A 57,671-nucleotide genomic window follows, 5' to 3' on the forward strand; every position below is an offset into this window, starting at 1 on the left:
CTTCTCGACCAGCTCCTTGACCTCCTGCACCCGGTGGCGGCGCGCCACCAGCAGCGCATCGCGGGTGTCGACGACCACCAGATCGTTAACGCCCAGCATCGTGACCAGCCGGCCCCCGGCATGCACCAGGCAGCCGTGGGCGTCCTCCATCAGTGCATCGCCGACCACCACGTTCTGCTGCTCGTCCTGCTCGCTGGACTCCCAGTACGCCGACCACGAGCCCATGTCGCGCCAACCGGCATCCAGCGGGACCACCACGGCGCTGTCGGTTTTCTCCAGCACCGCCCGGTCCACGGAATCCTCGGGGCAATGCTCGTAGATTTCCGACGGGATCCTTGAGAACTCGAGATCGGCCCAGACGTGGCCAGCCGCCAACCGGCAGGTGTCGTAGATGTCCGGGCTGTGCCGGCGCAGTTCCTCGAGGTAACGGTCCGCCCGGCACAGCAGGATGCCGCTGTTCCAGAAATGGCCGCCCTTGGCGAGCATGCGCTCGGCCGTGGCCCGATCCGGTTTCTCCAGGAACTGGTTGGCCCGCAGCAGGCCATCGTCCAGGTCCGGCGCCGGCTCGGCGCCGATATAGCCGTAATCCGTCTCCGGCCCACTGGGCAAGACCCCGAACAGCACCAGTGAGCCGGTGGCGGCAGCGGATTCGCCCTGCGCCAGAGCGGCGCGAAAGGCCGCCTCGTCGCGAACGTTATGGTCCGCCGGCAGCACCAGCATCAACGCCTCCGGGTTCTCGTCGGCAATCGCCAGTGCCGCCATGGCCACCGCCGGCGCGGTGTTGCGGGCAAAGGGCTCGAGCAGGATGGAGCGCGGCTGGCAGCCAATGGCTTCGAGCTGCTCACTGAGGATAAAACGGTGCTGGTTGCTCGCCACGATCAGCGGATCTGACACCCGATCCTCCGGCAGCCGCGACAGGGTCTGCTGCAGCAGGCTTTCCTCCCCGGCCAGCTGCAGGAACTGTTTGGGAAACGCTTCACGAGACAGCGGCCAGAGCCGGGAGCCCGTGCCGCCGGAAAGAATGACTGGAATCATCGGTAACCCTCCCTGATGGCCCTCGCCTCCTGACTGCCGCGAGGGATTTCATGCTGCCGGATGGACATGACAGTCTCATGCACCGGCCCGCTTAACGCGATTCAATTTCCGTGCCTCGGGCGCCAGACATGGCCCCGGACATCCGGTGGAATACCGATAATACACAGGAATTCAACGGGCTGACCGAACATTAAAAAGTGATAAAGACGGGGCAATACGGAGGGGTTGGGAGGCCCACTGGATGAACGGGCACAAAGGCAGGGCAACAGCCCTAAAAACGCCCGGTTTTCCGGGTGAGCTAGCAGGATACGATGGGCAGAGCGCCGGCCAAAGGACCGGCACCCTGTAATCATTCAGCCGTCGGCGTGACCGCTTTGCAGCTGCACGTAATTCTGGATACCCATCTTCTTGATCATGTCGAGCTGGGTTTCCAGCCAGTCGATGTGCTCTTCCTCGCTGTCGAGGATCCACCGGAACAGCTGTCGGCTGGTGTAGTCCTTGATGTCCTCACAGTAGCCGATGGCTTCCTTGAGGTCCTTGTGCGCGGCATGCTCCAGCTTGAGGTCGCACTCAATCATCTCCTGGACATCCTCGCCAATCAGCAGTTTGTTCAGGTCCTGCAGGTTGGGCAGCCCTTCCAGGAACAGGATGCGCTCGATCAGCTGATCGGCGTGCTTCATCTCATCGATGGACTCTTCGTATTCCTTGGCCGCCAGATGAGTGATGCCCCAGTCCTTGTACATGCGTGAATGAAGGAAATACTGGTTGATCGCCGTCAGTTCATTGGCGAGCACCTTATTGAGGTACTGGATGACTTTCTTATCACCCTTCATGGCTGCGAACTCCTTTCCTGATGTGTGAGATCAACAGGATAGATGGAATGCCCGCGATAAAAAATCGCAGCGGGAAATGATTCGCAGTACCCGGGAAGCCGCGCCACACGCGGCGGGAAGGAAAAGGCAGGTTTTGCTGACGCCGGCGCCGACCGTCAGGCCGGTTGGGCCAGCATCGCGGCGAGATTCATATAGTCTTCAGACTGACACTCGCGCAGGATCTCGCGAGCCATCGTGGCACAGCGCCCGCACTGGCGACCGACCCCGAGGTCTTTACCCAGCTGGCGCATAGACCGACATCCATCCTCGGCGGCCTCTCGAATTTGGCGATCCGTCACCCCGTAACACAGGCAAACGTACATAGAGAGAGTCTCAATAGGCGCTGTAAATGTTGTTGATAATTATTGTTATTAGCGATTGAGAACGCAACCCCTGGGGCATGATTTTTGTGTAACAATTCGCCACAACGTCTCAAAAGAACGCGCCACCACGCGGGGCTGGACACAAGGCCCGGCCACACGTAAGATTGCGCACTCGAAATTGGCGCTTGGCGCTGGTTTCGTGAGCTTTGGACCATCAAAACGGTTCGTAGCATCCGCCCGTAGCTCAGCTGGATAGAGCGTCGCCCTCCGGAGGCGAAGGTCATAGGTTCGAATCCTATCGGGCGGGCCATTTTCTTTGCAGAAAATGCCCCTTCCTCGGATTTCCAGTCACCCGTTTTTTTGTCGCTCCGCTCCTGGTTGCCGGGCGCCGTTCGCTACGCTGCGTTTGTCCACCGGACAAACGGTCGTTGCTCACCCTATCGGGCGGGCCATATTCCACAAAAAAGCCCCGCCTCGTGTGGGGCTTTTTTGTGGAACTTTGGTTTGCTCGATGGCCGATGAAGAACCTACGGTTCGACTCGGAGTCTGCGACGCAGACTGAGAGAACGTCGGAACGTCGTGACGACGGCCCCGAAGGGGTGAAGCCGCTTGCGGCCGAATACAAACGGCGCCAGCCGTTTGGGCGTCGGAGCATCGCGACGACGGGGCGAAGCCCCGAGCAACGCGCACAGAGCGTTGCGAGTCCATCCTATCCGTTCAGGCAGTGCACAAGTTCATATTACGACTCAGAGTCGGACGACACCCCTTCCTCGGATTTCCAGTCACCCGTTTTTTTGTCGCTCCGCTCCTGGTTGCCGGGCGCCGTTCGCTACGCTGCGTTTGTCCACCGGACAAACGGTCGTGGCTCACCCTATCGGGCGGGCGATGATTTCAAAGACCCGATTGGGAACTCAGACCTTTTTTGCCTTCTGTGCCTCGATTATCTCTAGACATTCCCAACGTCTTGAACCTTAAACATTATTGTCACCAACCTCGACCTTTGCCCCATTCGACAGCTGCCACCTTCCGATTTCTACTCATCCGCTCCTTTCCATGTTCCCAACCCACGGACTAGTGTCCCATCTCACCGAGAAGCCAACGTGATACGAAAAGGTTGGCGGCCATCCACGGCTATCATGGGTAATGGGTCATGATCCATTCCTTGCACAGTCGACATTAGCAGGCTTCAAAGAGAGGCCCCACCCCGCTTCGGCTCTCGTGGCCGAAGGCACTTTAGGTCCAACTCTGCAATCAACAATGCGACCAAAATTAATAAGCCACCGAAAATAGTGCGGGCATTGAGCGATTCTCCAAGCATGATCACGCCGGCAACAGCCGCAAAAATGGGCTCACAAAGGTAGGTTAAGGCCACCTTCTCTTCTTCTATGTACTTCTGAGCCGAACTTTGTATTCCATACATGTAAGCAGTACCGAGCAGGCCTGTGATAAGAACCCCTTTCCAAAATTGCATTTCTGAAGGGATCCATATTGCCTGCTCATCAAATATAGCCCCAAGCCCACTGCCGAGACTGCATACTGTCATCGCAACTATTACTGTTAGCATTGCATCGAACCGATGCGCAAAACACCCTACCGTCATAACGTAGCTAGCAAAGAAAACAGCACAAGCCATAACCCAAATGTCGCCAGCATTCAGGTTTAACCCGTGTTTCGCCACTATCAGATAAAGTCCAAGTAGCGCCACCGAGCAAGAGACCCATATACGGCCTTTTACGGGCTTTCTGAAGAAGCTCCATTTAAAGAGGGGAATCAAAAGAACATCCAAGCCGGTAATAAACGCAGTGTTGGTGACGCTGGTATGTTGTAACCCTATGGTCTGAAACACGTTACCGAACAGCAACGGAAGTCCAATCAGGGTACCGGCGAAGATAGTATTCCAGTCGAGACGGCGAAACCGCTTCGCGAACAGTACCGCTAGAGCTAATGCGGCGAGAGCGAACTTATAGGCGAGGAAAACGAAAGGAGAGCCGTCTGCCACGCCGACTTTAACGTAGGCAAACGAGACGCCCCAGAATGCGGTTCCGAGTATAAGCAGGAGGAAAAACAGGTGTTTCTTTGGCATGCATCTAACCATTCACTGGAGTTTCAGAATGGTTAGAGTATGCGGAGGCCGCAAGAAGGCCCGGTGTCGCTCCCAATTTCTTCTCTAACGTTGGAGCGAACCAGTACAGATGCCTTCACCTGCGCTAATTATATGGGGGATTGGGTGGGTACTGTCAATTCCAGCATCGGCTTACGAAATGAGCTGGTTTATCTGGTTCAAGCAAGCGCTGAAGACATTAGCCCCAGAAACGGGTCACCGAGAGGATTACGCCCCAACTCTCTCTGCATCCGTTGTGAGGCACTCCAGATAGAGTTCAACCACAGGGTCGCGACTCTGGCCGGCGCTGGAAAGAGCCACATACGTTTTTTTATGTTCGTACTTGTTGGCCAAAACCTGCCTGAACTGGCCTTTCTCAACCCACTGACGGGCATAGTTTATGGGGAGAAATCCGATAAAACAGCCGGTCATCAGCAGGAATGCAATGCTTTCACCATCACTCACTTCAGCCGTCACCTTAAAATCCCGATAGAGCTCCTCGGCCGACTTTACGATGGAATGGTTGGGAGCCACCATGTCGTACTCCAGGAGCATTGAGTCGGTAATGTCGAAATCATTCAGCGCGTAAAGGGGGTGGAGTTCGCCACAAAACAGGCCGACTTTTTCTCCATACATTTTGTGTTGATGAAGACCCGATATCTCCTTGCGCTGTGGAACGATCCCAATATCCAGTTCACCTCCCAGCACCCTTCGCTCCACCTCATTTGGCGGCATGGTCACAAAGTTTATTTTTACCATCGGCGCTTCGTTCTTAAACTTCCGAAGCGAATTCACAATACGCATCTTGGGACATGAAATGAGATTATTCACCACCCCAACATTAAGCTCGCCGGTTAATGAGGAGTGAATGAGATTGACCTTTAACCTGAACTCATTAACGCAGGCCAGCAAGTCGTTAGTGTATTTGTAGATTTTTCTACCGGAATCAGTGAGCGAAAACCCTGAGCGCCCCCGATTACAAAGCTTGAGCCCCAGCCTTGCTTCCAGATCTGCCATGCTGCTGCTGATTGCCGAGCGGGTGACGTTTAACTCGGCTGCCGCCTGAGTAAACCCCGCACAATCGACAACAACCTTGAAAATTTTCAGTTGCCTCAGGTCTGAATCACCGATCTGGCCCAACGCAGACGGGTTTCCAAATTTCTTTACCATACCGGCACTCACGTTCCAGTCACCGAAAACCGGCAAAGCGAGATTTAGCTTCGCTTCGCCCAGGAAGCTTCACCACAAACGGCTTTAAACGGTTCAGTGGGAACTTCCGTTGACCGAGAGATCTTCGATTAAAAAAGGAGAGGGCTAACGATAACGAGCATGCAACACAAACACGGAATGACTAGCCCTCTCCAAAGCCCGAAACCCAGAGGTTTCAGAGTTCAGCAATCAAAAAACTTCATACGTTCGACCGTTCTCAACACCTTCCACAGAACGCTGATACGCGTACCCGACAGAGGTAGAGGACACTGGTTCGAAGCCCAGGAAATATTCGCCATACTGGCCCACGGATTCCTCAAGCACCGTTGGACTGACAATGTTCATTCGCAAATTATTGGGGAGCTCCGTAGAGGCGGCTCTCACAAAACTTTCCAAAGCGGAATTTGCCATGCTCGATGAGGCACCCATGGCTATCGATTCCTTACTGGTCACCCCACTCGTAAGCGTGATCGAGCCATGGGGATTCAGGTAATCCAGCGCGATTTGAGCCAGCTTTACTTGGCCCATGAGCTTGCTATCCAGCCCTAATTGCCACTCATCGTCTGTCATGGCCGGAAACGTGTTGAACGCCACGGCTCCGGCGGCAACGATCAGGGCATCAAAGTTGCCAACGCTCTCGAACGCCGACCGGATGCTCTGGCTATCTGTCATTTCGATTTTTAGCTCTGCGTTGGTCCGTGAGGCGCCGATTATCGTGTGACGCTCTCCAAGGTGCCGCTGCACAGCCTGGCCAATCGCACCATTTACTCCAACAAGGACAATCTTCATAACTACACCTGAAATAACTTAAATCGCATTATGGAACACAGAGAAACCACTCGAACTGACCGGATTCACTCAGACAGATCGACCCAAATTGTCTTCTGCTCCGTGTACTGGTCGTGAGCTTGGACACCGTTATCTTTCCCACCGAAGCCAGACAGCTTATAACCGCCGAACGGGGTTGAGGCGTCGCCCTCGCTGTAGCTGTTCACGGATACCGTTCCGGCACGTAAACGGCGCGCAAGTCGATGGGCACTGGTCAGGTCCTTGGTGAAGATCGAAGCCGCCAGCCCAAAATCACTATCATTTGCAATTTCAACGGCTTGCTCAGTGTTTTCGTAGGTGATGACAGAAAGCACCGGGCCAAAGATTTCCTCCCGGGCGATAGCCATGGCGTTGTCGACATCATCAAACACGACGGGAGCCAAATAGTACCCTGGGCCCTCAAATGCTTGCTCGCCACCGAGCTTAGTGGCCCCTTCCCTGACGCCCTTGTCGATCATGCCCACGACCTTGGAATAGTGCTCTTTGCTGACCAACGGCCCAAGGCGGGTTTCTGGGTCCAGGGGGTCACCGATCGTCCACGCTTTGATCTCGTCACTTATTTTCGTCAACAAGGCGTCCTTGCACGACGCGGGAACAATCAATCGGGTATTCGCTGTGCACACCTGCCCCATATTGCTAACGAAACTGAGAACAACGTGTTTGGCCACCCGATCTAAATCTGCATCCTCCAGCACCACACACGGACTCTTTCCCCCGGTCTCCAGGACCACCCGTTTCATATTGCTTTGGGCTGAATACTCAAGGAAACGGCGTCCGGTAGCGGTCGATCCGGTAAAGGTGATTGCATCCACGTCCGGGTGTAATCCGAGGATCTGCCCGACGTTCGGGCCGGTGCCTGTCACGACATTGAGCACGCCCTTCGGCAGACCTGCCTTCACGGCCAGTTCCGCCAGCCGAAGCATCGAAAGACTGGTCAACTCAGAAGGCTTCACAATGACCGAGTTCCCGGTCGCCAGTGCTGGACCGATTTTCCATGCCGCCATTAACAGAGGAAAATTCCAGGGTAATACAGCGCCAACGACACCGATGGGCTCCCTGACAATCAGTCCGAGCGCGTCGTTCCCTGACGGAGAAATTTGGTCGTACAACTTGTCCTGCGCTTCAGCGTGCCAGGCAATGCAATCCGCGGTTTCGGGAACATCCACCTCGAGACAATCACTGATCGGCTTGCCGCTATCAACGCTCTCCAGAACCGCCAGTTCGTCCTGGTGCTCACGGATCAAGGCTGCGAACCGGACAAGGATTTCTTTTCTTTCGGAGGGGTGACACCGGGACCAGATTCCGCTGTCGAACACAGCGCGAGCATTGGCAATCGCTGTTTCAACGTCAGCCTCGCCACTGGAGGCGATATCACACAATTTTTCTTCAGTCGCCGGGTTAATGGTTTCCAGTTTTTTACCGGAGTGAGCGTCGGCAAACTCACCATTGATAAAATTTCCCTGGGGGAAGTTCATGTTATTCAAAATGCTTTGATAGAGACTTTTATTATTCATTTGGCCACCATTTCACAGACATTCAGTAGTCTTATTGAAAGCAAATACCACCACACCTCGTTCATTGAGGTTGTCAGGCAAGCTTCCAAGGCGTGATGGTGGGGCATGCACAGGTCCTGGCATGCCCCGACAATCAAGATTTAGAATTCTGTTATTAGCTCTTAAGCGGCTCCAGGCTCTTAATCAACTGCTTGACCGATTCTTCAGGAATTTCAGCCAATGGAGTGCGTACAGTACCCGCATCGAAGCCCATATATCGGGCTGCAGCTTTAACGGCCGGGATATAATTGTTGTACCAGAGGTACGTTGAGGAGGGGAACATTTTGGCCCAAAGTTCAAGTGCCTCATTGTACTTGCCTTTATCAACCAGGTTATACAGCTCAACACATTCCTCGGGCATAAAGTTGGCAGAGCCCCAAATAGCGCCATAAGCACCCGCCATGAAGGCATAAGGGGCGATGGGATCGGCACCATTGAGCACCTTGCCGCCCTCGTTAATCAGCATCTGCGTTTTAATCATGTCCCCGGAGCTATCTTTAATATAATTAAAGTTTTCAAGCTCGAGAAGACGACGATAAAGTTCCGGAGTAATTTCAACTTGCGTTGCCGCGGGAATATTGTAACCAACAATATCGATACCCACGACTTTGTTCACTTCCTCATAAAACTTGAAGATACCGTCATCAGTTACCGGGCCTTCAAAGAAAGGAGGAAGCACCATGATGGCATCCGCACCCAAACCCTCTGCAGCGATGGATCTACGCAGAACTTCGGACATATTAAGAGCTGAAGTTTGCATAACAACCGAAGCTCTACCAGCGATCCGCTCAACGCCAACAGAGAGCAACTTATTACACTCTTCCTCTGTCAAATATGGATGCTGACCGGAACCTGAACTGATGACGACGCCATGAACGCCCGCGTCAATGTATCGATCGATAAGATCGCAGAAACGATCGTAGTCGATACTTCCGTCATCCTTAAAAGGCGTCTGCATTGCCAAACTAACACCATGCAAATCTGCCATATCACTAACCTCCTGATCGGTTGTATTGTTTTAAACTCACACTTCTTTTCCCGCTTTGCGCAAGCGATAAGCGGCATTAGCCTTAACAGCCAATCCAAAAATCGACTTCGGAGCCCACGAAGTCGGCCTCGGCCGTGACGACAAGATATTGATGACCCGAGAAGTCTTGCCCGAGGCGAGTTCCGCAACGCCCTTTCCAAATATCGCCCCTTTCGCAATACCAGTTCCGTTGCAGAAACCGGCTCCAAAAACACCGTTGGCCAACTCTCCGAAAACCGTTCCACCATTGTTCTGGGAGAGACATAAGGCCCCGCCCCAAGAGTGCTCAAAACCCATATCTGCAACTTGCGGGAACCTTGCTGCAAAGGACTGCTGGTGGATCCTCCTTGCCGCATCAACCGCATCAAGAGGGCTGGTAAATTTCGGCTCGTAGCGATAAACGTTCCGAATGAATATGCGGTTATCGGCTGTCCGACGTACCGTGGTCCCAAACGGATCCGCGGGGATCAGGCCAAATGGTCCCTTACCTCCCAACCGCTCCAATTCATTGTCAGAAAGTTGACGTGTCATGCTGGCGTATGTGTAGATAGGAACAGCCGCATTCTTATAAAACCCAAAACTCGAAATAAGGCCATTGTTTGCCAAGATAATTTTCTTGGCTTTAATAGTCCCTTCAGAGGTATTCAGAGTTTTATACGCATCGTGATCAATCACTTCATTGATGGGCGTATTTTCATAAACAGTGACGTTATCCGGCATATTATCGACCAGCCCGCGCAAAAGAGCGGCAGGTTGAATCAATACTGTGCCTGGACAAAACAGACCCAGGTGGTAATGACTACTACCAGTTATCTCCCGCATTTCCTCCGCGTTATACCAATGGTATTCCTCTCCGATTCTCGAGAGAGCCTCAGCGAAAGTCCTCAAGCATTTCGCGCCTCGGAGCGTTGCTGCGGAGTGAATTTTTCCCTGCGGACTCCAGTCACAAGAAATATTATGAGTTTCAACAGCTTCTCTTAAGTAATCGATACCAGCTCGATTCACAAAAGACTCGTTAATATTACCTTGCTCATTATCAGCAAAATTTTTAGATCGAGGATTGTGAGCCAGATCAATTGCAAATCCCGCGCTGCGGCCAGCCGCATTATTTCCAATTCTTCCAGCATCAACCAACGTAACGCTGTCGTTAGGATTCAGCTCCGCAAGCCTCCGCGCGGCACTCGTACCAAACCAACCGCCACCAATGACTACCCAATCCGTATTGACATTCCCGGCGAGTGTTTTGGCTTCTGATACCTCACTAAGCGTTGCAAACCATCCACTATCGGATGACTCTTTAGGCAGCACAGAAATCTTTTGTTGTTTTGCCACTTATATAACTCCACCACGGTTCATGATAAGGTTCAGCGTACAGTTAGTCCTTCTTACAACGCCAGCGACAAAATCTCATACAAATTCAGGACTAAAAATCATGAAAGAGGAAATACAACCGGACGCGTTTTTTACGAAGATGGTTTCCCTAACCGCCCTAAAGGCTTTTGTTGCATCAGCACGATACAAAAGCTTTACAGATGCGGCGAAAGCGTTATGCCTGACTCAATCAGCCGTCAGCCGACAAGTGAGGGAACTTGAAGATCAACTGGGAACCCCATTATTTAAGAGAGAGAGGCGGACGATAGAGCTAACCGACAGCGGCCAGAGACTTTACGAGACGTCTTATGTTTGTTTTTCTCATATTGCTCAGACAGTAAAAGAAATAACACCTTCACCAGCTACAACGTCAAACCCCAAGATACACCTTCGCATAGCTATGACTCATGCGTTTTCTATATTTTGGATGGCTAATAAAATTGGGGATCTGAGATCGCTGTTCCCGGACATAGACCTGTCAATTTATGCAACGGACGACATCAACCTCATTGACCACAACCAAAACATTGATTGCTACATTAACTTGACCCCATCTCAAGATAACAACTTTGTATCCACCGCTCTGTTTAGCGAAAAGGTTTACCCAGTTTGCAGCCAAGAATATCTTGAACGCCATCCATATATCAGCGAGGTCGAGAATCTCCACAAAGCGGACCTACTGCATCTAAAGGGCTCAATGGCACATCAAGGGTTTGGCTGGAGGCAATGGTTTGATTTTACTCTCCAGGGGGCAGACCCAGTGGACAAGATTGACGAGGGTACATTTACCGCCAGCAATTACGAGCTCCTTATAAAACTGGTCCGAAACCATCAGGGAGTGGCTCTCGGCTGGCATCACTTGGTAGAGAGCTTATTGCAAGAAGGCAAATTGGTCAGGCCAGTAAGCCAATTCGTTGAGTTGGGAAATGCAGTGCATTACTTCATTCATCGGAAGAATAATGACAAGCAAGAGGCCATACTAAAAATCAAGAATTGGCTTCTGAGCAATCTGTAGAAATAACAGAAAGAGATACGATCAAGGGTTTCAGAAATTGAGCGGAAAACCAATAAAACGATGTGTGGTTTCCCACTCAATCTTCCAGCGGCCTCAGTCCAAATATCCCATGACACCCGGCAGGGTAAGCGCGAGTGGAGACCAGAACGTCACAATCAGCATTACTGGCAAAGCGGTAAAGAGCATAAGAGCTAGCGCTGGGCGTAAGGCTTTTGCAACACTAACGTCAGCCACCCGGCAGGACATGAATAGAATTGGTGCCATGGGCGGACTGTTACAGCCAATCACCACACTGGTACCAATGATCGCCGCAAAGTGGATCGGATCGATGCCAAGCTCCGCCATCACAGGAACGAGGAGCGGACTGGCGATGGCAATCACGCTGATGTCGTCCATTATCATGCCAAGGAGAATAAGGAAGACGTTTACCATCAGCAGGATAACAACCTTATTCTCAAGCGTCTCTAATAGAAAAGAAGTAAGCTGCTGAGGAATCGCCTCGAACGTCAAGATTCGACTTACAATGAATGAAAAAAACAGAATAATGACGATGACACCAGAAGTGGTGGCTGCACAGACAAGGCACTTCAGGATTTTTTTATAATCCAGCCCCTTATAGACAAACAAACCAACAGGAATCGCGTAAGCCACGGCTACGGCAGCCGCCTCAGTGGGAGTGAATACCCCCCCGTAGATCCCACCGAGGATGATTACAGGGAGCATTAAAGCAGGTACTGCCTTCCAGCCTGTGTCACCAATTTCTCTCAGTCTGTTACCAATGACTCTTGCTTTCCCCGCTTCGGCGGGATTTAGCTGTGTGGTCAAGTAGTTGTAGATGCAGAGAAAGAACATCAAAAGGATGCCAGGACCAATTGTGGCTAGGAAGCAGGCAGCTACAGATTGGCGTGTTACCACCGCATACAAAATCATGGTAATACTGGGCGGAATCAGCAAACCAAGCAGCGACGATATTCCCAACAGCCCACTGACATAAGCACGGTTATAACCATGTTTCTGCATTGGCCCCACCATGATCGATCCCACGGACGCCACCGCAGCAGAGGCGGTGCCCGATATGGCGCCAAATATTCCACAGGCAACGACCATCGACGACCCCATACCGGCCCTGGAGTGGCCAGTCAGTGCCTCAACAAAGCGCACAAGCCGTGCCGCTATGCCGCCTTCCTGCATCAGGTAACCTGTCATTACGAAAAGCGGAAGGGCCACCAATATGATGGAGTTAATTGAGGAAAACCCGGTTGTTGCCAGGAAGGCCACATTGACGTCATAAAAGAACGCAAGAGAAGCAACCATAGCCGCAAAAGAAAAGACGACCGGCACCCCCAACAACATCAATACGATCACAGCACCAATCGATATTAAAGCACCCATAACTCAAACCTCAGCATGTTATATGTATTCAGTCAGCACTGGATCAATTCAGCTTTTACTACTATGAAGAGCCAAATTCCCTATATCTGAGATTAAATCTCTCAGAAGATATAAAGTCATAAGGATCGCAGCAACAAACACACTGGCCTGACTAATGAATACGGGGATGGCGAAGATGGGCGTTTTCTCTCCTCGATCAACCCCCCACTGAAACAACGAGTAACTCCACATAACAAAGAAGACCGCCATAACGATCGAAAGGAGTGTAGAGACGATGCGAGATATCAGAACTGCTTTTTCACTTTTGAAAATTACAGAAACAAAATCAGCATGGAGATGGGAGCGCTCTTTCGATGCTAAAACAGCCCCCATCATATAGAACCATACAACACCTATAAGGATCAGTTCCTCTAGGCCAAACATGGCAACACCGATGAACGATCGAGCAACGACACCAATCACAAAGGAAAGAGCGATAGCGAGCCCAGTAATTGCGACAAGTGGGGCAATGACTCTATCTAACGCGCAATCGAAAAGATTAAAAATTTTCATTATAAATCTCTCTATAGATTCGGGGGGCGGGACCGACGGTCAGCCCCGCTTTTCGTTCCACTCATCTATTGAGCGTGATCCATAACTTTTTGCACCAACTCTTTACCAAACTCCTTTTCCGCGAGGGTCCAGATCTCATCCCGGACAACAGCAGCCCACTCCTCAAGCTGCAGGTCGGTCGGCTCGAAGTACTCCATGCCGTCCTTTTCGGCTTTTGCTATCCACTTCTCGTCTTCTTCTCGCGCATCCGTAAACTGCTTTCTAATGACTTCATTCGCCGCAGATCTAACGATTTCCCGATCCTCATCGTCCATCTGATCCCAGGTCCCCTTATTCATCATCAGGATCGAGTAGGAAAAAAGGTGTCGCGTGTGCACGTAATAATCCAGGAGGTCGCCGAAGTACTGATAGTCCCAGTAGATGGTATTCCCTGCATCGCCATCGACGACGCCTGTCTGAATGGAGGTATAAACTTCGTTCCAATCCAGGGGTACGGAGTGAAAGCCCATGGCTTGCAATGTCTGCGGAACCGGGAAGGCCGGAATGGCTCGCACTTTTAGATTTTTGTCCTGGGCTTCCTCAAGGCTCGCAGCATAATCACCTCGGGTTGCAATGCCTGCAAAACCGTAGGGGTACACTCCGAAACTCTTAAGCCCAAGATCCGTAAAAATTGGCTCAACGATCTCCTTCATCCAGCCATCGGCACCATAGGCTTCATATGCCTCATCCCAGCCCAGGAAAAGGTACGGGAGGGACATGATAGCGACGCGGTTATCGTAAGAGGTTTGGGGAAGTGAAATGGCCATATCAACATTGCCGGCCAGCAGGTGGTCAAACACTTCGCCTACGTTACCCAGGGCGCCCTGGTGGAAGACCTGGACCTGCATTCGACCATCGGACTTTTCCTCGATGAGGTCGGCCCAAAGCTGTACAGATCGCCCTACCGGCGAGTCTGCCGCATCATCCGAATTGACCATTTTAAATCGATAGCTTTCATCGCTGGCCATAGCTATAGCAGATACAGTCAAAGATGAAGCAGCAACCAATGACATAAACAACTTGGTAATTTTATGTGCTAACACGACGAGTACTCCTATATTGTTTTAATGTAACTAACCGTCATGGACTTAGGTTGTTCCCTATCATCGCCTCGGCAATATTTCGACTTCGTATTCAGGCCCAAGTGATGACCATTTTTCCGGTTCATATCCGTGCGCCGGCGTAAAGAACAGCTCTATTTATGAGGCTATGGGAGGCTAGCGCACCCGACAAGCAACCATATTTTCTGTTTTTGCATGACTTTTGGTATCAATACCGCCCAGATCTTTTTCGATCTAAACTAACGGGCATAGATACACGGGCCCTCATCAAAGCCGCGCTCCATGCGATGTATTCAAAACGCACACAACGCAAGGAGCGGCAGACTTACTATCCGAACGCCAGGACTCACCTTACGGCGGGTTATGAGGGGAAGGAGAACTCGGCGCGAGCTGCTTCGAACTTCGAGGGCCAGCGCAGAGACACGGCCTTACGCCGCGTATAGAATCGAACAGAATCCGGGCCGTAGGCATGAAGATCGCCAAACAGAGAGCGCTTCCAACCGCCGAAACTGTGGTACGCAACCGGCACAGGCAGTGGAACATTGATGCCAACCATGCCCACTTCAATTTGGTCAGAGAAGCGCCTGGCAGCTTCACCATCCTTGGTGAACAGGCAAGTGCCATTGCCATACTCATGGGCGTTGGTCAGGGCGATGGCATCGTCCAAGGTCTTCACGCGAACGACGCACAGCACCGGACCGAAGATCTCCTCCTTGTAGATTCTCATGTCAGCGGTCACGTGATCGAACAAACAACCACCAACAAAGAAGCCATCCTCGTGCCCTGGCACTTTCAGGTTTCGCCCGTCAGCCACAAGCTCTGCCCCCACGGCCACACCATCTTCAATGTAACCAATGACTTTGTCGCGGTGCTCTTTCGTAATCAGTGCGCCCATGTCGAGACCGGGCTCGGTGCCCGGACCGATCTTCAGCCCGGAGATCTTCTGCTTCATTGAGGCGACGAGGCGATCGGCGGTTTCATCGCCAACACATACCGCGACCGAAATCGCCATACAGCGTTCCCCGGCACTGCCGTAGGCCGCCCCCATCAGGGCATTGGCCGCGTTTTCGATGTCGGCGTCAGGCAGAACCACCGCGTGATTCTTCGCGCCTCCGAGTGCCTGAACCCGCTTGCCATTCGCACAGGCCCGAGCGTAAAGGCTTTCAGCAACGGGGGTTGAACCAACGAAAGAAATGGCTTTCACGTCCGGCGCATCAAGCAGGGCTTCCACAGCTTCACGGCCGCCATGGACCACGTTGATGATGCCCTTCGGCAGCCCGGCTTCCTCCAGTAATTTGGCAATTTCCAGAGACGCGGTCGGATCTTTTTCGGACGGCTTCAGGATAAAGGCGTTGCCACAGGCAATCGCCATCGGATACATCCACAGTGGCACCATCGCCGGGAAGTTGAACGGCGTAATACCAGCCACCACGCCCAGCGGCTGATGGTTCGACCAGGCATCAATCGACGGCCCGGCGTTGTGGGAATAGTCACCCTTCAGCAGCTCAGGCACACCACAGGCGTATTCCACGTTTTCAATGCCACGCTTCACCTCGCCCATGGCATCCTCAAGCGTTTTTCCATGCTCTTCACTGATCAGATGCACGATGCGATCAGCGTTCTCTTCCAGCAGCTGCTTGAACCGATACATCACCTGCGCACGCTTGGCCGGCGGTGTGTCGCGCCAGGCAGGGAAGGCTTCTTTTGCTGCCTCAATCGCCGCTTGTACCAACGCGGTATCTGCATTGGCAACGCTTCGAACCACCATTCCCGTTGACGGATTGGTGATCTCGATCGTAGTGCCACTTCCCGTTACTTCTTTACCGTTAATATGATGACAAACAGTTTCCACTTGACCCGCTCCTCTTGTTATTTCGGTTTGATGTGCCCATTCCCAACAAGCATGAGAAATGGCTCTGGCACACGATGCGCTCCGCGAATTTAAGAACTGCAAACCGCCGGAAAACGCTAATGTCTGAACTTATTTACTGTTTCGGTGCAATCCAACGACCTGGTGCTAGCGCATGAGCTTTCCCAAGTTGTTGTTGATGGCATTCGCGATGACCTTGCCCCATGAGGCGCTGGCATTTTCTTGACAGAGTTTTTCTTCCCATTCGTACATCGAAAGAATCAGTCTTGAGGTGAGCCACCGGAAGGGCTCGGGCTCCCACCTCCGCAACGCCCGCCCTATGGGTCTGTCACCGAAAACCCACGGCATACGGGTAAATTCGGAATCTCTTTCCAGAATCAAATCCGCAAGGGTTCGTCCGAATAAGTGGGAAGGGCCGACTCCTTGCCCCACATAACCGCCAGCGGTGGCGAGACCGGATCGTTTGTCGAAGACCGCGTGCGGCGCGAATGCCCTGGGAACCCCCAACGAACCGCCCCAACCATGGGTCACTTCGACACCTTTCAGCATGGGAAACAGGTCATGCATCAAGCCTTCCCGTGGCCTGAACTCCGGGTCGGACAGTGAAAACTCGCTGCGCGGTTTCGCTCCATATACGTACCCGCCCCTTGCACCAAAAATCATTCGGTCATCCGCTGATCGTTGGCCATAGCTGATCATTCGACCGCCATCGCAGAATGCTTCTCGATTTTTCAGACCGATCTCGTCCCACAAGCTTTCAGACAGAGGCTCGGTGGCAATGATCAAACTCTGAACCGGTATGATTCGGGTACCCAACCCAGTCACGGTTGTGGAGTAGCCTTCAAGCGCCGGGACCACAACGGGCGCACGCACGACACCATTTTTGGTCACCACCTCGCCTGGCTTTACAGACATTGCTGGAGTCTGCTCGTAGATGGTTACCCCAAGCTTTTCTACAGCGTCAGCCAACCCCCGAACCATTTTTGCCGGGTGCACAACAGCGGCGTGTTTCTTGAATACTCCACCGTAGCCATTGCGCAACCGGACCTTGGCGCTCATCTCGTCGGCGCTCAGCCACCAGCAATCCTCTTCGGTATGCCCCGCCTCATAGAGACCGTCGAGAAACGCCTTTTGCCTGGCTACCTGTCCCGGGAACCGAGCGGCTCCATAGATGACGCCGCCCTTGTGGAAGTTGGCCTCTATGCCCTCGTCCTGAAGCACGTATCCAATGGCATCCACGTTGTCGAAGAGGACGTTGCAGATATCTCGCTTCTCTGCGCTTGGCAGGCTAGACACGTATTTTTCGAGGCCGGCAACGTAACCAACGACCCAGCCACCGTTTCGTCCAGAGGCGCCGTACCCGGCGATGTTGGCTTCGACGACCGCGACGTTTAATTCGGGTGCATTCTTTTTCAGGTAGTACGCGGTCCAAAGCCCCGTATAGCCTGCGCCAACAATGACCACATCGACGTCGCGATCACCGTCGAGCGGATCTCTCGCGCCCTGTGGGTCTAGCTGGCTTAGCCAAAAACTGGCTGTTGAGTAATTTGAAATCATCGCTGCAAACCTCATTGCGCCCCGCCGATTTGAGGCGATCTACACCTACGAGCACTTGGTGATCACGAAGTACTTCTTGACGTGCGTGACTGATTCCCAGATACCGTCGAATCCCGGAGTTACTACCAGAGCCTCGCCAGCGGAAAACTCCTGACTGTTGCCTTCGGAATCGGTGAGCTTCACCGTGCCCTCAATCAGGTAACAAAACTCCATTTCATCCGGGTGGGACTTCTTTTTGCTAAATGCTTCGGATGACCAGATGCCACTCACTGTCTTGCCGTTCTCCGAGGCAAAACCAAAGTAAGTCGTTACGTCTCCATGACCGGATAGCAAGGCTTCCGCCGGCGTTTCAGCTTTGGTGCCTTCGGCGAGGGAAGAGAGCTGCAGCTTTTGAACACATTGAATACTCACGATCAGACTCCTGTTTTAGTTATCGAGCCTTGAACGTATTCGCTCGGAAACAGACGTTAAATATCAACGATCTTGTCCTTACTTAAGCGGCTACTTGCGTATCGGCTGCGATGGGAAGGATCACCCAAGCGATAAGTCGTGCTTTATGGCAAAACCATTCAATGGATGAACGCCACTAAGCGAGGAACGGTTAAGCCAGAGGGGGTCAGGTCAGGACGGGACAATATTCCATAAAAAAGCCCCGCACGTGGCGGGGCTTTTTGTGGAATATTGGTTTGCTTGATGGCCGATGAAGAACCTACGGTTCGACGCGGAGTCTGCGACGCAGACGGAGAGAACGTCGGAACGTCGTGACGACGGCCCCGAAGGGGTGAAGCCGCTTGCGGCCGAATACAAACGGCGCCAGCCGTTTGGGCGTCGGAGCATCGCGACGACGGGGCGAAGCCCCGAGCAACGCGTACAGAGCGTTGCGAGTCCATCCTATCTTTGCAGGCGATTCCAAACCCGCCTAAAACACAGCCCCTGCTCTCACTTGATCTTAGGCGCCGTATCCGAAACCTCTTTGGCCCTGGTCCGCCACTTCAGCTTGACCTCCACTTCCTGCTTGTCGCCCTCGTCGCTGGCGCGCACGGAGACCTGCAGCAGTTTGTTCGGAGACAGCACCAGATCGCCTTCGCTCTCTTCGAACTCGAGTTGACCCTTCTTCACCGCATTGCCCAGCGCCACCAACAGGTCCTTGGCAGACTGGCGATCCAGCAGTGAGTCGTGGCTGAACTTGGTTTTCGACTTCAATGATCAGGCTCCCTTCAGTCGTCCCTTGCGGCCGGGCTTGAAGACCTTGGCGCGCGGGTAGTCACCGCTTAGGCCCACCACCCCGCGCTTGCGGTCGATCAGCGTTACCCCGACCCCGAGACCGTCCAGACCTTCACGTTCCCGGGAATGGGCGTCCAGCGTAATATCGGCCTCGATGTGCACCAGCCCCTGCTGCAGCGATATGCGCTGGCCGGCGTGGTGGTTGACATGGCCATGCACCAGGACCTGGATCCCGGCCTGCCTGGCGGCCTTGGCCCCGCGCTCGGTCAGCGGCAGGTCCACCGCACGGTATTTGGTGCGGAAGGTGTTGGCCAGCGAGCCATAGTAGAAACTGAACAGGTGCTGTGTCATCAGGTTTTTCTTGAAGGCCCGGTTCGCGTGTTTGACGCCCCGCTTGGCCAGAAGCTCGGCCATATGATCGTCCAGCCCTGCGTGCAGAAACAGGAACGACCCGCGCTGTTTGACCAGCCTCATCTTGCGGAAAAACCAGTGAAACTCCCCGGAGTCCTTGAGAAACAGCGAGCGGCACTTCATGGCCGCCGCGTAGACCTGCTGCAGGGAAAGTCCGGCGTCCGTGCAATGCGCTTCGAACTCCCGACTCTTGACCGCCATTTTTCCGATCTCCCGGTCGATGCCCTCAGCGGTCAGGAAGCCGGCGGCAAAGTACGGGAAGTTCTCAAACCAGTCCTCATCCGGGAACAGCGCCTGCCGACACTCCGCCTCCGACGGCATCCCGCGGCTCCAGTTCGTATTGACGAGGTACTGGTCAAACACTTCCCGGAACAGGGGAACCACTTTGCGCCCCATGCGCACAAACAGGTGCTGGCTGCCGGCGTCCTTTTCCCGCTCCAGCACCAGCAGCCCCATGAGCAGACGCAGATCGTGGTTGCCGGCCAGCAGGGTCACATCCGCCTTGAGCCGGTACAAATGGGCCAGGCTGCGCAGCAGCGCGAGGTTGCTGGGCCCCTTGTCCAGACAATCGCCGCCCACGATGATTTCCGCCTTGCGACCGAACCTGGTCAGTTGGTACTCACACAGGTTGGCGCCGTCCCGCTCGATCACCCCCGCGGCGATCAGTGAGGCTTCGAGCGCTTCGGCGTCGGCGTGGGGGTCGGAAATGAACACCACCGGCTTTTTGGGCCAGGCGAAGGTTTTCTTGCGGGAGCGTTTGATGAACGTGTTGAGCGCGTCGTCGTGATTCACGGACGTCTGATCGTCGGGCCAGGGTTCCCATTCCGTGGGCAGGCGGCTCAGGACGGCGCTGTGAAATCGGTGGTCGCTGACCTTGGGAATGAAATCGGGGGATGCCATCGCGTCTGTCGTCTAGTCGATTGGTTCGGATGTGCGTCGGTTCTTCCAGTGTCCGTATATACGCGTCCAGCCTTGCGCCTGCGCCTCGAAAACGACCGGATGACCGTAGAACATGCTGAATCGTTTAACGTCGCTGAACTTTATGACATTTAAATGATAGACCCCGTGGCGGATCGATGCCCCGTGGCCCACGACCAGTTGGATGCGCTGATCGGCGTCTGTAATGGGCAGGGATCTCAAGTGATCGGCCACCCGGCCACCGGCTTCCAGCAGGGATTCCGCGCCATCGAACGGCAGCCGGAAATCACTGGTGGACTTCCAGCCCTCGGGCAGCGGTTCCAGACGCGGATCGAGCGCGACAATGCGCTCAATCTCGGCGACGCTCAGGTTGGCCACGGCGCCGACGCTGCGTTCACAGAGCGCGGCAAAGCTGCGCGTCACCGCTGGCCCGTCGAAGAAAGCCGCCAGCTCTTCTCGATAGATTTCAGCGGTCTGCCAGGCCCGCAGAAGGGTTGAGCAGTGGATTTCCGGCGCCAGACGATAGCCCGACCCGGCGAGCCAGTCGCCGAACTGGCGCGCCTGCGCCCGCACCTCTTCAATCCCCGCGTCGGTCAACGGGTACGGCTGAAGCGCGCTGGGCGTGCCGGCGAGCTGTTCGTACGCGCCGTGTCGAATCAGGGCCATGGCGGCCATCAGAGCAGCCCCCTCTGGTGGAGCAATTCAACGGCCCGATCAAAGTCGACCCGACCGGTCAGCTGCAGCACCTGCACGCCGGGCAGACGATCGGCGTAAACGTCCGCCGCCGGGCTCTGTTCCGGCGGAAACACACCCTCCGCATTCTGGAAGAAGGGCCCGGGGCTTTTGCGCAGGCCGTCCAGCGCATGTGGCGACTGTTCGATGTCGACAGGACCCAGCTCCGTGGGCGCCGGATCGTCCAGGGACCAGTCCAGCAGCACCAGATTTCTGAGCGTTCCGGACAGCGCGGTCTTGCCGTCACCATAGGCCGCGGGAATCAGCACGTCGTACTTCTGCTCGATCTCCCACAGCTCACCGGTGGGCATGCCCGCAAACCGCTTCTGTTCCGCCGCCGGCAGGATCGACCGCAGCCGCTCCGAGTGCATCAGGGTGCCGGGATTGACCCGTGGGTGCTTGGCCACCCCCAGCACCCGCACGGCGCCGCCCTCCGCTTTGAACAGGATCCGGTCGTTGGACAGGAATCGGGCCCCCGGCGTCTCCAGGGCCTTGAGCATCAGCGTGGACTTGCCGCCGCCGGAGCTGGCGGCGATGGCCGTCGTACGGCCCTCGATGTCGAACGCCGACGCGTGCCCCAGCAGGTAACCCTGTCGCTGGTAGTGGTTGAGGAACTGGTTGTTGATGAAGTTGACCACCTGCGAGCGGTTGGCCAGCAGATCACCCATGACGACGGGGTCGACCAACGACTGGAACATCACCAGGCCCGTGCGCACCTTGTGGATCCAGCGGCCGTCGTGCGTATCCACATAGGCCTCCTTCAGCCCTAGCCGGCTCACCTTGCTGCGCTGGACCGGCGCCCAGTCGACCGCGCCCGTATCCGGCTCGCCGTCGATCAGGAAGACCCGCAGTTCTCTCTGGACGGCCTGGCTGTCGGTCAGGCCTGAAAAATAGCCGACCAGGTAGTCGAGTATCGACGGGTTGTTGGTCAGCAGCCGAACCTTGAGGCCATTGAAGGTCAAACACAGCGCCGACGTGCACCCGGACCTGGCGCGGGCGATGGCGCTATCGTCCAGCAGATTGATCATGCCCCCGCCCCCAGTTCGGCCAGGACGTGGTCACACAGCTTCCCGGCCGCATCGATGCCGCAGCCCTTCTGCGCGCCACTGAAGCCGCCGAATGCGGACACCTCGAACACCACCGGGCCGGCGTCGGTCAGCGCGATATCCACGGTGGTAAAGCTCAGGTCAAAACACGCCTGGGCCCTGCGACCAAGCTCGATCAACTCCGGGCCGGGCTCGTAGGCCTGGTACTTGCCGCCGCTGTGGATCGTAGTGTTCCAGGCGCCGGCATCGCCGACACGGGCATAGGTGCACAGGTACTCACCGCCCAGAAACACCATCCCCAGGTCCTGGCCGCCCAGGTTGACGAACTGCTGCAGGTAGAACAGGCCGTGCTCGGTCTTGAACGCGTCCAGCTTCTGCGTGTTCACGGCCTCACCGTCGGCCGTCTCCAGCACCACCATGCCCCGGGCCTTGGTGGAATAGAGCGGTTTGAGAATCGCCTTGCCGAACGAGTCGATCACGTCCAGGGCCTCGGCCACGTTTTCGGTCACCCGGGTGGTGGGCAGGGCCACCCCGCCGGCCGCCAGCGCCGCCGTGCCTTCCAGGCGATTGATCAGGCGCCCCACCTGCTCCGGGCGACTGAAACAACGCACGCCATCGGCCTCCAGGCTGGCGAGCATGCGGATACGGTCGTCCGCCGCCGGGGAATAGACCTCACTGATCTTCTTGATGATGACGCCGTCGAGATCGTTGAGCACAGTATCCCGGTAGCGCAGCCGCCCCGTTTCCAGCTCCAGGACCACGTCGGCCATATCGACGACGCAGCGGAACCCGGTGCGTTGTTCCAGGTGATCGGCCAGCACCTCGGTCGACCATTTGCCGGGTGTTCCGATGACCGCAATGCGCGTGTTAGTCACTGAAAATGTCCTCCAGGGGGAGCCGGTATGTTTCAAGTTTATCGGGATTCAGTCGCGTCACGCTTTCCAGCAGGAAACTCGCCCGCAAGGCCAGCCGCCGGGCGAAGCGTTTGTCGTAGATGAATCGGGTGGACGTGGCGAACGAGCGCGCCAGGGCAATCGCCAGACGGGTATCGAAACTGGCGTCGTCCCGGCTTTTGGCGAACCGGCGCGCAAACCGGTAGAGCTGGCTGACCAGCGCCCTCATCTCGGTACGCGCTGACTCGTCCAGAAGGGGCAGGCGATAGATGGAGACCATCAGTACCGAGAGATCCTGCACGTAATCGGAATAGGACGCTCGGTGCAGGTCGATGAAATAGATGCGGTCCTTGAGTTCGTCGTAGATCAGGTTGTCGACGTTGAAGTCGCCGTGAATCAGCACGGAAAACGGCGCCCGGACCCGATTCTCCAGGTTCTCGGCTCGGTCCACCAACTGGTTGAAATCGGGGCGCACCAGGCCGCAGATCGTCTGCGCCTCGCTGAACAGGTCCGGATGAGTTTGCCGGGTTTCCGGCAGGCGTTTGCGCAGCTGCTGCATGTAGCCGGGCTCTGCGTGCTCGCGGGTCGACGAGCTTTTCCAGATTTTCCGCAGCGTCTTGCCGAGCTTGTTCACCAGGATGCCCGCCATGTCCCACTGACTGTTGAGCAAGAGCGATTCCAGAGTCCGGCCGGGCAGGTGTTCGATCACCATGGAGCCCAGCTCGTCCTCGTGCTCGACGTTGTGGGAAATGACCGAGGGCGCAACTTTCGGGTAGACCTTTTTCCACTGGTCCACCCCGGAAATCTCTTCCAGGACCTTGCTGGCCTGCCCTTCCTTGTAGACCGCCATGACCTCGCTGGACGCTTCGTGCTCGGCCCGCAAGGCGGCGATGGTGCTGCCACTGCGGGTCAGCGCCAGCCGCTCGACGCCGAAACTGTCGCTCTCATCGGCAAAGGCATGGGCCGCGCTCCTGAGTTGCTTGTAGTTCTGCAGCCGCACCGCCGGCCCGAAATTGGCCGCCAGCAGGGCGTCGGCTATCTCGCTCAGCAGATGGATCATGCGATGGATCTGGAAATGCAGGACCTGGCCGGGGTCACTGTCCGCCGGGCCGGAAACCTCATCCAGACTGGCCGTCAACTTGGCCACGCGACGCCCGAGCTTGAGCCCCTGACGGGTATTGGCATCCTCCGGGTTGATGAGGACCAGCGCGAGGGATTTGCGAATGCGGCGAATCAGCTTGGCGTAGGGTTTGAAGTGCTTGTCCGGGGCCGCGCGCAGCGCCCGGATGTCGGTGAAATCGAGACAGGCCTGACCGAGCTGGTCGAGCAAGCGGGCCAGGCGCTCGAGAGACTTGGCTTGCTGGAAGCCCGGGCCGTCGACTTTGCGGCGGCGCACATCCATCGCCACCGACAGCTCGACTTTCTCCTGCAGGGTTTTTCTGTAACCCTTGCGATTCACGAGCCGGTGCGCGGTGGCCTCACTCGGGCGAGTTACATAGACTTCAACCAGCTCGCAATGATTTTCCACTTCGAATCGAAGAAAATACAGATGCTCAAGAATTGATGCGTTGATAAGCCGCTTCACCCTCAACTGACCGACCGGAAAGCGCACACTATAGGCAATCGCGCCGCCTTTTGGGTGACACCTTTCTTACAACGTCAAATACGGCAACTTCAAAAAAGAGACGTATGGCAAAACAGCGTTCTTCCTGCACCCGCCTAAACGTGCCCCGGGGACTGGCCAAAGGTAACGACCTGCGTCTGGCCCGCTACCGCAAGGCACCGGAGCTGGGCCCCAGGCTTCTTTTCTTCAGCGGCGGCACGGCGCTACGCAGCTTTTCCGAAGTGCTGGCGCGCTACACCCATAACTCGATTCATCTTGTCACACCTTTCGATTCAGGTGGTAGTTCCGCCGAACTGCGCAAAGCCTTCGCCATGCCCGCCGTGGGCGACCTGCGGGCCCGACTGCTGTCCCTGGCGGACGACTCGGTCACCGGTCATCCCGAGATCGCCGCCCTGTTCTCGCACCGACTGGGCAAAAGCCGGAGCCCGGCGGCCCTGCAACAGAGCCTGGAGGCCCTGGCCTGCGGCAAGCACCCGCTGCTCAAGGCCATTGCCGACCCCATGCGTTCGCTGATCCAGAGCTACATTGCCGCCTTCCACGACCACATGCCGGAGAGCTTCGACCTGGCAGGGGCCAGCGTCGGCAACCTGATCCTCACCGGCGGGTACCTGATCCACAACCGCTCCCTGGACCCGATTGCCTTCCTGTTCGGCCAGTTGATCAAGACCCGTGGAACCGTGCGCACGACGACGGACGCGGACCTGCAACTCAAGGTGACGCTGGAGAACGGGCGCACACTCAACGGCCAACACCGGTTCACCGGCAAGGAAACCGCGGAGATCGACTCGCCCATCCGCTCCATCCAGCTTTCCGGCGAGGCGGACGACGTTGATACCGAGGGCGTGTCGCGGGTCGGCAAGGAAACCCGCAAACTGATCGACGCCGCCGAACTCATCGTTTTCCCGCCCGGCAGTTTCTACAGCAGCGTCATCGCCAACCTGCTGCCCAAGGGCGTCTCCAAGGCCGTGAACAGGAACCCGGCGCCCCGCGTCTATGTGCCCAGCCTGGGCACGGATCTCGAAACCCTGGGCATGACCCTGGTCGACCAGATCCGGGTGCTCGGCGACCACCTGTCGAGCAAAGCCCCCGCGGACGCATCAGCCCGTCCGGGAGTCGATTTCCTGCTGTTCGACTCGCAGCTGCTGACCGTGTCGGACGAACAGCTTGAGACGATCACACGTGAGATGGGCGTGCAGGTCATCGACGTTGATCTGGCGACGGACGATCCGGAGTCGCACCGCTACGATGATGTGAAGCTGGCCGAGGCGCTGCTCGGACTGACCTGAGCCGGCGCCCTCGCCACTGGCCATCAGTTCCGGCCGCCCACCTGCCAGTAATACATCCCCGACATCTTCCCAAGAATCTGTGCCGATAGGTGCTCATCGCTGGCCTTGCCGGCCAGCCCGTAACACACGTGCAGCGGCATCAGGTGCTCTTCACGGGGATGGCAGAATCGGGCGTGGGGCGCCTGATCCCAATGGGCCAGCCGATCTTCCCGTTGCGATTCCGGCATGGCGGGATCGCTGCAGGTCTCTTCCAGCCAGGCTTCGAACGCCTGGTTGCGGGCCTCGTCGTCCGATGAAACCGCCGAATAAAAGGCGCGCATGTTGTGGAACGAAAATCCCGATCCGATCACGAGAAGGTTCTCATAATCCAGCGACTGCAACGCTCGGCCCATGGCCAGATGAGTCTCGGCGTCCAGCGTGTTCACCAGGGACAGCTGCACACAGGGAATGTCCGCATCCGGGTACATCAGCTTGAGCGGCACAAACAGCCCGTGATCAAAGCCCCGCTCACGGTCCAGGCGGGCCGGCAGCCCCGCCCGTTCCAGTGCCGCTGCGATCTGACCGGCCAGTGCCGGCTCGCCCGGACTCGGGTACTGGATCTCGTAGGATTCCGGCGGAAAGCCGTAGTAGTCGTAGATCAGCGAGGGGTGAGCACCCGCCGTGATGGTCGGAACGGCTTCTTCCCAGTGCGCGCTGATCACCAGGATCGCCGAAGGCTTGCGCAGCTTGCCCGCGATCTGCGTCAGCGTGTCCACCATCTCGCGGTGACCGGGATCACCCAGCAGCGGCATGGGCCCGCCCCCGTGGGAAATAAACAGGACATCGGTTTGCGTGCTCATCGTCATGCTCCTTTAAACCTATTCTAGACCGGCGATACGAGCTGGCCCGGCCACCGGCACCAGCTCGCTCTCCGGGTTTCGTTCGCCAACCGGCCTCAGAGCGCCTTGTGGATCAGGTTATCCAGTGCGAACCGGCCACCACCCTGAAGAGTCAGTGATACGGTGACGGCGAACAGCGCCAGGGCGTATTCGTAGCCGTTGTTGGCCATGAACAGGCCGTTTCCGATGTGGACCGCAAAGATGGCGACCAGCATGGTGAAGGCCGTCACCAGCGCCGCGGGGCGTGTCAGCAGCCCCAGGAACAGCGCCAGACCGCCGAAGAATTCGGCACTGCCGGACATCAGCGCCATCAGGTAGCCCGGCTCCAGACCGATGCTCGCCATCCACTGCCCGGTGCCTTCCAGGCCGTAGCCGCCAAACCAGCCGAACAGTTTCTGGGCCCCGTGGGCCGCCAGGGTCAGACCCACGGGCACCCGCAGAATCAGAGCGGCGAAACCGGCATTGGAGTGAAACAGGGCTTTAACAAATGCGTTGTTCATAACGGACACCTCGAATGATTCTGTGATCGATGAATCCCGAGGCCCTCGCCTCAGGTGATGTGAATACTTTACTATCACCAAAAATCAACACTAAGATGTCTTTCATTGCTTAATTATCAACAAATCATTGATTATTGACCGACAACACACCGGAGCCCCTCCATGGATCGCATCGACACCATGCGCGCCTTTGTCCAGGTCGTGCAGGAAGGGAGTTTCACCCGGGCGGCCGAGCGGCTGGATACCTCGCCGCAGCTGGTCAGCAAGTACGTGTCTCAACTGGAACAGCGCCTGGGCGCGCGCCTGCTGAACCGCACCACCCGCCGAATCCATCTCACGGAAGCGGGCCGCCGTTACCACCAGGGGGCGCAGCAGGTTCTGTCCGATCTCGACGATATGGAGAGCCAGCTCGGGGATCTGCACACCCAGGCCCAGGGCGTGCTGCGCATCAGCGCCCCGGTGTCGTTTGCCATGCACCACCTGCCGCCTCTGCTGAGCGCTTTCAAGCAGGCGCATCCGGCGGTGGATATTGATCTGCAGCTGAATGACCGGAAGGTCGACATCGTCGAGGAAGGCTTCGACATCGCCCTGCGCATCGGCCATCTGAAAAGCTCGTCGCTGATCGCCAAACGCATCGCGCCCGTCCGCCTGGTACTCTGCGCGTCACCGGACTACCTCGAACAACACGGCACCCCGAAACACCCGGAAGACCTCCTCTATCATCACTACCTTCACTACAGCTACATGGATATGGAGTCGGTCCAGCCGCTGCAGAAATCGCTGCTGGCCATCAGCAACGAGAAGCGGGCCATGGTGAGCAACAACGGCGACGTCCTCGTGGAAACCGCGATCGCGGGCGCGGGCATCGCCCTGCAGCCGACGTTCATAGCCGGCGCCGCTATCAAGGAGGGCAAGCTAAGGGTGATCCTGCCGGAATACGAGCCTGAGCCATTGGGGCTGTACGCGGTCTACGCCCACCGCCAGCTGCTGGCCAGCAAGGTCCGCAGTTTTATCGACTTTATTGACGGGTTCTTCGGGGAGCCGCCTTATTGGGATCGGTTTGAATGAGACGAACAAGTCTCGACGAGAAAATCGACGGGTAGGAATTCAGTATTCGTCTTTGCACCCATGTGCTTTGAGAACGGCTTCCCGGGTCTTCAATTTTCGGAATACGTCACGCCTGCACACCGGCATATCTTCCAGGCGCATGCTGGCAACATAATTGGAGCGGCGGACCTTCGCAAAATGATCTTTCTTGGCTTTCAGGTTTGGCATTTATCGATGACCGCTCTCAAATCAGTATCCAAACATTGCAGTGGTAATGCCTTCTGCTGAATAACCTTAAATCGGCAATGTGAGCGCCGCCACTCTGGTTGCGGCTTTAGTAAAGGTGTTTCTGGAACCCCACAAACACATCCCGAATATTGCCAACCGGCCCCAGCTCCCGAACAGCATCCCCCACTGAATAATACTTGAGCTCAATCAGATGGGGCAGCTTCCCAAGGTCCAGCTCCCCGACACCCCGCTCCACATAGTGGTTCAGCACAAACTTCAAGAACTCCTGCTGGCGATAATCGTAGGATCTGAAGATCGCCTCCCGATGTGACTCCACACGTTCGGCGCGAGTGACCGGCGCCCGGTTGAACGCGATGTAGGCCAGCACATCGTAAATATCGCTCTTGTCAGCATCGATCATCTTGCCGATGGCCTGAAGCTGCTCAAAGCCATAGCCTTTCTCTTCCAGGCCTTCCATCAACTTCTTGCGGGTATCAGGGCGACTCCAGATGTCCCGCAACTTGTCTTCGTCGGCAAACCAGGCGGGAAAATCGCCATAGAGTCTTTTGATAAAATCCTGAGCGGACATGGGTTTGCCGTCCGGACTCCAGAAGCTGGTAGCGCTCATGTGCTGAATGGTGCGCTCCTTGCCGTCCGCCAGTTTGACCTTCACTTTCTGACGTTTCTGGCAAACGCACGGATGCTCGCCACAGTCCCGGCAGGGTTCCGGCGGTTCCTCCTCGCACACGCAGGGCCTCTGTTCACAGACGGAGCAAGGCTTGGGTGGCGTGACGACGCATTGGCAGGGAATTTCACCGCATTCGGCACAGGGCTCCGGGGCAATCGGCTCGCCATCCCATTCCGGATCGTTGAAGTGCTCGTAAGCCTTCACGAAGTCGTAGATGGTGAAGTAGTCCTTGCCGTCGAACAGACGCGTGCCCCGTCCGATGATCTGCTTGAACTCGATCATCGAATTGACCGGCCGCATCAGCACGATATTGCGCACGTTGCGGGCATCGACGCCGGTGGACAGTTTCTGCGAGGTCGTCAGGATGGTGGGAATGGTTTTCTCGTTGTCCTGGAACTGCCGGAGGAAACGTTCACCTTCCGCGCCATCATTCGCCGTCACCCGTTCACAGTAGTGCGGGTCGGCGCTGATTTTCATGCGGTTGATCAGGTCACGCACCGCCAGCGCGTGTTCCTGGGTGGCGCAGAACACCAGGGTCTTCTCCCGCTGGCCGATCTGATCCATGAACACCTGCACCCGATACTTCTCCCGCGCCTCGATTTCAATAACACGGTTAAAGTCCGTCTCGGTGTAGCGACGCCCCTCTTCGATCTCGCCCTCAATCACGTCGTCGTCCGAGGTGTAGACGTAATCGTCGACGGTGGTGGCGATCTGCTTGACCTTGAAAGGCGTGAGGAAACCGTCGTTGATGCCTTCCTTCAGGGAATAGATATACACCGGCTCGCCAAAATAGGCGTAAGTGTCGGCGTTGTGATCCCGCTTGGGTGTAGCCGTCAGACCCAACTGAACCGCGGGACTGAAGTATTCCAGGATGCCACGCCAGTTGCTCTCGTCATTCGCCCCGCCCCGGTGGCATTCGTCGATGATGATGAAGTCGAAGAAATCCGGCGGGTAGTCGCCAAAGTTGGGTGCGGGATCGCCGTTCTCGTCCCGGCCGGTCATGAAGGTCTGGAAGATGGTAAAGAAGAGACTGCCGTTCTTCGGCACCCGCCCTTTCTTGCGGATGGTTTCCGGGTCGATCCGCACCAACGCGTCCTGAGGAAACGCGGAAAAGTCGTTGAAGGCCTGATTGGCGAGGATGTTGCGATCCGCCAGGAAAAGGATGCGCGGCTGACGCCCCGGCTCGCCGGACGCCTGTGCGGAACGGCTCCAGCGGGCATGGAAGAGTTTCCAGGTAATCTGGAAGGCAATCGCTGTTTTACCCGTACCGGTCGCCAGCGTCAGCAGTACCCGGTCCCGGCCGTCGGCGACCGCTTCCAGCGCCCGATTGATGGCATTGTGCTGGTAGTAACGAGGCTCCCAGAAGCCGCCCTTATCTTCGAACGGCACAGCCCCGAAGCGCTCGCGCCACAGGTTCTGCTCGGCGAATGTTTCCGACCAGAGTTCTTCCGGCGAGGGATAGCGATCGACCGGGCCTTCCTGCCCGGTGGACAAATCGACCCGATAAATACCATCGCCATTGGTGCTGTAGGCAAAGCGGGCCTGCAGTCGCTCGGCATAGCGTTTGGCCTGAACCAGCCCTTCGGTTGCGGGCAACGCGCGTTTCTTCGCCTCGATCACCGCCAGCTTCTGGCCTTTGTAGATCAGGACGTAGTCGGCAATATCCGATCGGGCACGCCGCCCACCGCCTTGCAGTCGTCCCGGCGCGATCACCTCCTCGCGTCGAATGCGACTGGCGTCCACCACACCCCAGCCGGCGTTCTTCAGCGCGGGGTCAATCAGTTCAGCGCGGGTTTCGGCTTCATTGAGTGTGGCGTGGCTCACTCGCCCTCCCAGGCCAGCATGTTCATGATAAGACGGATCATGGTGTCTTTGTTTTTCGGGTCGGACTCGGCCACCAGCAGCGTCAGGGCGGCCAGCCCTACATCGTTGATCACCGGTTCTCCGGCGGCATCCAACAGGCGACCGTTGCGGTGGAGGAAATCCACAAACAGAAAAGCCGCGCTACGCTTGTTACCGTCGGAGAACGGGTGGTTCTTGATCACAAAGTACAACAAATGTGCCGCCTTTGCCTCCATACTGGGATAAGCCGGCTCGCCGAAGACCGTCTGGTCCAGGTTGCCCAGCAAGGAATCCAGACCATCGCCCCGGTCGCGTGCAAACAAGTCCGTCGCCTCGCCCCGGGCGATCAATTCGGTTTTCAAGCCATCCAGTGCGGACCGCGCTTCAGCCAGCGAAGGCAGCGTACCGCCAGCCTGGGCCTGAGGTTCCGTCAGCAAGCCTTCGTCGTAGCGCTGCAACAGCAGGAAGGTTTGCGCGTATCGGCTGACAATGTCCACCAGCCCGCGGCTGCTGTCGTTATCCAGCGCGGGGCTCTGGGCGGCCCTCCGCACCAGGGTCAGGGCGGCCTCCAGTTCCTGGGCGTTTTCCTCCAGGCGCTGGCGATTCAGGGTCCAGCCCTGAGTGAGGTGGTCGCGGAGAACCCGTGTCGCCCAGATCCGGAACTGGGTGGCCCGAGCGGAACTGATCCGGTAACCCACTGAAATCACGGCATCCAGGCTGTAATGCTTGCGCTTACGCTTGACGGCTCGACCACCCTCCGATTGAACTTGTAAGAAATCCTTACAAGTTGCCTCCTCGGCCAATTCCCCCTCGCCATAGATGTTCTTCAGGTGCATCGTGATGTTCTGGGGCTTCACATCAAACAGCACGCCCATCTGGGCCTGGGTGAGCCAGAGGGTTTCCTGATCGGCGTCCAGCCGCACTTCCACCGCCTGATCGGCGTTTTCGTAGATGACGATGGGGGTGTTTTGGTTTTCAGTCATGCAAGTTCTTCATCCTTGAAGGCTTAACCAAAGCGGACCACTGCATGGATTATAGTTGCGCTCATGCCACCGCCTCGTCGACTTCCTTTTCGGTTAAGTCAGCTGTAAGTTCACCGGAAAAGGCTTTTTGCAACAGTGATTGCTTGAGTTCACTCAAAACCAGCAACTTCCTTTCATAGATAGACTCAATGTTTCGGAGGAGCACCCTTAGCTCCTGAACATCTTCGACTATCTGTTGCTGAACAACTAACGGGGGAAAAGGAAACCTTTCCTTCTCGAAAGTCCCTAAGTTTATATTATCTTGGGCGCTCCCTTTCCCCTTGGCCTTTAGCACAGATTTGACGGATTGAAGCAGGAATTCAACATATGAATTTGACGCAACTGTCTGATCAACGACTAAACCAATGACGCTATCTGGGAAACACGCATCGAAATCTAGAACTCCAGTTTCAGCGATATTAGCGGCGATAGTGATGCAAATCGTTCCTCGCGGCCACAATTTGCTTTGAGCGAGTCCTTTCTCGTTATATGTCTTTGAGTATCCCGTTATGAAATGATCCGAACGTCGAACATCCCCAGTTTGAATAAATGGATACCCGCCACCGTAAAGTTCTGGATCATTTCTAGGGCGGTGCTTCGATTTACCTCTTCCATAATCTTTACATACTTCTTTTAGAGTCAGTTCACGCCAGTCATCACGGCGCTTACCAAACACCGAATTCAAATAACTCTCAAACAACTCCCGAGCATTGGCGAGGTTCTTTTCGGTGTTGGCGATCGCCGCGTCGATGCCTGCGAAGGCTTCATCGAGGATGGCGACGATGCGTTTTTGTTCCGCTATGGGGGGCACCTCCAAAGATCTCTGCTCCATTGAGGTCTTCGTAATATGAACCATTGTGGTTCCGGCCCCCTGTTCTTTTTTTATCCTCTCTTTATCCCATTCAAACCAATAGAAAAGGAAAGCTTTGTCTACTTGGCTTTCATCGTGGTTAATCTTCCAAATGTGGTAGTGGTAGATAGCTTTTCCACCTTCCCAAATTCTTGGACCAAACGATGCCGACCATGCGTAGAGCAAATCGCCAGTGTCACAATACTTCTCATCTGGAAGTTCGAGATCCGAGTAATACCATGCACGATTGGTAAAAAAATTGCCGACTCTAAGAACGGGATAAAGGCCGCTCCCAAGCAGCTCAGATTTTTTGTATGCTCTGCCATTAATGAGGCTGCTTACATCTCTTAGCTTCTTTTTGGCCCAGCCTTGCTTCATAACATCCCCCGAATCCCTTCCAGAATGGCCTCACTTTCCTTGTCCAGCGTCTCGATCTCATTAATGATCACTTCCGGATCGCGTAGCGGTTCTTCCTCAGCCTTGTTCGGGTTCTTTACGGACAGATCGTAGGTTTCCTCATCCACATCGCCGACGCTGACGAGCCAGGCATTCTCAGAGCCCTCAAAGTTCGCCTGCCGGGTCACGAAGTCTGTCAGATCATCATCATTCAGCGGGTTGGTCTTACCCAAACTGCGACCGGGGTCGAGCTGGTAGTACCAGATGTTCTGCGTGGGCGCGCCCTTCTCGAAAAACAGCACCACGGTTTTCACGCCCGCCCCGAGGAACGTGCCGCCGGGGCAGTCGAGAATGGTGTGCAGGTTGCAGCTTTCAAGCAGCTCTTTGCGCAGGGCTCGGGAGGCGTTGTCCGAGTTGGAGAGGAAGGTGTTCTTGATCACCACTGCCGCCCGGCCGCCTGCTTTCAGGTACTTGATGAAATGCTGCAGGAAGAGGAACGCCGTCTCGCCGGTCTTGATCGGGAAGTTCTGCTGGATTTCCTTGCGCTCTTTGCCGCCGAAGGGCGGATTGGCCAGGATGACCTCGTAGCGGTCTTTCTCCTGGATATCGCTCAGGTTCTCGGTCAGGCTGTTAGTGTGGACGATATTAGGCGTCTCGATGCCGTGCAGGATCATGTTCATGATCCCGATCACATACGGCAGGCTCTTTTTTTCCTTGGCGTAGAAGGTCCGGGTCTGCAGCGTTTCCAGATCTTCCGTCGAGAGATTCTGACCGGAACGCAGGTAGTCGTGAGCCTCACACAGGAAACCCGCCGATCCCGCTGCGGCGTCGTAGATGCGCTCGCCGATGCGGGGTTTCAGCACCTGGATCATGGCGCGGATCAGCGGGCGTGGCGTGTAATACTCGCCGCCGTTACGCCCGGCGTTGCCCATGTTACGGATCTTGGCCTCGTAAAGGTGGGACAGCTCGTGCTTCTCCGCCTGGGAACCGAAACTCAGACTGTCCACCAGTTCCAGCGCATCGCGCAGGCTGTAACCGCTGGCGAACTTGTTGCGGATCTCGCCGAAGATTTCCCCGATCTTGTATTCGATGGTGTCGGTGCCCGACGCCCGCTCCTTGAAGCCATGCAGATACGGGAACAGGTCGAAATTGACGTACTGGATCAGGTCGTCGCCGGTCAGCGCGTTATCGTGATCGAACTCGCCATCGGCTGTTTTGGGTGCCGCCCAGCGGGACCAGCGATGCGCCTTGTCGATGATGAAATCGTAGGTCTGGCCTTGCAGCTCCGCTTCCTGGGAGCGCTCGAACTCCAGATCGTCCAGATACTTGAGGAACAGCATCCAGGAGGTTTGTTCGGTGTAGTCCAGCTCGGTGGCACAGCCCGCCTCTTTCCAGAGGACGTCATCGATGTTTCGGAAGGTTTGTTCGAACATGGGGTTCCTGATTCGCTCACTGATGGCGCATTGAGTCCGCCGTAAAATGCGCCTTATTTTGAACGAATAGAACGCCAATCACTATGCCGATTGGCTGACTGACATCAAATGGAGCCATTCGATACCTGACTTTGCCGAACAAAGCGTTAATGACTGCCTCAATCGGCGAGGGGATGTTTCTGAGAGAAGGCCCCGGACCGAACCACCCACGTCATGTACAACACCAACAACACCCCACCCATCACCGCAAACGCCACGGTGAAATTCGCCACGTCCGCCAGGAAGCCGATCAGCACGGGCCCCAGCATCTGGGCGCCACGGTTGCCCATCAGGCGGGTGGCCATGGACGCAGGGCGCTGTTCGGGCTGGACGCTTTCCGAGAGGATGACCATGGACAGCGGCTGGGAGATGCCGCCGGCAACCCCGATGATCATGGCCAGCACCACCAGCAGCGCGTAGTGCTCGCCCGCCAGGCCGGTCACGGTCAGCGAGCCGGTGATGAGCACGATGCAGATCAGGATCGCCCGGTTGCGGCCGCCACACAGGTCGATGATGCGGGACATGGCCAGCCTCACCGCCATGGACGAAATGGCGCGGATGCTCAGCAGCAGGCCGATGGAGCTGGCCGCCAGGGACAGGGACTCCAGGTACACCGGCAGGAAGCTGGAGTGGATGCTCAGGACAAACAGCGCCGTGACGGTCAGCATGATGGACGTCTGCATGCCGGGGTTGCTGCGCAACAGGCGCCACTGGTCGCGATAGCGGGCTTTCGACCGCGCCGCCTTGCCGCTGCGGCGGACCTCCCGGGAAAAGAACAGCGCGCCGACGGCGGAGATCAGGGGCACGAACACGATGGCCGTCAGGGACGCGTCCACCGAGAAATGATCGATCAGGAACCCGGACAGGATCGGCCCCAGCAGTTGCCCGCCGGAAAGGCAGGTGGTGTACCAGCCAAAGAACTGTTCCAGCCGCTTGCCGCTGGCCAGGCTGGAAACCACAGTCTGCGCCGAGATGATCAGCACCATGTTGGCCAGCCCAACAATGGCCTGGGTAGCGAACAGACTCGGCACCGACGGCAGCAGCAGCGTAACGCCCGGGCCCACCGCCATGCCCAACGCCCCGGCGATGATCATCTTCTGGCAGCCGATCCGCGACACCAGACCGCCCATCGGGATGGCCAGCAGCATGGGCAGCACATAGGGCGCGGAAATGATCACCCCCACCAGCGACGGCCCCACACCCAGCTCGATCGCCTTGAACGGCACGGCCAGCACCAGCATGGTGTTGGCCAGGATCGCTGCGGTCAGGCAAAGGCTGACCACGACCAGATTTCGCAACGCGTTCGGGGCAACCGGGTGGTCCGGGGCGGGGGTGGCTTCCGTCGTCATCGATAATGGGGTCCTTGCGCGGGTGACTGGCGCCTCCTGTCAGTAGAACACTACTGATGAGGGCGCGAATGGCAGTACGCCATTGTAGTGGGCCGGATCGTTCGTGTATCTACGTGATTGGGCGACTATCGCAGGCGATCACCCGGAGGGCATCGGGACAGGGCGGTGCGAAACCCGGTTCGAGGCTGGCGCCCCGGACGGGGCGCCAGCCGGCTTACCACTCGACGGCAATCTTACCGAAGTGGCCGCCGCTTTCCTGGTAACGGAAGGCGTCCGCCAGCTCCGCGAACGGGAAGGTCCGGTCGATGACCGGGCGGATGCCGGTCTGGTTGAGCGCCGTCACGTAGTCCTGCTGATCACGCCGACTGCCGACGATCAGCCCCTGCAGGCGCGCCTGCTTGGCCATCAGCAGGCCGGTGGGGATATCGCCCTGGCGACCGGTGAGGACGCCGATCAGGGAGATGTGACCGCCCACTCGAATCGCCTGGAACGACTGCGCCAGCGTGCCGGGGCCGCCCACTTCAACGATGTGATCCACACCGCGGCCACCGGTCAGCTCCAGGACTTTCCGGCCCCACTCGGGCTCGTCGCGGTAGTTGATCACCTCGTCCGCGCCCAGCTCGCGAACGCGCGCCAGCTTGGCATCGGACGACGACGTGCTGATCACCCGGGCGCCCATCGCCTTGGCAATTTGCAGCGCGGCGATCGACACGCCGCCGGTCCCCAGCGTCAGCACCGTGTCGCCGGCCTTGAGCTGGCCGTCCACCACCAGGGCGCGCCAGGCCGTCAGGCCCGCGGTGGTGATGGTGGCGGCTTCGGCGTGGCTCCAGCCGTCGGGCGCATGGGTGAACGCGGTGGCCGCACGCACCACGTGAGTGGAGGCAAAACCGTCGATCCCGTCGCCCGGCGTGCCCGCAAAGTTACCCACCTGCGGATTGGGAGCGCCGTCCGGCCATTGCGGGAAGAAGCCGGACACGACGTGATCCCCCACGCGGAATTCCGTCACGCCCTCACCCACGTCTTCCACCACGCCTGCACCGTCGGACATCAGCACGCGCCTGTCGTCGGCGGGAATGTTCCCCTGGGCCACCAGCAGGTCGTGGAAGTTGAGCGAGCTGGCCTTGATGGCGACGCGGATCTCGCCCGGGCCCGGCGTGCCGGGATCGTTGGATTCAGCCAGTTCAATACGATCCAGCCCGCCCGGGGCATTCAATACCATGCTCTTCATGATTCGCAATCCTCCTTCGCCGTGTGCGACCGAACCATCCGGTCGATGCCACAGACTTGGCGACGCGGCCCGGCAGGATCAAGGTGGGCAACTTGCCCATTCCTGCCTTCTTGTTGCCAGCGCCTGCTTCAGGCCGCGATCAGGCTCTGGTCCGGGTTGTCCGGCCACTGGGACAGCACGTCGAAACCGGTCTCGGTCACCGCCACCATGTGTTCCCACTGGGCTGACAGGGAGCGGTCGCGGGTGACTACGGTCCAGTCGTCGCGCAGGGTGCGCACATGGCGACGGCCCAGGTTGACCATGGGTTCGATGGTAAAGATCATCCCCGGCTTCAGCGCCAGGCCCTTGCCCGGGGTGCCGTAGTGCAGGATCTGCGGCTCGTCGTGATACACCTGCCCCACGCCGTGGCCGCAGTACTCGCGCACGATGCTGAAACCGGCGTCTTCCGCCACCGTCTGGATGGCGTGACCGATGTCCCCCAGGGTCGCGCCCGGGCGCACGATGCGGATGCCCGCGCACATGGCCTCGTAGGTAACATCCACCAGGCGCCGTACATGGGGCTTGGGCTCGCCGACGAAATACATGCGACTGGTGTCGCCGTACCAGCCGTCCTTCACCACCGCGATGTCGATGTTGACGATGTCGCCTTTCTTCAGGCGCTTGTCCGACGGGATGCCGTGGCACACCACATGGTTAACGGAGGCGCAGACGGTCTTGGGAAAGCCGTGGTACCCGATGTTGCCGGGGATGGCTTTCTGTACGTTGACGATGTGATCGTGGCAGATGCGATCCAGCTCGTCGGTGGTCACCCCCGGCTGCACGTAAGGCGTGATCATGGCCAGGACCTCCGCAGCCAGTTGCGCGGCGGCCCGGGACTTCTCGATGTCTTCCGGCGAGTGGATCTTGATGTTCGACGTCATGACTGGCCTCCTGCGGCCGCAATGGGTTCCGGCTGGGATGAATCGGTATCGGAACCCAGCAGCGACGCCATATCCAGCCCGCCCGCACGCTCGGCCCGCACCAGCATCCGGCTGATGTCGTGATGGGTCAGCTCCGGATAGAGCTCCGCCAACATGCCCACCCGCATCCAGTGCTCGGCCTGGGCGTTGATGGACCGACACAGGGCCCCGCTGGCGACCCGCAGGTTCTCATGCATCTGTTCCGAGATCTTGACGATACCCACTGATACGCTCCGTATACGATTCATAGATTGAACGCATACTAACGACCGGATCCTGTGTCGGCAATACGGGCTCTCGCGGACGGGCCACCAAGCGCTATCCTTGTGACATCCCCACATTTCCAACAACGACAACGACAACAAGAGGAAACCACCCGTGAACAGCAACGCCGTGACCATTGAGGGCCAGGGCCCGGTCTGCACCATCGTCCTCCATCGCCCTGAATGCCGGAACGCGGTGGACGGCCCCACCGCCAACCAACTGCGCCAAGCTTTCGAGTCGTTCGAAGCCAACGACGCCTGGCACGTCGCGGTGCTCTGGGGCGCCGGCGGCACTTTCTGCGCGGGCGCGGATCTGGCGGCCATGGGCGATCCGCAAAGGCGGAACGAGATCGAGCCGGAAGGCATTGGCCCGGGCCCCATGGGGCCGACCCGCATGCGTTTCTCCAAACCGGTCATTGCGGCGGTGAGTGGTCACGCAGTGGCGGGCGGTCTGGAACTGGCGCTGATGTGCGACCTGCGGGTGGCGGAGCGTTCGGCCGTGTTCGGCGTATTCTGCCGGCGCTGGGGTGTGCCACTGATCGACGGTGGCACGGTGCGCCTGCCCCGACTGATCGGCCATTCCCGGGCCATGGACATGATCCTGACCGGTCGTCCGGTGGACGCGGACGAAGCGCAGCAGATGGGGCTGGCCAACCGGGTGGTGGCCGACGGCACGAGTCGGGAAGCCGCCGAAACGCTGGCCCGCGACATCGCCCGTTTTCCCCAGCGCTGCCTCAACGTGGATCGCGCGTCCGCCTGCGCGCAGTGGGACCTGTCCCTGGCCGAAGCCCTGCAACTGGAAGGCGCCGGCGGCTACCCGGTGGTGTTCGAGGAAGCCCTGGCCGGCGCCGAGCGCTTTGCCGGAGGTGCCGGCCGGCATGGGCGGTTTGAGGAAACGTAGTGCCCTACTTCGTCGCCGGTAGAATGCACCGGCGCACCTCCTCAAGCATCACATTGCGACTTTCGACCTTTCTCGTGACCAGAGAGAAACGAATGGTCGGTGCGGCGTCATCCAGCGGAAAAACGTTAACCCCCGCCAAAGCGTCCATATCACCGTCGGGGACGATAACCACCGCGGCGCCGAATCCTGAAGACACCATGGCGGTTACTGCCTGGAGTGACTGCAACTCAATCGCCGGAGCCGGAGCCTGGAAGTATTCGTCGGCGATCTTGCGGGAAAGCTTGCCCAGCATGGAAGCGCGATCATAGCCAACCCAGGGGAGTTCCGTCAGAGTCGACGGATCCCCGTCGTAGATTACCGCTTCAGGCGTAATCAGATAAAAGGGTTCGTCACGGATCAAGTTCCACTCGAGTTGCTTTCGCCGTGCCATTTCCGGCTCAGCCACAACCGCACCGTCCAGCTCGCCCGTTTTCACCGACTCGATCAGCTTCTGGGAACGTCCCGGTATGCAGTTGATCGTGATTTTATGACCCCGTTCACGTAATTTCATGAACAGACCCGGAAGAACGATCGGTTGCATCAGCCCCACAATGCCCAGCTTGATACTCCCCTCCAGAAAGCTGGCGTTACCGTTCTTGAGGTTGACCAGATACTTGACCACAGGCGCCATGTTGGTACTCAGCTCAAGCGCGAACAGGGTCGGCTGGACGTTCTGGCCGGTACGGTGAAACAGCGCCTGACCAAAGTACTTTTCCAGCGACTTGATCTGCATGCTCACGGCGCTCGGTGTCACATGGACTTCCCTGGCGGCCATGGCAAAACTGCCGGTTTCGATCACTTTCTGCAGGGTAATGAAGAAATCTATTTTCATAATGCGCTCTCGAACGAGACTGCGATCAGGCCAGGTTCTCGAGCTCTCCTTCGCTCAGGACCCACTCTCTGAAAAGATTAACGATTTCGTCGTCCTTGCGGTGGTCGGGCAACGCGAAATAGTAACCGCCCCGGCTCTGGAAACTGTGCGACACCGGAACAACCAATTGCCCGGAGGCCAGTTCCCGTTCGATCAGGAACGGCGGAATCAACGCGATCCCCATGCCATGAGAAGCCGCCTCGGCCAGCATTGTGAACAACTCGTAGCGTTGGCCGGACATATCCCGTTCCACACGCATGTCGAGTGAACGGAACCACTCCCGCCACGCATACGGTCGCGTGGTTTGCTGCAACAGGGGGTAACGCAGGATCTCATCATAGGCTAGCGCCTTCTTGGGGGCGATCAGATCGGGGCTGCAAACCGGAACCGGCCGCTCGTGCATGAACAGGGTCGTCCGCGTCCCCGACCAGTTGCCATCGCCAAAATAGATGGCTGCATCGAATGGTGTATCCGAAAACAGGAAGGGCCGGGTTTTGTTGGTCATGTTGACAGTGATGTTGGGGTAAAGCGTTTTGAATCTGCGCAGCCTCGGGATCAACCAGCGTGTGCCGAACGTCGGCACCACCGCCAGCTCAAGGGCGTTTTCAGTGCCGTGATTCCCCATGACGGAGAGCGTGTCGCGCTCGATCTCATTGAGCCGCTGGGCAACCAGGCGATGATAATTGTAACCGGCGTCCGTCAAACGCACGCCCTGGCGGCCACGGCGGAACAGCTTGACGCCGAGGAACTCCTCGAGCGAGGCGATCTGGCGGCAGATGGCGCTCTGGGTCAGCGACAGCTCCTGCGCCGCTTCGGTGAAGCTGACGTGACGCGCCGCGGCTTCAAACCCCATCAGGACCGTCGTACTGGGCACCTTACGGCGCATGATATGGCTCCCGGCGAGCGATACACGCTCTGCAACCTGAATTTATGAAATGAGTTTTTTGCACAATGAAATGAAATATTATCGTTTGAGTCAATCCTCGTCGATTCACTATTATTCCCTGAACCAATAATAAAGCGCGCTCCCGCACTGCGAGATACATCTCCAACAACTCTAAATGTGAGGTTACCGAATAATGAGCCGCCCCAACGCCGAGTTTGACTGGTACAGTCCCCTGCTGCTGGACGATCAGCTTGAGGAAGAAGAACGCATGGTGCGGGATACCGCCCACAACTACGCCCAGGACAAACTGGCCACCCGCGTCCTGGAAGCCTTCCGCCACGAGAAGACCGACCCCGAGATCTTCCGGGAAATGGGCGAACTGGGCCTGCTGGGCGCCACCATTCCCGAACAGTACGGCGGTGCCGGCCTCAACTACGTGTCCTACGGCCTGATTGCCCGCGAAGTGGAGCGTGTGGATTCCGGGTATCGTTCCATGATGAGCGTGCAGTCGTCCCTGGTGATGGTGCCGATCAACGAGTTTGGCTCGGAAGAGCAGAAGCAGAAATACCTGCCCAAGCTGGCCAGCGGCGAATGGATCGGCTGTTTCGGCCTGACCGAACCCAACCACGGTTCCGACCCCGGCAGCATGGAAACCCGCGCCAAGAAAGTGGACGGCGGCTACAAGCTCAGCGGCAGCAAGATCTGGATCACCAACAGCCCGATCGCTGACGTCTTCGTGGTCTGGGCCAAGACCGAGGACGGCAAGATCCGCGGCTTCATCCTGGACAAGGGCATGAAAGGCCTGAGCGCCCCGGCGATCCACGGCAAGGTGAGCCTGCGTGCGTCCATTACCGGCGAGATTGTGATGGACGAAGTCTTCGTGCCGGAAGAGAACATGTTCCCGGAGGTCACAGGCCTGCGTGGCCCGTTCACCTGCCTGAACTCTGCACGCTACGGCATCGCCTGGGGCGCCCTCGGTGCCGCCGAATTCTGCTGGACCGCGGCCCGCCAGTACGTACTGGATCGCAAGCAGTTCGGCCGCCCGCTGGCCGCCAACCAGTTGATCCAGAAGAAACTGGCGGACATGCAGACGGAAATCACGCTGGGCCTGCAGGGCTGCCTGCGTCTCGGTCGCATGAAGGATGAAGACAAAGCCGCGGTGGAAATCACCTCACTGATGAAGCGCAATTCCTGCGGCAAGGCGCTGGACATCGCCCGCACCGCCCGCGACATGCTTGGCGGCAATGGTGTGTCCGATGAGTACGGCGTGATCCGCCACATGGTGAACCTGGAAGCGGTCAACACCTACGAGGGCACCCACGACGTACACGCCCTGATCCTGGGACGTGCCCAGACCGGCATCCAGGCGTTTACCGGCTAAACGGCCCTTACCCTTCCTACAGCGCCCGGGCCAACCGGCACGGGCGCTTATCCCTCTGCCTGCGATGGAGGAAAGCTTTCATGTCCGCAGATGCATCCCGCGATTCCGATACCCCTGTCCCCGGCCCACTGAGTCATCTGACGGTCCTTGACCTCAGCCGTATCCTGGCCGGTCCGTGGACGACACAGATCCTGGCGGACCTGGGCGCCCGGGTGATCAAGGTCGAGAGCCTGACAGGCGACGATACCCGCCGCTGGGGGCCGCCATTCCTGACCCGCGAAGCCGACGATGACGGCGTTGAAGCCTCCGACGCGGCCTACTTCACCTGCTGCAACCGCAACAAGGAATCCGTCTGCGTTGACTTTTCCAGGCCCGAAGGCGCGGAGCTGGTTCGCAAGCTCGCCCGTTCCGCCGACATCCTGGTGGAGAATTTCAAGGTGGGTGGCCTGAAAAAGTACGGGCTGGATTACGCCAGCCTGCGTAAAGAGAATCCGCGCCTGGTGTATTGCTCCATCACCGGTTTCGGCCAGACCGGCCCCTACGCCAGCCGTGCCGGCTACGACTTCCTGATCCAGGGGATGGGCGGACTGATGAGTATCACCGGACAGCCGGAGACCGAAACCCAGCGCGCCGAACCCTTGAAGACGGGTGTCGCCATTACCGACGAATTCACCGGCATGTATGCCGCGACCTCGATCCTGGCCGCCATCGCCAGCCGGGAGCAAACCGGCGAAGGCCAGCATATCGACTGTTCCCTGTTCGATTGCCAGGTGGCCATGCTCGCCAATCAGGGCTCCAACTGGCTGGTCGGAAAACGCACACCGAAGCCAATGGGCAACAACCATCCCAACCTGGTGCCCTACCGCGCGTACCCGGTACAGGACGGCCATGTCATTATCGCCTGCGGCAACGACCGCCAGTTCCGCTCGTTGTGCGACGTACTGGAGCTCACTGCTGTTGCCCGCGACCCACGTTTCCTGACCAACGCCGACCGCGTGGACAACCGTGACCTACTCGAAGACCGGCTCGAAGACCGGCTTGCACACTTCTCTCGCGAACGGATTATCAGTCTGCTGGAGACGGCCGGGGTACCCTGCGGACCCATCAACACAATCCCGGAAGTGTTTGACGATCCCCAGGTCATTGCCCGCGACATGGTCGTCCCCATGAAACGGAGCGACGGCTATGAGATCCCGACGGTCGCCTATCCGGCAAAGTTCAGTGCAACACCTGCAGCTTATCGGTCAGCGCCGCCCAATCTGGGCGCCAGTACACGAGCATTGTTGCAGGATGAACTGCACATGGATAAATCGACCATAGAGGCTCTGATACAGTCCGGGGTCGTTGCCTAGATAAGAACACCGTATTTAAAAAGAAAACGCGCGCGCTTAATCAATCAAAATACAAGCAAATAAAAAACAGCACCTCTGCTTTTTTTCCCGTCCGGCTGATAAACAGAAAATATATTTATTTTCAATTCCATACGGATACCGCCTCGCTCGACACCCCCCATCAAAAAACCTTCATTCCATAAAGACTTTTTTTCGTTTGTTCATAACCCGACACCTCCCATAACGTAAATATCGAAGCATTTCGAGATCGCTTCACTCAATCAATAAAAAAGATATCTCCACTGTTTTCCGACTCGTTTCTTCGAACAACAAATAAAACAAAAGGTGTCTTATGAACAACAAAAAAATCCTGGGCCTGGCTGCGCCCATACTCTGCCTGAGCGTCACGACACAAGCCGCCGAACTGGCTGTTTCCGGCCAGGTTAACCGCGCCATGATGGCCGTGGACGATGGCGACAAGACAGAAACCTACTTTGTCGACAACACCAACAGTTCCACCCGCTTCCGCTTCGTTGCCACCGGTCAGATCACCGAGACCATCGAGGCCGGTGCGAGGCTGGAAATGGAGTTCGAGTCCAATCCCTCATCCGCAATCTCGCGGCAGAATCCCAGCATCTCCAGCGAGCTGCAGGAGCGCCACGCGGACATCTTTTTCAAGGGCCCGTTCGGCGAAATCTACCTTGGCCAGGGCGACGGGGCCGCCAACGGCATTACTCATAAGGATCTGTCCGGTACCGGCGTCGTGGCGCTTCTGGGGCATGCCCACATGATGGGCGGCGGCACACAGTTCCTGGACGCGGGCCAGGCAGGGCCGACCGTCTCCCAGAGTATTGCCAACTTCGACTTCGAGAGCCGCTACGACCGTATGGCCTACCGCACCAACCAACTGGGTCCGCTGACCCTGACCGCCAGTGTGGGCCGCAAGGATGAGATGATTTACGAAGCATCCGCGGTCTACGCCAGTGAACTCGGGTTCGGCAAGGTCGTCACGGGCCTCGGCTACTCCAGCGAAGAGGTGGAAGGCGGCGCAGACAGCAACGATACGGTGGGTGGCTCGGCGTCGGTGCTGCTGAATGGCGGCTTCAACGCTGCGTTGTCCTACTCCCGTCTGGAGGCAGACGCCGGCTACGAGTCCGCCAACACCACCTTCCGCCTTGGCTACAAGAGCGGCCGCCATGCCAGCTCGATTGACTACGGCATCACCGAGGATCGCGCCCAGGAAGGCGACGAAGGCACCTACATGGGCGTGAACTACGTCTACAAGCCGGCGGACTGGATCGAGCTCTACGGCACCGGCCGCGTCTTCGCCCTTGATCGCGATGACGCCGATTTTGATGACATCACCGTGGTCGCGCTGGGCAGCCGACTCAAGTTCTGATTGATTGAAGACGGAGCATCGCCATGCACATCCGCCCCATCATCCCAATCCTGCTGGCCGGCATGCTGGCCTCCGGCTGTGCCGGACAACCCTTCGCCTATCACGATGCCAACCAGATCCCGCAAGGACCCGGCCTGGTGTCCGGCGAGGATGGCGCATTCCGCCTAACGGTCAACGACCTCGGGCGCTGGAACGAAGATCGACAACAGAAGCAATAGACCGTCCCTGACTCGGAGGACATTGCATGAAAACCCTGAGAAAACTGATCACCGAAGACAACGACATCACGGTGGTCCCTGGCGTATACGACGCGTTCACTGCCCATCTCGCCGAGGAAGCCGGCTTCGAGGCCGTCTATCTTTCCGGCGGCAGCCTCGCTTACACCAAACTGGGGCGCCCGGACATTGGTTTGGTGTCCATGTCCGAAGTGGCCGATTCCATCGCCTACATCCGTGACCGCATTACTCTGCCGATCATCGTCGACGGCGATACAGGCTATGGCAACGCCCTGAACGTGCAGCGTACGGTTCGGGTGTTCGAGCGCGCCGGTGCTTCAGCCATCCAGCTGGAAGACCAGTCGCTGCCCAAGCGATGCGGCCACCTCGCCGGTAAGAGCCTGGTGTCCTGCAGCGAAATGGAGGGTAAGATCAGGGCGGCGGTGGACAGTCGCCAAAGCGAGGAGACGCTCATCGTTGCGCGCACCGATGCGATCGCCGTTGAATCTTTCGAGGCGGCACTTGAGCGCGCCGAACGCTATGTCGAAGCCGGCGCGGACATCCTGTTTATCGAATCGCCACGCACTCGCGAAGAGCTGGCCGCTATCGGCGAACAGTTCGGTCGTCGCATACCCGTTCTGGCCAACATGGTGGAAGGCGGGCACACCCCCATTACCAACCCGGACGACCTCGCCCAGCTTGGCTACCGGGTCGCCATTTTCCCAGGCGGCCTCGCCCGCGCCATGCTACGCCAGGCCCGCGCCTATTTCGCCAGCCTAAAGCAGCATGGCACCAATAAGCCGTTTGCGGAAAGAATGGCAGACTTCAACGAACTCAATACCGCCATCGGTCTGCCGCAGATCCTGGCGGAATCCGACAAGTACAAGGACGGCGGACCGGGTACGGACGCCGCCTGACTCAGGACCCGACATCAGAAAAGATTGTTTCGATAACAAGGTTTTTTCGTTTGTTCGCGCAACCATGGATCCCTAACGTAATCATAAGGGCCAATCCCCTGGATGCCCTCCAACAAATCTAATAAAAGGAAGTCGCTCCATGTCCCTGAAAAAGTCGATCATGACCGTTCTCGCTGCCACGGCGCTGTTTTCTCCAACCAGCTTCGCCGCCACCGATTACCCCACCCGCGATATCGACCTGGTCGTGGGCTACTCAGCCGGAGGCAGCACCGACATCCTCGCCCGCACCATTGCGCCATACATCCAGAACGAGCTGGGCGGCGACCAGTCAATCACCGTCATCAACCGTCCCGGCGGCAGCGGTGAAATCGCCTACACTGAAATGGCCCGCGCCCAATCCGACGGCTACACCCTGAGCATGGTCAACATGCCGGGAGTGATTAACCCGATCATCGAGCGTTCACCGGATTACCAACTGGATGACTTCACCTTCCTGGGTAACGTCATCTTCGATCCGACGGCGATCTTTGTCGGCGCCAACAGCGAGTTCGAGACACTCGAACAGTGGGTCGATTACGCCAAGGAAAACGGCAAGAGCGTGACCGTCGGCAACCCGGGGCGTGGCGGTGCGCAACACACCTCCTTCGAACGCTTCCTGATGGCCGCCGGAGTCGACGTCAACAACATTCCTTTCAACGGCGGTGCCCGCAGCCGTGCAGCCCTGCTGGGCGGTCATATCTCAGCCGCCGTCATGGGTCTGAGCGAGGCCGCCGGCAACGTCAAATCCGGTGATATCCGCGTACTGGCCGTCATGGCCGACGAACGCAGCCCGCTGCTCCCGGACGTGCCGACACTGAAGGAACTGGGCTACGACCTGGTTGGCGGGTCGTACCGCGGCCTGATGGCGCCGGCTGATATCGATTCTGACGTAGCCGACAAGCTCCGTGGCGCGATTGCCGATATGATGGAAGACCCCAAGTTCACGGCCGAGGCCAAGAAGCGCCTGTTCATGCTGAACTACATGACCGCCGCCGAGCAGAAGGACCTGACCGACACGCTCTACGAAGACATGAGCAACCTGTGGGACAACAAGCCCTGGGTTGAGAAATAGGCGTCTTATCTTGCCAGTTTGGCGGGCATTCCTGACTACGGGAGCGCCCGCCCGTCATTCCCCGGACTCATGTTTCAATACCCCGGCGACTCCCGAGTCGTATCGCCGGGCATGCCCGAACGGTGCAGCCCATGAACCAGAGCATTTCCATCAAGTCGGTGACCGATGAAGTTGCCTTTTCACTGACGGCCATCCTCGCCGCCTCCTTCCTGCTGGTGAAAACCAGTGAAATCACCGGCGCCAGCAGCCTGTTCCCGACCGCGATCTGCGGGGTCATGTTGGGCTGCGGCGTCCTGTCACTGGTCAAGACGCTGGTGGCCTGGTTTCGCCAGGGGCCCGGTGCGATTCGCAAGATCGATGTCTCCGGCTTTGTCTACGGGGCCTTCGCCGCAGTGGCCCTCGTGATTGCCGTACTGCTCGTGCCCTATATCGGCTACTTCAGTGCGATCACCCTGTTGCTGGTTGGAATCCCGCTGATGCTCCGGTACCGGAACCTGCTGATGGTGTTGCTCATGACGCTGATTTTCGAGGGCGCGATCTACCTGATCTTCGTCGAAGCCTTCAGCCGGCGCCTGCCCGCAGGCTCGCTGTTCCAGTAACCGTTTTTCGCAACGACTTTCGAACAAGCCACCAATAACGACCGACCGGGCAGCTCATCATCATGTTTGATCAACTCCTTACGTCTTTCTACATCATTCTGGAGCCGGCCAATGCCCTCGCGATGCTGGGCGGAACCCTGCTGGGCATCTGTATCGGCGCCCTGCCGGGACTGAGCGCCACCATGGGGATCGCGATCCTGATTCCCCTGAGCTTCGGCCTTGATCCACTGGTCGGGCTTGGGCTGATGGCCGGCATCTACAACGGCGCCATGTACGGCGGGGCGATTCCGTCCATCCTGCTTGGTGTACCCGGCACACCGGCCTCGGTGGCGACTATTTTTGACGGCCGCCCGATGTCCGAACAGGGCAAGGGCAACCTGGCGCTGCGGATCGCGGTGTTTTCCTCCGGCATCGGCGGCACTGTCAGCGCTTTGACCCTGGTGTTGCTGGCGCCGCCGCTGGCCAAGGTCACGCTCATGTTCGGCCCTTCAGACTACTTCTGGGTGGCCCTGTTCGGGCTGCTGAGCCTGTCCCTGCTACTGGGCAAGAGCCTTGTCAAAGGGGTCTTCGCCGCGTGCCTCGGCCTGATCATGGGCTTGATCGGCATCGACACCATCAGCGGCCAGGAGCGCTTCACCTTCGGTTTTGTGGAGCTGACCAACGGCGTCAATATCGTCGTGGTGCTGATCGGCCTGTTCGGCATACCGCCCACCCTGAAGCTGGCGAAGACAGCCATCACCGGCACTGGACCGGCGGAGATCAGCGAGGAGAAGGATCACGAGCCTTTTCGCTCCCTGGTGCCCCGTTTGATGCCAACCTGGCTCAAGTCCTCCGGCATTGGTGTTTTTGTCGGTCTGCTACCCGGGGTGGGAGGAAACATGGCCTCCTTCCTGAGCTACAACGAAGCCAAACGCTCATCGAAGACTCCCGAGCGGTTCGGCGAAGGTGCTGAGGAAGGCGTCGCGGCCGCGGAATGCGGCAATAACGCCGACAACGGTTCTGCCCTCGTTCCTGCACTGACCCTGGGCATCCCGGGCAGCTCAGTGTCCGCCGTCATCCTGGGCGGCCTGCTGGTGCACGGCCTGCAGCCAGGCCCGGCCCTATTCAAGGAGAGCGCCGACATCGTCTATGGCTTCATGCTGCAGATGCTGATCACCGCCATCCTGCTGATCCCGATCGGAATCATGGGTTCGCGGCTGTTCGTGAAAGTCCTGAAGATCCCTGCCGCAATGCTTATTCCCGCCGTCTTTGCCCTGAGTATCGTCGGGGTCTACGCCGTCAACAACAGCATATTCGATATCTACCTGTTGCTGGTGTTCGGCCTGATCGGAGTGGTGCTGGTGCATTTCCAGGTGCCGCTCGCTCCCATCGTGCTCGGCGTCATTCTGGGGCCTATGGCGGAAGAGAACCTGCGTCTTGCGTTGCTGATCGGCCAGAACGAGTGGACCGCCCTCTTTCCGTCCGGCCTCTCCATCGGCCTGGCCAGCTTCACAGCGCTGGTCGTGCTGTTCTCGGTATTCAAGCCACTGATCAGTAAATGGCTGTCAGGCAAGAAAGACCGCCCTAATGGCAACCGACGAATGAGCACGTCAACCAACCACGGATGAAACCTCTTTAGCGGGCCTTCCCTGACTGAACGTCACGTCGGACGCATCCCCAACGATAGCCAGGGGCTGGCCCGCCTGATCATCAAAGAATGGATGCTTCCAGGGCGTGCTCCATCAGGGCTTCCAACGCCCTTTCCCTGCACCACCAGGGACAACAAATTTCCTTCATTCCAGATTGAAGAAAATGAGTTATTCACTGTGAATTCAGTCAGATATCTTGGAATGACAGTTCTTACCCGGAAAGGAATGATCATGACTGAACAACAAAAATGCCGCCCCTGGCTGGCCGAAGATGTCGCCAACAATACCAGTTGGATTCGCCCCCTCGACCAGCGCGTCATCGACGAACTGGGCACTGCCCTGGACGTCGCCAAACGAGCGGGCAAACCCCTGCTTGAGATGACCCCCGAGGACTTCCCCTTGGGCGAAAACGCCATTGCCGCCTTCAAGGGTGCATTCGACAGCACCCAGACGAACTGGGGTTTCTGCCTGATCAAGGGACTTCCGGTAGAGCAGTGGACCGTCGAAGAAGCCCATGTGCTTTACTGGGGGCTCGGCCTGCACATGGGCGTCGCCCGCACACAGAACAAGACCAGCAATATCATAACCTCCGTGAAGGACGCCGGCGGCAGCTACAAAGTGGACGGTGGCCGCGGCTACAACACCAATGCAGGTCTGGATTTCCATGTGGACTTCTGCGACGTGGTCTCGCTGATGTGCCTGCATCCGGCCAAGCGGGGTGGCACCAGTCTGATCACCAGCTCTCTGGCCATCTACGACGAGATCATGCGCACGCGCCCGGATCTGGACGAAGCCATTCGCACGCCGTTCTATTTCAGCCTGCAGGGGGCGGGCTCCGACGACGAGCCGCCCGTCTATCCCTGCCCGATTTACGGCGAGACCGAAGGCTACCCCGCTTTCCGTACCAACCGAAAGAATATTACGGCCGCCCAGAACTACTTCGACGACATTCCGCCGCTGACCGATAAGCAGGTGGAAGTGCTGGATTACCTGGACGAGCTGTTGCCGGATCCGAGGTTCTGCTTTTCGATGGAAATCGAAAAAGGCGACATGCAGTTGCTCAACAACTACACGGTTGTCCACTCACGGACCGATTTCGAGGACTTCGAAGAGGAAGCCAGGAAGCGTCATTTGCTGCGCCTGTGGATGACCATCCCCAATTCGCAACCGCTGCCCCAGAATTGGGTCAAGGCCTTCAAGGATGTTCGTCCCGGCGCCGTGCGTGGCGGCAACCGTGGCAAATGTATTACTGAGGATTTTCTGAATTACGAACGCCGTCAGGCGACATATCACGGCATGCACAACGTGTTCTCGTAACGATCAACCTCCCTTTGGGCGCCGTCGATTGCCACTCGGCGCCCCTTTTTTACGGGAAATCCGCTGGACATGCCACGTACAGAGGCCAACACATTTTTGAGTGCTAACGCCGCCTTCCGCTTGATCAAATCGCTATCCATCGGTGCATTAGGCGGGGCACTGTTCGATCTTCTTGGGCTGCCGCTGGCCTGGATGCTTGGCCCTCTGGTGACAAACCTGATCGCCTCGATCAGTACCGTCCAGGTCGCCGTACCCGAAAATCTCCGTCTCGTCTTTCTCGGTGTTTTGGGGCTCGCTTTGGGCAGCCAGGTGACCCCGGCCCTGGTTGAGCGAGTCGTGGACTGGCCCGTATCCGGCGCATTACTCCTTATTGGCGTTGCCGTTTCTACCAGCGTTTGTGCAGCCTGGTTTCGCCGGCGCGGGTTTGACCCGGTCACGGCATGGTTTTCCGCAGCGCCCGGCGCGATGACCGCCATGATCATGATGGGCGAAGCCTGTGGAGGAGATCCCCGGCGAGTGGCCATTTCCCAGTCTCTGCGTATCATCCTGGTACTGCTCATCTTACCGCCACTGTTCTGGCTATATGAGAGTGGAGGTGGCAGCCGCCCTACGGCGCCGGGTGAAGATACGTTTTCAGCGGCCTATCTCCTCCTGACGCTACCGTTGCTGATTCCTATCGGCATGAGGCTGAGAATCCCGACCCCTGCCCTGCTTGTCCCGCTCCTGTTCTCTGCTTTGCTTTCCGGGTTCAGCATAGCCCGATTCCAGATGCCAACCTGGGGTATGAACGTCATGCTACTGGTACTCGGCTGTGCGATCGGTTCACGTTTTAGGGGACTTTCCCTGTCCCTGCTGCGAAAACACCTGTTCGAGTCAGTCATCGCAACCTCACTCTTGCTTCTTATCCTGGCTCTGTTCGCCGAACTCGTGCACTGGATATTGGGGGTTCCCCGGGACGTCGCGCTACTGGCCATGGCTCCAGGCGGCATTGGTGAGCTTGCCATTCTTGCCGTAGCTCTTAATCTCGACCCGATGTTTGTCGCCTTCCATCACCTGCTTCGGATCGTCGCTCTCATGGCAGTTGCGCCACTATGGGCGCGATTCCTCACCACGCGCCGTTCCTGACACAAAGCGCTCCGCAAACCGATGCGACCAGATCTCCTGCTGGGCAAATCCAATCCCAACCCGCCGGACCTTCCCGTACCAACGCCCACAGGGCGGCCCACAACACCGGCTCTCCAAGAACCGCGATGATTGAGTGCATGTCCCGGGTTTGCACCGACGCTGGCGTTTTATTACCGTTCCATAACGCCTGCACAGCCAACGGACCGGGTCAATAAGCAGGCATTACACCGCGCCACGGAATGGCGCATCGGCAAGCAATGGAAGGCACATCATGAACATCAAGCGACCACGGGAACTCGTGCTCAGCGATCTGCCCCGTATCGAGTCCCCGACCTTCGCGGCCCATGCCGCACGCCCCAAACTGGACAATCCGGCATCGCCGCTGCTCTGGGACAAAACCTCTTTGCAGACCAGCCGATTGGACCGACCGCTATCCGACCAGGACACCGCCGACAAGATCGCCCAGGCGCTCAGCAAAGGCGAGCTACTGCTGGTGTACAGCTCCATCGACGGCTCGCCGATCAACCCTGTTGTCACCTGGCGGGAATCCGGTTCCCTGCCGGGCCGCTGGCTCGTACAGAAAGACCTTCCCGGCCTGTTCCTCAATCAGCAAGTCGCCCGGCTCAACGACCGGCAGATCACCCCCAACCAGATCGAACGGCTCGGCCCGGAAGGGATCGGGCATCTATCGTTGTCCGGTTTCGATATAGAATTGCGGCAGCGGGAAATTGAAGAGAAAGAGCAGGCTCAGTCTGGTCAGCGAAACAATCTGTCTTTACCGGTTGGAGCCGCGGCGGCTGTTGCTCCGGTGGTTGCAGAGGCCAGTCAAGAGGAGACGTCGGCTGAGAAGGAATTGCATGTTGAGGTGGGGATATTTCTCGATGGGACGGGCAACAATGCCACTAACACGGAAATACTCAACAAGAAAATCGAGTCAGTTTGCCTGAATCCTCATAGACGGGGTGAAATAAGCGAGGCTGAGTGCGAACACCGTCTTGGACTATTGCTGGGAACGAGCTACACAAATACCAAAACGAACGTGCACAAACTCTGGTCTCTGTATCAGGACTGGGACGAAGAAACTCCATCGACTCGAAAAGTAGGATTTGCGATCTATGCTGAGGGCGTTGGAACAACTGACGGTGAGGATGACTCCGCGTGGAGCATGGCAACAGGAATAGGTGGCACAGGCATCATTGAGCAAGTAAAACTTGCTTTGAGGGATGTTACCAGACTGCTGGCAAGTAGAGTTTCAACAAATCGAATTGACTCCCTCACCTTGGATATCTTCGGGTTCAGCAGAGGAGCAGCTGCAGCCCGACATACCATTCATACTGTAACCGAAGGCACCACGGGCTTACTGGGCGAGGCGTTCGGAGACTTCAATCTTGAATGGCCCCAAAATGTCATCGTCCGATTCGCAGGGCTTTTTGACACTGTGGCCGGTGTCGTTAATTTAAGCGCAGGAGACCTTTCTGCAAGCAACAGCGAAAACGCTCCTGTTCACGTCTACCTCAACCCTCAAAGCGTGAAATCAGCCGTCCACTTGACGGCCCTAGACGAATGCCGGCAGAACTTTGCATTAAATAGTCTTCGCGATGTTAATGGAGCACTTCCCGCCAATTTCCACGAGATAAAAATGCCTGGGGCCCACTCGGATGTGGGCGGTGGTTACGCGGAATCTTCCGTTGAAGCACACCTTCTAAACCCATCAATCACGGTAGAAGGTTTCCGAGCCCAATGGCCTGAGGAAACAATGGCCTGGGACAACCTGGAGACGATAAAATCACGCGCTATTTCAGATCGCTGGATAGGGCCACACAGCCTACCGCTACCTTCTGGCGAGACTGCTTCCATTGAAATAGAAAAGACCAATCGCAACCTGCCAGGTAGAGACGAGCAGGTCACCCTGAACCTAAGAATGACACGCTACATCTTGGGCAGCTACTCGCTTATCAATCTGTATTTGATGCACGATCTTGCAACAGAGAACCATGTCCCGCTATCTCCCATTTCCGGCCGGGATGACCTAGAACTCCCCGAGGAACTTGATGCATTGAAAAAACGAGCATTAGAGGAAGTAAAACAAGGCAGTAACCAGCCCAAGTTCTCGTCCGATCAACTCGATCTATTAAAGCAACGTTATGTTCATCACTCGGATCACTATGACTTGCTCGAAACAATGCTGAGTGACTCGGTGATTAAACTGGAAGTCCCTACGCCAGAACTTAGCCCCTTTAAACCCGCTGAGGGCAGACAGCGAATCGTGCACCCCAATCAACCGGAGACATCTTAATGACCAGCCGTATAGTGCTAGCCACAGTTTTTTTATGGCTACTAGCCGGGTGCGCCACACAACCAGAGCCTCAGCAACCGATGCATATCGGTGTCGGCGCGCCGAAAAATTACAGTGTATTGGTCGAACGGTTTGCACTCGTATCACAGGAAGATGGAATCAAAAACATGGAGATGGGACGTGTTAACTGCTGCTGGAAAGGCCCCCACGGCCCAGTCGGGAAAGGAGGCCCCATTGGAGAGTTGCCGGACTACATCGTCATCCGCTGGTATTCCCTCTCCGAGCAAAAATCGTATCAAAAGTCTTTCCACTTACCGGATGGTCTGCAGCAGCAAATCGCACAGCCTGCAATCTATCGAACAAGCAAAGGAGAATTTCAGCGCCCACGGGACATCCTGACCATCGGCCTAGCCCCAGGCGGCACCATCGTCCTCTGGATCATGAACCAGATTGGCAACGAAATCGAAGTGGCCCGCTTCCAGGCCAATGAGATTGACGGGGATCCTTCGCGCTATAAAGCCGCGACGGAACAATACCTCGAGGAAAACGGCGACTACCTGGACGAGCACGGCATTCCGAAGACAGGCTGGTGACTATCCGGGTTACCGGCCAATCCATTCTGCCTGTCCAAGCCTTCCTACGGCGCCTGTCCATTCAGGCGCGCGCCTGTGATCGCAGACGCTGGATCGAAGAAAGCAGCTCTTCTTAATTTATGAATAAACATTCATAATACTTTCCGCTAGTTGCACGCGAACCACCGATTAAATCCAATCACTCAGTAGCAAAAGGGCAGCCATGCCCTTTTAACTTATGCATAACAATTCATATAAAACAACAAGAATGAGCAACCCATGACGATTTCCGATAGTCGTGAGCGCAAGGCCTGCCCCGGCCTCGACGCCCTCACGCCATCCCTGCGACGCGACGTCCGCCCGGCAACGGCGAACGCTATTCAAAAAACCAAAAAGAAGTAAGAGGACTGCTTATGGACGGCATCACCCAGGACGGTGCCCTGGAATCGGGAAGCGCTCGCTCGCCCGGTTTCTTTGCCCGTGAAAACACCATCGCCGGCCCGCAATTCAATCGCTGGCTGGTTCCGACCGCCGCTTTGGCGATCCACCTGTGTATCGGCATGGCCTATGGCTTCTCGGTGTTCTGGCTCCCCATGACCAACGAGATTGCCAATGCGCCGGCCAGTTGCGCCAACCTCGGCCTGATGCAGGCGCTGACCACGACCACGTGTAACTGGACCGTGCCCCAGGTCACCTACGTGTTCGGGATCTTCATTGCCATGCTGGGCGTCTCCGCCGCGATCTGGGGCGCCTGGCTGGAACATGCCGGGCCGCGCAAGGCCGGCTGTATTGCAGCATTGTGCTGGGGCGGCGGCATGATCGTCGGCGGCATCGGCGTGATGACTCACCAGCTGTGGCTGGTCTACCTCGGCGCCGGCGTGCTGGGCGGTATCGGTCAGGGGCTGGGTTACATCACCCCGGTCTCGACGCTGATCAAGTGGTTCCCGGACCGCCGCGGCATGGCCACCGGCTTTGCCATTATGGGCTACGGCGGTGGCGCGATGATCGGCGCGCCCCTGGCGGTCCTGCTGATGGGCCACTTCGCGGCCGATGGCGGCACCGGCGTTGCCATGACGCTGATCACCATGGGCGCCATCTACACCATCGTCATGGCCTGCGGCGCTATCGGCTTCCGGGTTCCGCCCAGCGGCTGGAAACCCGAAGGCTGGGAGCCGCCCAAGTCCCAGAAAGACAACGCCATGATCACCCACGGCCACGTGCACCTGAACACCGCCTGGAAAACCCCGCAGTTCTGGCTGATCTGGGGTGTGCTGTTCCTGAACGTGACCGCCGGCATCGCCGTGATCTCGATGGCCAGCCCCATGCTGCAGGACGTGTTCGGCGGCGCTTTGGTGGGCATTACCGATCCTGATGCGGTACTGACCGCTTCGCAGAAAGCCGCCGTGGTTGCAGCCGCCGCCGGCCTGGTGGGGCTGATCAGTCTGTTCAACAGCGTCGGCCGCCTGTTCTGGGCCTCACTGTCGGACAAGATCGGCCGCAAGAACACCTACTTCTGCTTCTTCATCCTGGGCATCATCATGTACTGCCTGCTGCCGACCTGGGGCCACCTGGGTATGGCGGGTATGTTCGTGATCTCGATCTGCGTGATCCTGAGCATGTATGGCGGCGGCTTTGCCACCGTGCCGGCGTATCTGGCGGACATCTTCGGGACCCAGATGGTGGGCGCCATCCACGGTCGCCTGCTGACGGCCTGGACCGCCGCCGGCCTGGTGGGCCCGCTGATCATCGCCGCCCTGCGGGAAGCGCAGCTCAATGCGGGCGTCGCCCCCAACCTGGTCTACGACCGCACGCTGTACATCATGGCGGGGCTGCTGTTCGCCGGGCTGATCTGCAACCTGCTGGTGCGGCCGGTGAAGGAAGAACATCACATGTCGGACGAGGAAGTGGAGTACGAGCGCTCCCTGCAACACGACGATCCGGTCGGCGGCAAGGCGGAATCCGCTGCGCGCGGCGCCTTCGGCATCGGTGGCGTGCTCTGCTGGCTGGGTGTGGGCGTGCCCTTCCTGATCGGGCTGTACATCGCGCTGGCAAAAGCCGCTGCGCTGTTCTGAAGGCTAATCGCCGGGTGCCAAAGCGCCCGGCGATCACAACCGATCGCTGGCGAGCAGCTCGGCGAACGTGCACACCTCCCCGCAACGATCCGGCGCATAACCGGGCAACGCATCGAGTCGATTCAGGAACTCCGCCGAACCCATCAGGGCAAGCAGCTGTTGCATGTTGTCCTGCTGCAGGCGGTCTTCGGGACAGATCAGGAGGTAGTGCTCGGTTGCAAGGTGGATGAAATCCAGTCCGAACTGGGCCGCCGCCGCCTCCACCCCAAAACCGGCATCCGCCATACCCGCCGCCACGTAGGCGGCCACCGCGGTGTGGGTGAATTCCTCACGCTCGGCTCCCTGGATCT

Annotated in this window: 53 protein-coding genes and 1 tRNA gene (2 of these 54 running past the window's edge); 19 read left to right on the forward strand and 35 right to left on the reverse strand. The window is 57.7% G+C overall.

Annotated elements, in window-relative coordinates; genetic code table 11:
• The 3 genes from GQB00_RS11045 to GQB00_RS11055 form a co-directional block, all read right to left on the reverse strand.
• Positions 1–1,035, reverse strand: the 5' portion of a protein-coding gene (locus GQB00_RS11045; RefSeq protein ID WP_165856247.1) for a mannose-1-phosphate guanylyltransferase/mannose-6-phosphate isomerase. 423 nt of this gene lie to the left of the window's left edge; only the first 1,035 of its 1,458 coding nucleotides appear in the window; it begins with the start codon at positions 1,033–1,035; its stop codon lies beyond the left edge, outside the window.
• 353 nt (positions 1,036–1,388) lie between these two features.
• Positions 1,389–1,868 (reverse strand): bacterioferritin, encoded by a 480-nt coding sequence (gene bfr, locus GQB00_RS11050; protein WP_111493746.1) that lies wholly within the window; start codon positions 1,866–1,868, stop codon positions 1,389–1,391.
• A 155-nt stretch (positions 1,869–2,023) separates the two neighbouring features.
• Positions 2,024–2,230, reverse strand: coding sequence for a bacterioferritin-associated ferredoxin (locus GQB00_RS11055; RefSeq protein WP_111493744.1), 207 nt, complete (start codon positions 2,228–2,230; stop codon positions 2,024–2,026).
• Between the two features lie 233 nt (positions 2,231–2,463).
• Between GQB00_RS11055 and GQB00_RS11060 the strand changes: the two genes are divergently transcribed.
• Positions 2,464–2,540, forward strand: a tRNA-Arg gene (locus GQB00_RS11060).
• Between the two features lie 876 nt (positions 2,541–3,416).
• Here GQB00_RS11060 and GQB00_RS11065 read toward each other — a convergent pair.
• From GQB00_RS11065 to GQB00_RS11090, 6 genes are all read right to left on the reverse strand, one after another.
• A complete protein-coding gene (locus GQB00_RS11065; RefSeq protein WP_165856248.1) occupies positions 3,417–4,313 on the reverse strand; it encodes a DMT family transporter in 897 nt (298 codons plus the stop codon).
• Positions 4,314–4,559: 246 nt separating this feature from the next.
• Positions 4,560–5,501: a LysR family transcriptional regulator gene (locus GQB00_RS11070; RefSeq protein WP_165856249.1), complete on the reverse strand. Its 942-nt coding sequence runs from the start codon at positions 5,499–5,501 to the stop codon at positions 4,560–4,562.
• Positions 5,502–5,729: 228 nt separating this feature from the next.
• Positions 5,730–6,329, reverse strand: coding sequence for a short chain dehydrogenase (locus tag GQB00_RS11075; RefSeq protein WP_165856250.1), 600 nt, complete (start codon positions 6,327–6,329; stop codon positions 5,730–5,732).
• Between the two features lie 65 nt (positions 6,330–6,394).
• Positions 6,395–7,882, reverse strand: a complete 1,488-nt coding sequence (locus GQB00_RS11080) for an aldehyde dehydrogenase (RefSeq protein ID WP_165856251.1) — start codon at positions 7,880–7,882, stop codon at positions 6,395–6,397.
• 154 nt (positions 7,883–8,036) lie between these two features.
• On the reverse strand, positions 8,037–8,909 hold the full coding sequence (locus GQB00_RS11085) for a dihydrodipicolinate synthase family protein (protein ID WP_165856252.1): 873 nt from the start codon (positions 8,907–8,909) through the stop codon (positions 8,037–8,039).
• Positions 8,910–8,945: 36 nt separating this feature from the next.
• On the reverse strand, positions 8,946–10,280 hold the full coding sequence (locus GQB00_RS11090) for an NAD(P)/FAD-dependent oxidoreductase (protein WP_207950664.1): 1,335 nt from the start codon (positions 10,278–10,280) through the stop codon (positions 8,946–8,948).
• A gap of 100 nt (positions 10,281–10,380) precedes the next feature.
• Between GQB00_RS11090 and GQB00_RS11095 the strand changes: the two genes are divergently transcribed.
• Positions 10,381–11,334, forward strand: coding sequence for a LysR family transcriptional regulator (locus tag GQB00_RS11095; RefSeq protein ID WP_165856253.1), 954 nt, complete (start codon positions 10,381–10,383; stop codon positions 11,332–11,334).
• 93 nt (positions 11,335–11,427) lie between these two features.
• Here GQB00_RS11095 and GQB00_RS11100 read toward each other — a convergent pair whose 3' ends face one another.
• From GQB00_RS11100 to GQB00_RS22080, 12 genes are all read right to left on the reverse strand, one after another.
• The gene (locus GQB00_RS11100; RefSeq protein ID WP_111493730.1) at positions 11,428–12,726 is read right to left on the reverse strand and encodes a TRAP transporter large permease; all 1,299 of its coding nucleotides are present in this window, start codon (positions 12,724–12,726) and stop codon (positions 11,428–11,430) included.
• 48 nt (positions 12,727–12,774) lie between these two features.
• Positions 12,775–13,278: a TRAP transporter small permease gene (locus GQB00_RS11105; protein WP_165856254.1), complete on the reverse strand. Its 504-nt coding sequence runs from the start codon at positions 13,276–13,278 to the stop codon at positions 12,775–12,777.
• A gap of 65 nt (positions 13,279–13,343) precedes the next feature.
• Positions 13,344–14,360 (reverse strand): TRAP transporter substrate-binding protein DctP, encoded by a 1,017-nt coding sequence (gene dctP / locus GQB00_RS11110; RefSeq protein WP_204355703.1) that lies wholly within the window; start codon positions 14,358–14,360, stop codon positions 13,344–13,346.
• Between the two features lie 379 nt (positions 14,361–14,739).
• On the reverse strand, positions 14,740–16,230 hold the full coding sequence (locus GQB00_RS11115; protein ID WP_111493724.1) for a CoA-acylating methylmalonate-semialdehyde dehydrogenase: 1,491 nt from the start codon (positions 16,228–16,230) through the stop codon (positions 14,740–14,742).
• Between the two features lie 165 nt (positions 16,231–16,395).
• Positions 16,396–17,805: an NAD(P)/FAD-dependent oxidoreductase gene (locus GQB00_RS11120; RefSeq protein ID WP_165856255.1), complete on the reverse strand. Its 1,410-nt coding sequence runs from the start codon at positions 17,803–17,805 to the stop codon at positions 16,396–16,398.
• Positions 17,806–17,850: 45 nt separating this feature from the next.
• Complete coding sequence (locus GQB00_RS11125; RefSeq protein WP_162628712.1) at positions 17,851–18,216, reverse strand: cupin domain-containing protein; 366 nt, start codon at positions 18,214–18,216, stop codon at positions 17,851–17,853.
• Positions 18,217–18,744: 528 nt separating this feature from the next.
• Complete coding sequence (locus GQB00_RS11130) at positions 18,745–19,008, reverse strand: amphi-Trp domain-containing protein (RefSeq protein ID WP_111493718.1); 264 nt, start codon at positions 19,006–19,008, stop codon at positions 18,745–18,747.
• Positions 19,009–19,011: 3 nt separating this feature from the next.
• Positions 19,012–20,340, reverse strand: coding sequence for a metallophosphoesterase family protein (locus GQB00_RS11135; RefSeq protein ID WP_165856256.1), 1,329 nt, complete (start codon positions 20,338–20,340; stop codon positions 19,012–19,014).
• A gap of 12 nt (positions 20,341–20,352) precedes the next feature.
• Positions 20,353–21,033, reverse strand: coding sequence for a histidine phosphatase family protein (locus GQB00_RS11140; protein ID WP_165856257.1), 681 nt, complete (start codon positions 21,031–21,033; stop codon positions 20,353–20,355).
• Positions 21,033–22,118, reverse strand: a complete 1,086-nt coding sequence (locus GQB00_RS11145) for an HprK-related kinase B (RefSeq protein ID WP_165856258.1) — start codon at positions 22,116–22,118, stop codon at positions 21,033–21,035. The genes GQB00_RS11140 and GQB00_RS11145 overlap by 1 nt, the downstream gene beginning before the upstream one ends.
• Positions 22,115–23,011 carry a GAK system ATP-grasp enzyme gene (locus GQB00_RS11150; protein WP_165856259.1) on the reverse strand — a complete coding sequence of 299 codons (897 nt, stop codon included), beginning with the start codon at positions 23,009–23,011 and terminating at the stop codon, positions 22,115–22,117. The genes GQB00_RS11145 and GQB00_RS11150 overlap by 4 nt, the downstream gene beginning before the upstream one ends.
• Positions 23,004–24,488: an aminoglycoside phosphotransferase family protein gene (locus GQB00_RS22080; RefSeq protein ID WP_165856260.1), complete on the reverse strand. Its 1,485-nt coding sequence runs from the start codon at positions 24,486–24,488 to the stop codon at positions 23,004–23,006. The genes GQB00_RS11150 and GQB00_RS22080 overlap by 8 nt, the downstream gene beginning before the upstream one ends.
• A gap of 230 nt (positions 24,489–24,718) precedes the next feature.
• Between GQB00_RS22080 and GQB00_RS11160 the strand changes: the two genes are divergently transcribed.
• Positions 24,719–25,939 carry a GAK system CofD-like protein gene (locus tag GQB00_RS11160; protein ID WP_207950667.1) on the forward strand — a complete coding sequence of 407 codons (1,221 nt, stop codon included), beginning with the start codon at positions 24,719–24,721 and terminating at the stop codon, positions 25,937–25,939.
• Positions 25,940–25,962: 23 nt separating this feature from the next.
• Here the strand turns inward: GQB00_RS11160 and GQB00_RS11165 are convergent, their stop codons facing one another.
• Entirely contained in the window at positions 25,963–26,778 is an 816-nt protein-coding gene (locus GQB00_RS11165) for a DODA-type extradiol aromatic ring-opening family dioxygenase (protein WP_165856261.1), read from the reverse strand.
• A 95-nt stretch (positions 26,779–26,873) separates the two neighbouring features.
• Positions 26,874–27,317, reverse strand: coding sequence for a DoxX family protein (locus GQB00_RS11170; RefSeq protein ID WP_111493704.1), 444 nt, complete (start codon positions 27,315–27,317; stop codon positions 26,874–26,876).
• A 162-nt stretch (positions 27,318–27,479) separates the two neighbouring features.
• Here GQB00_RS11170 and GQB00_RS11175 point away from each other — a divergent pair, with 162 nt between their 5' ends.
• Positions 27,480–28,385 (forward strand): LysR family transcriptional regulator, encoded by a 906-nt coding sequence (locus GQB00_RS11175; RefSeq protein ID WP_165856262.1) that lies wholly within the window; start codon positions 27,480–27,482, stop codon positions 28,383–28,385.
• Positions 28,386–28,424: 39 nt separating this feature from the next.
• Here the strand turns inward: GQB00_RS11175 and GQB00_RS21850 are convergent, their stop codons facing one another.
• From GQB00_RS21850 to GQB00_RS11215, 9 genes are all read right to left on the reverse strand, one after another.
• Positions 28,425–28,592 (reverse strand): YhfG family protein, encoded by a 168-nt coding sequence (locus GQB00_RS21850; protein ID WP_228276698.1) that lies wholly within the window; start codon positions 28,590–28,592, stop codon positions 28,425–28,427.
• A gap of 106 nt (positions 28,593–28,698) precedes the next feature.
• On the reverse strand, positions 28,699–31,104 hold the full coding sequence (gene hsdR, locus GQB00_RS11180; RefSeq protein WP_165856263.1) for an EcoAI/FtnUII family type I restriction enzme subunit R: 2,406 nt from the start codon (positions 31,102–31,104) through the stop codon (positions 28,699–28,701).
• Positions 31,101–32,105: a RhuM family protein gene (rhuM, locus tag GQB00_RS11185; RefSeq protein WP_165856264.1), complete on the reverse strand. Its 1,005-nt coding sequence runs from the start codon at positions 32,103–32,105 to the stop codon at positions 31,101–31,103. Before rhuM ends, hsdR begins: the two co-directional genes overlap by 4 nt.
• Before the next feature lie 61 nt (positions 32,106–32,166).
• Positions 32,167–33,372 (reverse strand): restriction endonuclease subunit S, encoded by a 1,206-nt coding sequence (locus GQB00_RS11190; protein WP_165856265.1) that lies wholly within the window; start codon positions 33,370–33,372, stop codon positions 32,167–32,169.
• Positions 33,369–34,823 carry an N-6 DNA methylase gene (locus GQB00_RS11195; RefSeq protein WP_165856266.1) on the reverse strand — a complete coding sequence of 485 codons (1,455 nt, stop codon included), beginning with the start codon at positions 34,821–34,823 and terminating at the stop codon, positions 33,369–33,371. Before GQB00_RS11195 ends, GQB00_RS11190 begins: the two co-directional genes overlap by 4 nt.
• 158 nt (positions 34,824–34,981) lie before the next feature.
• The gene (locus tag GQB00_RS11200) at positions 34,982–36,211 is read right to left on the reverse strand and encodes an MFS transporter (protein WP_165856267.1); all 1,230 of its coding nucleotides are present in this window, start codon (positions 36,209–36,211) and stop codon (positions 34,982–34,984) included.
• Between the two features lie 214 nt (positions 36,212–36,425).
• Positions 36,426–37,439, reverse strand: coding sequence for a zinc-dependent alcohol dehydrogenase family protein (locus GQB00_RS11205; RefSeq protein WP_165856268.1), 1,014 nt, complete (start codon positions 37,437–37,439; stop codon positions 36,426–36,428).
• A gap of 128 nt (positions 37,440–37,567) precedes the next feature.
• Positions 37,568–38,359 carry a type I methionyl aminopeptidase gene (gene map / locus GQB00_RS11210; protein ID WP_165856269.1) on the reverse strand — a complete coding sequence of 264 codons (792 nt, stop codon included), beginning with the start codon at positions 38,357–38,359 and terminating at the stop codon, positions 37,568–37,570.
• The gene (locus tag GQB00_RS11215; RefSeq protein WP_111493692.1) at positions 38,356–38,622 is read right to left on the reverse strand and encodes a ParD-like family protein; all 267 of its coding nucleotides are present in this window, start codon (positions 38,620–38,622) and stop codon (positions 38,356–38,358) included. Before GQB00_RS11215 ends, map begins: the two co-directional genes overlap by 4 nt.
• A gap of 154 nt (positions 38,623–38,776) precedes the next feature.
• On the opposite strand from GQB00_RS11215, the gene GQB00_RS11220 reads away from it, so the two are divergent.
• A complete protein-coding gene (locus GQB00_RS11220; protein ID WP_165856270.1) occupies positions 38,777–39,562 on the forward strand; it encodes a crotonase/enoyl-CoA hydratase family protein in 786 nt (261 codons plus the stop codon).
• 4 nt (positions 39,563–39,566) lie between these two features.
• On the opposite strand, the gene GQB00_RS11225 is transcribed toward GQB00_RS11220, so the two are convergent.
• Positions 39,567–40,433, reverse strand: coding sequence for a LysR family transcriptional regulator (locus GQB00_RS11225; protein ID WP_165856271.1), 867 nt, complete (start codon positions 40,431–40,433; stop codon positions 39,567–39,569).
• 25 nt (positions 40,434–40,458) lie between these two features.
• Positions 40,459–41,358: a LysR family transcriptional regulator gene (locus GQB00_RS11230; protein WP_165856272.1), complete on the reverse strand. Its 900-nt coding sequence runs from the start codon at positions 41,356–41,358 to the stop codon at positions 40,459–40,461.
• Positions 41,359–41,551: 193 nt separating this feature from the next.
• Between GQB00_RS11230 and GQB00_RS11235 the strand changes: the two genes are divergently transcribed.
• From GQB00_RS11235 to GQB00_RS11295, 14 genes are all read left to right on the forward strand, one after another.
• Positions 41,552–42,739 carry an acyl-CoA dehydrogenase gene (locus GQB00_RS11235; RefSeq protein ID WP_111493684.1) on the forward strand — a complete coding sequence of 396 codons (1,188 nt, stop codon included), beginning with the start codon at positions 41,552–41,554 and terminating at the stop codon, positions 42,737–42,739.
• 80 nt (positions 42,740–42,819) lie between these two features.
• Positions 42,820–44,091, forward strand: a complete 1,272-nt coding sequence (locus tag GQB00_RS11240) for a CaiB/BaiF CoA transferase family protein (protein WP_165856273.1) — start codon at positions 42,820–42,822, stop codon at positions 44,089–44,091.
• 331 nt (positions 44,092–44,422) lie between these two features.
• Positions 44,423–45,469 (forward strand): porin, encoded by a 1,047-nt coding sequence (locus GQB00_RS11245; protein ID WP_111493680.1) that lies wholly within the window; start codon positions 44,423–44,425, stop codon positions 45,467–45,469.
• 23 nt (positions 45,470–45,492) lie between these two features.
• Positions 45,493–45,687, forward strand: a complete 195-nt coding sequence (locus GQB00_RS11250) for a hypothetical protein (RefSeq protein ID WP_111493678.1) — start codon at positions 45,493–45,495, stop codon at positions 45,685–45,687.
• A 26-nt stretch (positions 45,688–45,713) separates the two neighbouring features.
• Positions 45,714–46,601, forward strand: coding sequence for an isocitrate lyase/PEP mutase family protein (locus GQB00_RS11255; RefSeq protein WP_111493676.1), 888 nt, complete (start codon positions 45,714–45,716; stop codon positions 46,599–46,601).
• 139 nt (positions 46,602–46,740) lie between these two features.
• On the forward strand, positions 46,741–47,712 hold the full coding sequence (locus GQB00_RS11260) for a Bug family tripartite tricarboxylate transporter substrate binding protein (protein ID WP_165856274.1): 972 nt from the start codon (positions 46,741–46,743) through the stop codon (positions 47,710–47,712).
• 131 nt (positions 47,713–47,843) lie between these two features.
• Positions 47,844–48,311, forward strand: coding sequence for a tripartite tricarboxylate transporter TctB family protein (locus GQB00_RS11265; RefSeq protein WP_165856275.1), 468 nt, complete (start codon positions 47,844–47,846; stop codon positions 48,309–48,311).
• Between the two features lie 62 nt (positions 48,312–48,373).
• Complete coding sequence (locus GQB00_RS11270; protein WP_165856276.1) at positions 48,374–49,918, forward strand: tripartite tricarboxylate transporter permease; 1,545 nt, start codon at positions 48,374–48,376, stop codon at positions 49,916–49,918.
• 252 nt (positions 49,919–50,170) lie between these two features.
• Entirely contained in the window at positions 50,171–51,256 is a 1,086-nt protein-coding gene (locus tag GQB00_RS11275; RefSeq protein WP_165856277.1) for a TauD/TfdA family dioxygenase, read from the forward strand.
• A gap of 69 nt (positions 51,257–51,325) precedes the next feature.
• Positions 51,326–52,381 carry an AbrB family transcriptional regulator gene (locus GQB00_RS11280; RefSeq protein WP_165856278.1) on the forward strand — a complete coding sequence of 352 codons (1,056 nt, stop codon included), beginning with the start codon at positions 51,326–51,328 and terminating at the stop codon, positions 52,379–52,381.
• 271 nt (positions 52,382–52,652) lie between these two features.
• Positions 52,653–54,677: a T6SS phospholipase effector Tle1-like catalytic domain-containing protein gene (locus GQB00_RS11285; protein ID WP_165856279.1), complete on the forward strand. Its 2,025-nt coding sequence runs from the start codon at positions 52,653–52,655 to the stop codon at positions 54,675–54,677.
• Between the two features lie 80 nt (positions 54,678–54,757).
• The gene (locus tag GQB00_RS11290; protein WP_228276699.1) at positions 54,758–55,270 is read left to right on the forward strand and encodes a DUF2931 family protein; all 513 of its coding nucleotides are present in this window, start codon (positions 54,758–54,760) and stop codon (positions 55,268–55,270) included.
• Positions 55,271–55,528: 258 nt separating this feature from the next.
• On the forward strand, positions 55,529–55,651 hold the full coding sequence (locus GQB00_RS21950) for a hypothetical protein (protein WP_266096040.1): 123 nt from the start codon (positions 55,529–55,531) through the stop codon (positions 55,649–55,651).
• 11 nt (positions 55,652–55,662) lie between these two features.
• The gene (locus GQB00_RS11295) at positions 55,663–57,321 is read left to right on the forward strand and encodes an OFA family MFS transporter (RefSeq protein ID WP_165856281.1); all 1,659 of its coding nucleotides are present in this window, start codon (positions 55,663–55,665) and stop codon (positions 57,319–57,321) included.
• Positions 57,322–57,354: 33 nt separating this feature from the next.
• Here GQB00_RS11295 and GQB00_RS11300 read toward each other — a convergent pair whose 3' ends face one another.
• Positions 57,355–57,671, reverse strand: partial view of a substrate-binding domain-containing protein gene (locus GQB00_RS11300; RefSeq protein WP_165856282.1) — the 3' end only. 763 nt of this gene lie beyond the right edge of the window; only the last 317 of its 1,080 coding nucleotides appear in the window; its start codon lies off the right edge, out of view; it ends in the stop codon at positions 57,355–57,357.

It is taken from the genome of Marinobacter sp. JSM 1782161, from assembly GCF_011421605.1.
Lineage (GTDB): Bacteria > Pseudomonadota > Gammaproteobacteria > Pseudomonadales > Oleiphilaceae > Marinobacter_A > Marinobacter_A bohaiensis.

Excerpts from the sequence above, each read along its gene's own strand:
- GQB00_RS11285 (WP_165856279.1), top strand. The coding sequence starts at position 52,653 with ATGAACATCAAGCGACCACGGGAACTCGTGCTCAGCGATCTGCCCCGT.
- GQB00_RS11095 (WP_165856253.1), top strand. The coding sequence starts at position 10,381 with ATGAAAGAGGAAATACAACCGGACGCGTTTTTTACGAAGATGGTTTCC.
- GQB00_RS11235 (WP_111493684.1), top strand. The coding sequence starts at position 41,552 with ATGAGCCGCCCCAACGCCGAGTTTGACTGGTACAGTCCCCTGCTGCTG.
- GQB00_RS11265 (WP_165856275.1), top strand. The coding sequence starts at position 47,844 with ATGAACCAGAGCATTTCCATCAAGTCGGTGACCGATGAAGTTGCCTTT.
- GQB00_RS11295 (WP_165856281.1), top strand. The coding sequence starts at position 55,663 with ATGGACGGCATCACCCAGGACGGTGCCCTGGAATCGGGAAGCGCTCGC.
- GQB00_RS11245 (WP_111493680.1), top strand. The coding sequence starts at position 44,423 with ATGAACAACAAAAAAATCCTGGGCCTGGCTGCGCCCATACTCTGCCTG.
- GQB00_RS11175 (WP_165856262.1), top strand. The coding sequence starts at position 27,480 with ATGGATCGCATCGACACCATGCGCGCCTTTGTCCAGGTCGTGCAGGAA.
- GQB00_RS11135 (WP_165856256.1), bottom strand. The coding sequence starts at position 20,340 with ATGGCATCCCCCGATTTCATTCCCAAGGTCAGCGACCACCGATTTCAC.
- GQB00_RS11170 (WP_111493704.1), bottom strand. The coding sequence starts at position 27,317 with ATGAACAACGCATTTGTTAAAGCCCTGTTTCACTCCAATGCCGGTTTC.
- GQB00_RS11075 (WP_165856250.1), bottom strand. The coding sequence starts at position 6,329 with ATGAAGATTGTCCTTGTTGGAGTAAATGGTGCGATTGGCCAGGCTGTG.
- GQB00_RS11255 (WP_111493676.1), top strand. The coding sequence starts at position 45,714 with ATGAAAACCCTGAGAAAACTGATCACCGAAGACAACGACATCACGGTG.
- bfr (WP_111493746.1), bottom strand. The coding sequence starts at position 1,868 with ATGAAGGGTGATAAGAAAGTCATCCAGTACCTCAATAAGGTGCTCGCC.
- GQB00_RS11145 (WP_165856258.1), bottom strand. The coding sequence starts at position 22,118 with ATGATCAATCTGCTGGACGATAGCGCCATCGCCCGCGCCAGGTCCGGG.
- GQB00_RS11290 (WP_228276699.1), top strand. The coding sequence starts at position 54,758 with ATGCATATCGGTGTCGGCGCGCCGAAAAATTACAGTGTATTGGTCGAA.
- GQB00_RS11065 (WP_165856248.1), bottom strand. The coding sequence starts at position 4,313 with ATGCCAAAGAAACACCTGTTTTTCCTCCTGCTTATACTCGGAACCGCA.
- GQB00_RS11195 (WP_165856266.1), bottom strand. The coding sequence starts at position 34,823 with ATGTTCGAACAAACCTTCCGAAACATCGATGACGTCCTCTGGAAAGAG.
- GQB00_RS11080 (WP_165856251.1), bottom strand. The coding sequence starts at position 7,882 with ATGAATAATAAAAGTCTCTATCAAAGCATTTTGAATAACATGAACTTC.
- GQB00_RS11250 (WP_111493678.1), top strand. The coding sequence starts at position 45,493 with ATGCACATCCGCCCCATCATCCCAATCCTGCTGGCCGGCATGCTGGCC.
- GQB00_RS11165 (WP_165856261.1), bottom strand. The coding sequence starts at position 26,778 with ATGAGCACGCAAACCGATGTCCTGTTTATTTCCCACGGGGGCGGGCCC.
- GQB00_RS11200 (WP_165856267.1), bottom strand. The coding sequence starts at position 36,211 with ATGACGACGGAAGCCACCCCCGCCCCGGACCACCCGGTTGCCCCGAAC.
- GQB00_RS11140 (WP_165856257.1), bottom strand. The coding sequence starts at position 21,033 with ATGGCCGCCATGGCCCTGATTCGACACGGCGCGTACGAACAGCTCGCC.
- GQB00_RS11105 (WP_165856254.1), bottom strand. The coding sequence starts at position 13,278 with ATGAAAATTTTTAATCTTTTCGATTGCGCGTTAGATAGAGTCATTGCC.
- GQB00_RS21850 (WP_228276698.1), bottom strand. The coding sequence starts at position 28,592 with ATGCCAAACCTGAAAGCCAAGAAAGATCATTTTGCGAAGGTCCGCCGC.
- GQB00_RS11260 (WP_165856274.1), top strand. The coding sequence starts at position 46,741 with ATGTCCCTGAAAAAGTCGATCATGACCGTTCTCGCTGCCACGGCGCTG.
- GQB00_RS11190 (WP_165856265.1), bottom strand. The coding sequence starts at position 33,372 with ATGAAGCAAGGCTGGGCCAAAAAGAAGCTAAGAGATGTAAGCAGCCTC.
- GQB00_RS11275 (WP_165856277.1), top strand. The coding sequence starts at position 50,171 with ATGACTGAACAACAAAAATGCCGCCCCTGGCTGGCCGAAGATGTCGCC.
- map (WP_165856269.1), bottom strand. The coding sequence starts at position 38,359 with ATGACGTCGAACATCAAGATCCACTCGCCGGAAGACATCGAGAAGTCC.
- GQB00_RS11270 (WP_165856276.1), top strand. The coding sequence starts at position 48,374 with ATGTTTGATCAACTCCTTACGTCTTTCTACATCATTCTGGAGCCGGCC.
- GQB00_RS11055 (WP_111493744.1), bottom strand. The coding sequence starts at position 2,230 with ATGTACGTTTGCCTGTGTTACGGGGTGACGGATCGCCAAATTCGAGAG.
- GQB00_RS11280 (WP_165856278.1), top strand. The coding sequence starts at position 51,326 with ATGCCACGTACAGAGGCCAACACATTTTTGAGTGCTAACGCCGCCTTC.
- GQB00_RS11100 (WP_111493730.1), bottom strand. The coding sequence starts at position 12,726 with ATGGGTGCTTTAATATCGATTGGTGCTGTGATCGTATTGATGTTGTTG.
- rhuM (WP_165856264.1), bottom strand. The coding sequence starts at position 32,105 with ATGACTGAAAACCAAAACACCCCCATCGTCATCTACGAAAACGCCGAT.
- GQB00_RS11160 (WP_207950667.1), top strand. The coding sequence starts at position 24,719 with ATGGCAAAACAGCGTTCTTCCTGCACCCGCCTAAACGTGCCCCGGGGA.
- GQB00_RS11205 (WP_165856268.1), bottom strand. The coding sequence starts at position 37,439 with ATGAAGAGCATGGTATTGAATGCCCCGGGCGGGCTGGATCGTATTGAA.
- GQB00_RS21950 (WP_266096040.1), top strand. The coding sequence starts at position 55,529 with ATGACGATTTCCGATAGTCGTGAGCGCAAGGCCTGCCCCGGCCTCGAC.
- GQB00_RS11240 (WP_165856273.1), top strand. The coding sequence starts at position 42,820 with ATGTCCGCAGATGCATCCCGCGATTCCGATACCCCTGTCCCCGGCCCA.
- GQB00_RS11230 (WP_165856272.1), bottom strand. The coding sequence starts at position 41,358 with ATGCGCCGTAAGGTGCCCAGTACGACGGTCCTGATGGGGTTTGAAGCC.
- GQB00_RS11120 (WP_165856255.1), bottom strand. The coding sequence starts at position 17,805 with ATGATTTCAAATTACTCAACAGCCAGTTTTTGGCTAAGCCAGCTAGAC.
- GQB00_RS11225 (WP_165856271.1), bottom strand. The coding sequence starts at position 40,433 with ATGAAAATAGATTTCTTCATTACCCTGCAGAAAGTGATCGAAACCGGC.
- GQB00_RS11070 (WP_165856249.1), bottom strand. The coding sequence starts at position 5,501 with ATGGTAAAGAAATTTGGAAACCCGTCTGCGTTGGGCCAGATCGGTGAT.
- GQB00_RS11085 (WP_165856252.1), bottom strand. The coding sequence starts at position 8,909 with ATGGCAGATTTGCATGGTGTTAGTTTGGCAATGCAGACGCCTTTTAAG.